The following is a 55095-nucleotide window of genomic DNA, read 5'->3' on the forward strand; positions in this document are numbered from 1 at the left end:
ATGACACCCCTGGCGCGGGATGGAGCAGTCCGGTAGCTCGTCAGGCTCATAACCTGAAGGTCGTAGGTTCAAATCCTACTCCCGCAACCAAATCACCAAAATCACCAACAAAACTAACCCCGCAATACGCGGGGTCGTCCGCGTTCGCGCGCCGCGCAGACGCGGCCCGGTCCGTCGCGTCGATGCCGCCTGATTGGCTTGCCCGGCGGATCGGCTCTCCTCGAGACATTCTTGTCCAGCATGTGGTGAGCCGGCAGGCCCTCGGCCAGTGCTTCCGCTCTGGTGAGGGCGCCGGGCCGGGAGCGGGCCTGCGGGGGAGGGGGTAGCGGCGATCGGGGATGCTTGCGTCTACCGGCGGTCGGTTTGCGGATCCGTCACCGGCCAGGAAGAGGGGGCGGAGAGGCCGACGACGACGAAGGCGCGCAACTCTGCCAGCACCGCCTCCGTGTCGCCAAGGTCGATGCCGGACTCCCTGGGTCCGTAGAGCTGGCGCAGCTTGCCCGAGAGGGGGTCGCAGTTGCCCACGATGTGCAGCATGGCGCCACGCGCCATCTCGTAGCGCCAGATCATCTCGTCCCGGCCCAGATGCGGAAGCGTGCGGCACATCTCGTCGATGAAGCGCTGCGCGACGGGATCGAAGGTCTGCATGACGTAGACCGAGTGCGGATCGTTCGGGAAGGCCCGGATGTGCTGGAGCGTGCGCACGTATCGCAGCCCGGCCTCGCTCCTGAGGCTTTCGACCACCGGGCGGTTGAGCGCATCGAGAAGGTCAGCCACCGGGACCGCCTTGCCCGCCGCCCGGGCAATGGCACCGTCCAGAAGTTCTCCGCGCCGCGCGTTGATGGGCTCGAAGATCGCGAAAAGCACCTCCTGCATCAGGACGGCCTTGGAGCCGAAGTGGTAGTTCACGGCCGCGATATTCGTGCCCGACAGCCGCGCGATGTCGCGGATCGTCGTGCGGTGCGGACCCTCGATCGAGACGAGGTCCATCGCCGCCTTGAGCAGGCGCGCCCTGGCGGGAGCCGGTTCCACAACGTTCAAATCCTCGACCCCTTCGATGAAACAGATGTTCGGATCATAGCCGCTGCCGGTTGTGCGATCCATCCTCTCGCCGTCTATCCTTGGGGCATTCGCGGCTGATCTCGGGTCAGAAACGCGCCGTCAGGCAATTTCGGCGCCCCGGACTTCGAAAATCATGGATCCGTCAGGCCGATCTCTGACGCTTGATTGAAACAACTGTTTCAGAGGGAATCATGATCGAAAGCTCCAAGACCGCGCGAGAGATGTACCGCGACGTCCGGGCCAATCCCACGAAGCCCCGCTTCGGCCTCGGGGCCCGGATCGCCATGATCAACGTCGATCCCCAGCGTGCCTATACCGACGTTCCCGCCTTCCCCGCGACCGCCTACGAGACCGATCCGCGCCAGATGGAGCATATCAACAGCGTCGCGCGGGCGGTGCGGGCGCTCGGCGGGCCGGTCGTCTGGACCTATGTCGCCTATGCCGAGGATGGCGCCGATTGCGGCGTCTGGGGCACGCGGACGGATACGCCCGACAGCCTGCAGAACATCAAGCACGGCTCCGAGCGGGCGCAGCTCGATCCCCGGCTCGAGATCGATCCCGCGGATCCGGTGATCTGCAAGCGCATGGCCTCGGCATTCTTCGAGACGAACCTCGGCTCGCTCCTGTCCTTTCACAAGATCGACACGGTGATCGTCACCGGCGGCTCGACCTCGGGCTGCGTGCGTACGACCGTGGTCGATGCGCTCAGCCGCTCGCTCGTGCCCGTGGTCGCCGAGGAATGCGTGGCAGACAAGCACGAGAGCCCGCATTTCGCGAACCTCTACGACATGGCGGTCAAATACGCCGACGTCATGGGCGTGGACGAGTTGCTCGAGGCGCTGGCCGACCGCGGGGCCCGCGATGCGGCGTGATCCCGGCCTTTACGACTTCGCCCCCTGGCGGGCTGACCGGCCGCGGATCGAGTGGCCGGGCGGGGCCCGCGTCGCCTTCTGGGTCGCGCCGAATATCGAGCATTACGAGCTGACCCCGCCCGAAGGCCCGGTGCGCAAGCCCTGGCCGCGCCCGCTACCCGACGTGCAGGGCTATTCGTGGCGCGACTACGGCAATCGCGTCGGCTTCGACCGCATGGCCGACGTGATGGAGCGGCACGGCGTGCGCGGCTCGGTGTCCCTCAACGTCGCCGTCTGCGACCACTTCCCCGAGATCGTGGACCGCTGTGTCGACCTCGAGTGGGAGCTGTTCAGCCACGGCACCTACAACACCCGCTACCACTACGGGATGGACGAGGCGCAGCAGCGCCGCCTCGTCGCCGACAGCCGCGAGACGATCCTGCGCGCCTCGGGTCAGCGGCTGGACGGCTGGCTGTCGCCGGCGATCACCAACCTCGAGGACACGCAGGACATCCTCGCCGAGGAAGGGCTGCTCTACACGCTCGACAGCTTCGAGTTCGACCAGCCGATGCCGACGAAGACCCGGGCCGGGCGGCTCGTCTCGTTGCCCTATTCGCTCGAGGTCAACGACGTCCCGCTCTTCTCGATGCGCCAGCACGGGCCGGACGAATACGTCGAGGTGGTCTGTGCGCAGTTCGACAGGCTTTATGCCGAAGGCGCGGAAAGCGGCACCGTGATGTGCCTGCCGCTGCACCCCTACCTGATCGGCCAGCCGCACCGGATCGGCGCGCTGGACCGCGTGCTGGCCCATGTCACCGGCCATTCCGACGTCTGGCTCGCCACCGGGCGCGAGATCGCGACCCATTGGCGCGACCGCTACTGGGACGCGGCGCAGGCCTGGATCGAAACCGTCAACCGAAGGGTCGCGTCATGAGCCTGGACGACAGCTATTTCGACTATCCGCACCGCAAGCGCGGCCTCGATCACGACCTCTTCGCGATGCGCTACCTCAAGGACGCGCCGCGGGTCGATTTCGGCGGCGGCACGCGGCTGGCGCTCTGGGTGACGGTCGATATCGACTTCTTCCCGCTGGACATGCCGAAGACGCCCTTCCTGCCCAGCGGCGGGCTGGGGCGGCCCTATCCCGACCTGTGGAACTTCACGACGCGCGATTACGGCAACCGGGTGGGCATCTACCGCCTGCTCGAGGTGCTGGGCGCGCGCGGCATCCGCCCCACCGCCTTCGTCCAGGGCGAGGCGGCGCAGCGGATGCCGGCGCTGATGGACGATCTGGCCGGCGCGGGGGCGGAATTCGCCGCCGGCGGCTGGTCGATGGGCAACCTGCATGCCACGCCGCTGCCCGCGGAGGAGGAGCGCGCGCTGATCGCCAAGACGCGCGAGGCGCTCTCCCCCTGGGCGCCGGAGCTTGCCGGCTGGCATTCGCCCGCCTCCAGCGAGACCGCCCGGACCCCCGATCTGGTGGCCGAGGCCGGCTTCGGCTGGATCGCCGATTGGGCCAACGACGACATGCCCTATCCCTTCGCCAATGGCCTGACCGCGATGCCGCTGGCCCATGACCTCACCGACCGCGCGATCCTTTTCGAGCAGAACCAGACCGTGCAGCAATGGGCCGCTCAACTGGGCTATGCCGCCGATGTCCTGCTGTCCGAGGCCGAGACCGCCGGCGGGCGCATCCTGAACCTGACGCTGACCCCCTGGGTCACCGGCCAGCCCTACCGCATCGACGCGGTCGCGGCGCTTCTCGACCGGCTGCTTGGCCTTGAGGGACTCGCCCCGCGGTCGGCCGCCGACATCCTGCAATCGTGTCAGTTCCTCAAGGAGGCCGCGTGATGAATGCCGTCGCAACACCGCTGTACCCCGAAGACCGGACCTCGGCGCCGAAGACAGCCGCCGCCGATCCGCTGATCACCTGCCGGTCCCTCAACAAGGTCTACAAGACCCGCTCGGGCGATGCCGTCGACGCGCTGGTCGACCTCAATTTCGACATTGCGAAGGGCGAGTTCATCTCCGTCGTCGGCCCCTCGGGCTGCGGCAAGTCCACGCTGCTCAAGATCATGGCCGGCCTGCTGGACTATACCTCGGGCGATATCGCGATCTCGGGCAAGGCGGTCACCGGCCCCTCGCCGCAGAACGGTCTGGTGTTCCAGCAGCCGAACCTGCTGCCCTGGAAGACCATTGCCGAGAACGTCTACTTCCCGGTCGAGATCCAGCAGGGCCGCCGCGCCGTCAACATGACGCTGGTGCGGGAATTGATGTCGATGGTCGGATTGAAGGGCTTCGAGGGCAAGTACCCGCACGAGCTGTCCGGCGGCATGCAGCAGCGCGCCGCCATCGTCCGCGCGCTGGTGCAGGACCCGGCGGTGCTGCTGATGGACGAGCCCTTCGGCGCGCTCGACGCGATGACGCGCGACATGATGAACGTCGAGCTTCTGAAGATCTGGTCCAAGCATCGCAAGACGGTGATCTTCATCACCCATTCGATCCCCGAGGCGGTGTTCCTCTCGGACCGGGTCATCGCGATGACGCCGCGCCCCGGCGAGATCGCCGAGATCATCCCCATCGATCTGCCGCGGCCGCGCCCGCTGGACGTGGTGAACACCCCCGAGTTCGGCGCCTACGCCAAGCGGCTGCGCCGCCTTCTCAACGCCAACGAGGACATTGCCGGATGACCATGCAACAGACAGACCGGGACGCGGCCCTGTTTCAGGCAAGCCGCCCCATGCGCATCCTGCGCCGCGTCGCCGGCGGCGACGGTATCATCTCCTTCGCGATCCTGATCGCAATCCTCCTTTCGTGGCAGGCGGCGGTCAGCCTGCTCGACGTGCCGGCCTTCATCCTGCCCGCCCCGACCGAGGTGCTGGCCTGGCTGATCCGCGGCTTCTCGGCCGCGCCGGACGATCCCGTCAGCTTCTGGCCGCACCTGGGCGTCACCCTCTGGGAGGCGCTGGTGGGCTTTGTCGCGGGCGTCATCGTCGGCGTTCTGCTGGGTTTTGCGCTGGCGCATTGGCCGCGGGCCGAGCGCATCTTCTATCCCTATATCCAGGCCTTCAACGGCCTGCCGAAGATCGCCATCGCGCCCTTGATGGTCGTCTGGCTGGGCTTCGGTCTTGAGCCCAAGATCTGGATGGCCGCGATCCTCGTGTTCTTCCCGATGATGATCAACGCGATGGCCGGCTACCATTCGGTCGACCCAGACCGGATCGACCTGGCGCGGGCCTGCAATGCCACCCGCACCCAGATCTTCTTCAAGATCATCGTGCCATCTTCGCTGCCCTTCCTCTTTGCCGGGCTGCACATGGCTTCGGTGCTGGCGATCCTCGGCGCGATCGTGGGCGAATTCGTCGGCGCCACCCGCGGCCTCGGCATGCTTCTGCTTCAGTACAACAACAACATGCAGATGGGCGGGGTCTTCGCGCTGCTCATCGTGCTGGGCGCGCTCGGCTACGGCTTGAACCTGCTGATGCAGCTGGCCGAGCGGAAATACTGCTTCTGGGCCCGCCGGTCCAAGACATTCGGCCACTGACCCCTTTCCCTCCCAACAAGGACATAGCGATGCGATCGACCCTCACCACCCTTCTGGCCCTTGCCGCGGCGCCGCTGGCCGCGCCCGCCCTCGCGCAGGAGACCGAGATCACCTTCACGCTGCCCCATGCCAATATCGCCGTCGGGGAAGAGGTCTTCCTCGTCGCCGTGCCGCAGGCCATGGGCTGGTTCGAGGAGGAAGGCCTCGACGTGACCGTGACCACCATCGGCGGCTCTGCCCCGGCCGGGCAGCTGCTGGTCGCGGGCCAGGCCGATATCTCGGCCATGCTGGCCGAGGCGGTCCTGGCCGTGCGCGAGCAGGGCGGCGACACCCGCGCCTTCTGGTCGCTCAAGGAGAACAACGGCTTCATGGTCGGCGTGCCGCCGGGAAGCGAGATCGGCGCGGTCAGCGATCTTTCGGGCAAGACCGTGGGCTTTGCCGCCGTCGGCTCCGGCTCGGACATGATGGTGCGCGAGCAGCTGCGCCTCGACGGGGCCGACCCGACCTATTCCGGTGTCAGCGTCGGCATGGGCCCGGGCGTGCGCACCGCAGTCGAGAACGGGCAGGTGGATGCGCTGGTTCTGTGGGATGCGATCTACGGCATGATGGAGAACCAGGGCCTTGAGCTCGAGTATTACGACATCCCGCTGCAGGACGAGATCGCGGGCTATGCGCTGGTCTCCACGGACGAGTTCATGGCCGAGAACCCGGAGGCGGTCGAAGGCTTCTGCCGCGCCGGCGCCAAGGGTCTGGCCTTCACCCTGGCCGAGCCCGAGCTGGCCATCGGGATGTTCTTCGACGCCTATCCCAGCGCCCAGCCCGCCGGCGTCAGCCGCGAAGAGGCCGTGGCCGACGGGGTGAACATCCTTACCATGTGGCTCGACCGCGCGATGAAGGGCGCCGATCCCGAAAGCGCCGAGCTGGGCCGTGAATCGCCCGAGCGCTGGGCCTACACGGCCGAGCTCTACCAGCAGTTCGGCCAGCTGACGGGCGCCGCGGCCCCCGAGGACGGCTATACCAACGACTTTATCGCCGCCTGCAACGATTTCGACCGCGCCGCGGTGATCGAGCAGGCGCAGGCCATGGCCGTCGAGCAGGGCTGATCCCGATCCCCCCAAGGGCCGCTCCGCCGCGCGCGGGGCGGCCTCTTTCTTGCGATGCCCCCCGCGCCCCGGCCGGCGGGTCAGGAGACGACGCGTGCCCCAGACAGCGACTTTCGATCATGACGCCCCGCCGGTCCCGGGGGCGGCAGAGCTTCTCAAGGCCCTGCGGGCGGGCCACCTGCCTGTTCAGGAGCATGCAGAGGCCTGCCTCGCCCGGATCGCGGCGCGTGACGGCGACATACGCGCCTGGAGCCATGTCGACCCCGCGCTCGTCCGGTCCGAGGCCGCGCGGCTCGACCGTCTGCCGCCCGAGGCACGGGGGCCGCTGCATGGCCTCGCCATCGGGGTCAAGGACGTGATCCTGACGGCGGACATGCCGACGCGCTACAATTCGCCCGGCCATTCCGGTCTTGCCCGCGGCACCGATGCCGATTGCGTCGCGATCCTGCGCGCGCAGGGGGCGCTGATCCTTGGCAAATGCGACACGGTGGAATTCGCGGCCATGGGGCGCCGCGCCGCCACCCGCAATCCGCACGACACCGGCAGGACGCCGGGCGGCTCCTCCTCCGGCTCCGGGGCCGCGGTGGCGGACGGCCAGGTGCCCGTCACGCTGGGCACACAGACCGGCGGGTCGGTGATCCGCCCGGCGGCCTTCTGCGGCACCGCCGCGATGAAGCCAAGCTGGGGCGCGGTCTCGAGCGAGGGGATGAAACGCTATTCCGTCAGCCTCGACACACTGGGCTTCTATGGCCGCGCCGTGGCCGACCTCCGGCCCCTGGCCCAGGCCTACGACCTGCCGGGGCAGGGGGAACTGCCGCGCCGCCACCTGCGCCTCGCCGTGGCCCGGACCGAGGCGGAGGCCCTGGTTCAACCCGAGATGCGCGCGGCCTTCGATGCCACCCTCGAGCGGCTGGCAGAGGTCGCGGATCTGACCGATCTCGACTGGCCCGAGGCACTGCAGGACCTGCGCGAGACCCATGACGTCGTCATGCGGGGCGAGGGTCTTGCCGGGTTCCGGGCCGAGGCCCTGCGCCAGGGGGCGGCGCTGCACCCGGAGTTCCACGCGCGCCTTCTTTCGCGGCCCTACAGCCTGAACGAACTGCGCATGGCACAGGACCGGGCCGCCCTCGCGCGGATCGCCTTCGACGCGCTGGCGGGCAAGGTCGATGCCGTCGTGACCTATTCGGCGCTGGGCGCCGCTCCGCTCGGGCTGGCCTCGACCGGCTCGGCCGACTGCAACCGCATCTGGACGCTGCTGCACGCGCCCGTCGTCAACCTGCCCCTGCCGCGCCCGGACGGCGCGCTGCCGCTGGGCCTCAGCGTGACCGGCGCCCGCTACACGGATCTGCAGGTCCTCGCCGTAGCGGAGCGGATCGAGGCCGCCCTCGCCCCCGGGGCGCAGCCATGACTGTCGCCGAAGGACCGCCGCCGGCCCGCAGGGGCGCCCGCTTCTTCGTCATCCCGCTGATCGTCTCGACCGGCTTTCTGATGGAGGCGCTCGACACCAACATCATCACCGCCTCGATGCCGGCCATGGCGCAGGACTTCGGCGTCGCGCCGGAGCGCCTGGCCATCGGGATCACCGCCTATATCGTCGCCATGGCGCTGGCCATGCCGCTGGCCGGATGGATCGCGGACCGCTTCGGCGCAAAGCGGGTCTTCATCTCGGCCATCGCGGTCTTCACCCTTGCCTCGATCCTCTGCGGGCTGTCGCAGGGCCTTGAGCAGCTCGTCGCCGCGCGGGTCCTGCAAGGGGCGGGCGCGGCGCTGATGACGCCCGTGGGGCGGCTGATCCTGCTCCGCTCCTTCGGCCGGTCCGAGCTGGTGCGAGCAATCACCTGGATGACGATGCCGGTGCTGATCGGCCCGCTCATCGGGCCGCTGCTGGGCGGGTTCCTGACGACCTACTACTCCTGGCGCTGGATCTTCTTCGTCAATTTGCCGGTCGGCCTTCTGGGCGCGCTGACGGCCTGGCGCTACGTCGAGGATCTGCCGGCCCGCCGCCCCGGGCGCTTCGATCTGCGCGGCTTCGCGATCCTCGGCGCCGGGCTCGTGGCCTTCCAGGCCGCGATCGAGCTTCTGGTTCATCCGGTGGTGCATCCGCAAACGATCTGGCTGCTGGCCGCTAGCGCCCTCGTCCTGCTCGGGTGTTTCGTGGGCTATGCGCGCAACCGGCCCGGCGCGGTGCTCGACCTCGGCCTGATGGCGGGCCGGCCCTTCCGAAGCGGCGTGCTCTTCGGCGGGCTCAGCCGGATCGGCATGAACGCCGTCCCTTTCCTGCTGCAACTGAAGCTGCAGCTTGCCATGGGCTTCACGCCATTCCAGGCCGGGGCGGTGGTCTTCGTCACCGCCTTCGGCGCGATCTGCCTCAAGCCGATGACCGGCTGGATGCTGCGCCGGACCGGCTTTCGCCGGCTGCTGTCGATCAACGCCGCCGCGGGGGCGGTGCTGACCGCGGGCTTCGCGGCTCTGGGACCGGGCCTGCCCATTGCGGTCATGCTGGCCTATGTCTTCGTCTTCGGCTTCGTCCGCTCGCTCCAGTTCAACGCGATCAACGCCCTCGTCTACTCCGAGATCGATCCCGCGCGTCAGTCGGCCTCGGTCACGCTGGCCGGCGTGGCGCAGCAGCTGTCGATGGGCCTCGGCGTCTCGCTTTCGGCGGCCTTGCTGGCACAAGGGGTGACGGCAGAAGCCGCCATCTTCGACCGCAGCTTCCTCGTGATGGCGCTGGTACCGCTGATCTCGGCGCTGGGCTTCCGCCTCGCCCTCCGGCCCTCCGACGGGGCAGAGACCAGCGGTCACCGGGTCTAGGCGGCGGTCCTTGCTGGGGGCTGGCAGGGCTGCGCGGTCGGGAATTGACAGCCGGCCCCTCCTGCGTCAGCCTCTAGCCAAGCCAGGGGCGCCGCAAGGCTGAGACGTACCCTTCGAACCTGAACCAGATAATGCTGGCGGAGGGAGGCGTGGACAGGGCCCCCGCCCTGGTGCGTCATCGTCTCGCCCGCGGATCGGAGAGACCGGATGACGCCAGGGACCGCCCTGCGGCAAATGCGCGAGACGACGCCGCTCGTGCATTGCATCACCAACTACGTCGCGATGACCATTGCCGCCAATGTCACGCTCGCGGCGGGCGCCTCGCCAGCGATGGTCCATGCGCCCGAGGAAGTCGGTGATTTCACCCCGCTCAGCAAGGCGCTGACGATCAACATCGGCACCCTCTCGGCGCCTTGGGTCCTTGCCATGCGGCTGTCCGCGCAGGCGGCGCGGACGCATGACATACCTTGGGTGCTCGATCCCGTGGCGCATTTCGCCACGCCCTACCGCACCGCCGTCGCGCAGGGGCTGCTGGCGCTTGAGCCCACGATCATCCGCGGCAATGCCTCGGAGATCATCGCGCTTTCCGGCGGGGCGGGGGCCGGGAAGGGGGCCGACAGCGGCGATGCTGTCGCCGATGCGCAGGACGGCGCGGCGGATCTGGCGCGGCGCTGCGGCTGCGTCGTCGTGGTCACCGGCGCCACCGATTTCGTCACCGACGGCAGGCGTCGGGCCATGGTCCGCGGCGGCTCCGACCTCATGCCGAAGGTGACGGCGCTGGGCTGCTCGCTGACCGCGCTGATAGGCGGTTATGCCGCCGTCGCCCCGCCGTTCGAGGCGAGCGTCGCGGCCTTGGTCCACTTCGCCGAAGCGGGGGAGCGTGCGTCCGGGGCCGCGGGGCCCGGCAGCTTTCAGGTCGCCTTCCTCGATGCGCTTCATCGCATCCAGCCCGAGGACCTGGGAGAGGACCGGCTGACATGGCTCTGACCCGCGCGGCCCTGCGCCTCTACCTTGTGACCGACCCGGTGCTCTGCGCCGCGGAGGGTCTGGTCTCCGTGGTGACGGCAGCCCTCCGCGGCGGCGTCAGCATGGTCCAGCTGCGCGACAAGGGCGCCTCGACGGCCCGGCGGGTGGAGGCGGCGCTGGCCTTGAAGCAGGCCCTTGCGGGCAGCGGGGTGCCGCTGGTGATCGACGACGATGTCGAGGCCGCGGTGCTTGCCGACGTGGACGGGGTCCATCTGGGCCAGGACGACATGCCCTTGGCCGAGGCGCGGCGCCGCTTGGGGCTGGACAAGATTATCGGACTGTCCTGCGAGACTGCCGACCATGTCCGCGCCCCCGATCCGGCCCTCGTCGATTACCTCGGCCTCGGGACCGTCTTCTCCACGCCGTCGAAGCCGGATCACAAGGCGGCCATCGGCCTCTCCGGCCTCGCGCAACTGGCGGGCGGCACAGCGCTGCCCAGCGTCGCGATCGGCGGGTTGAAGCCCGGCCACGCCGCCGGGGTGCTGGCCGCCGGCTGCGACGGCATGGCCGTTGTCTCGGCCATCTGCGGCCAGCCCGATCCCGAAGCCGCCGCGCGCAGGCTGCGCGCCGCTCTCGATGCCGCAACGGGAGACCGCCGATGATCCGGAACCTGCTGTCGATTGCCGGCTCCGACCCCTCTGGCGGGGCCGGGATCCAGGCCGACCTCAAGACCTTCGCCGCGCAGGGCACCTACGGCATGGCCGTGCTGACGGCGCTGACGGCGCAGAACACGCAAGGCGTCAGCGGGATCGAGGTGCTGCCGCCGGCCTTCGTCGCGCAGCAGATCGCCTCGGTCTTCGCCGATGTGCGCGTGGACGCGGTGAAGATCGGCATGATCGCCAATGCCGGGATCACCCATGCCGTGGCGGGGGCGCTGAAGGATCACCCGGGCATCCCCATCGTCCTCGACACCGTCATGGTGGCCAAGGGCGGCGCGTCGCTGCTGGCGGATGACGCTGTGCAGGCCCTGCGCGAGGCGCTGCTGCCGATGGCCACCCTCATCACGCCGAACCTGCCCGAGGCCGCGCGCCTGCTGGGCGCGCCCGAGGCGGTGGATCGTGCGGGGATGGAGGCGCAGGCGAGGGCGCTGGCCGATGGCGGGGTGCGGGCCGTGCTCCTGAAAGGCGGGCACCTCGAGCAGCCGGACAGCCCCGATGTGCTTTTTGCCGGTGGCAAGGCGCAGTGGTTCGAGGCGCCGCGCACCCCCGGCCGCAACACCCACGGGACGGGCTGCACCCTGTCCTCTGCCGTGGCCGCGCAGCTGGCGCAGGGGGCGAGCCTCGCCGCCGCCGTGGAGGCCGCCAAAGACTACGTCTCGGGCGCCATCGCCGCCGCAGGCGCGCTCAGCGTGGGGCAGGGGCACGGGCCGCTGCACCACTTTCACCACCTCTGGAAGGACGAGCGATGAGCAGACCGATCAAGGATCAGACCGTGCTGGTCACCGGCGCGGGCCGCGGCCTCGGCGCCGCGATAGCGGCGGCCTTCGCCCGCGAGGGGGCGGCAGTCGTCGTGAACTACCGCAGCAGCCGCGACGCGGCGGAGGGGCTGGCCGCAAGGCTCGGGGACCGCGTCATCGCGCTTCAGGCGGATGTGCGGGACCCGGAGGCCGTGGCGCAGATGCTGCGCGCGGCCGAGGATCGGCTGGGGCCGGTCACGACAGTGGTGAACAACGCCCTCGCCGATTTCCGCTTCAACGGCGATGCGCGCAAGACGCTCGCCCAGATAAGCCCGGCGGAGATGACGGCGCAGCACGAGACGGCCGTTCTCGGCGCGCTGACTGTGCTTCAGGCCGCGGCACCCGGGATGGAGGCGGCGGGCTTCGGGCGGATCGTCAGCATCGGCACGAACCTCTTCCAGAACCCGGTCGTGCCCTACCACGATTATACCGCTGCCAAGGCCGCCCTCCTGGCCCTGACCCGCACGGCGGCGGCGGAGCTCGGGCCGAAGAGGATCACCGTCAACATGGTCTCGGGCGGGCTGCTGCGCACCACCGACGCCAGCGCGGCGACACCCGAAAGCGTCTTCGACTATATCGCCGGCGCAACCCCGCTGCGCTCCGTCACCACGCCGGAGGAGCTGGCGGACGCGGTGCTGTTCTTCGCCAGCCCCTGGGCGCGGGCGGTGACGGGGCAGAACCTGATCGTCGACGGCGGGCTCGTGCCGGGCTAGCGCCGCCGCCGCAGCGCCTGCCAGGCCGAGAGGAGCAGCAGGGCGGCGATGGCCAGAACGAAGCCCGCCGAGATCGGCCTTTCGAGGAAGACCATCGGATCGCCGCGGCTGATCAGAAGGGCGCGGCGCAGGTTCGTCTCGATCAGCGGGCCAAGGACGAAGCCAAGCAGCAGCAGGGCCGGGCTGAACCGCGCCAGCGCCAGCAGGTAGCCGGCCAGCCCGATCCCGGCAACGGCGACGATGTCGAATGTCAGCCCGCGGACCGAATAGACGCCGAGGCAGACGAAGATCAGGATTGCCGGGTAGAGCAGGCGGAAGGGGATGCGCAGCATCGAGACCCAGATCCCGATCAGCGGCAGGTTCAGCACCAAGAGCAGCAGGTTGCCGATGCCGAAGCTGGCGACGAGGCCCCAGAACATCTCGGGCCGCGCCTCGAGCATCATCGGCCCCGGCTGCACCCCGTGGATCACCAGCGCGCCCAGCATCAGCGCCATGATCGGATCGCCCGGGATGCCCAGCGTCAGCGTCGGCACGAAGGCCGTAATCGCGGCGGAATTGTTGGCTGCCTCCGGCCCCGAGACCCCCTCGATCGCGCCATGGCCAAAGCGCTCGGGCTGGCGGGCGACGCGCCGCTCCAGCGCGTAGCTGAGGAAGGAGGACAGCGTCGATCCGGTGCCGGGCAGGGCGCCGAAGAAGCTGCCGAGGCTCGCGCCGCGCAGCATCGGAAGCGGCATCCGCCGCAGGTCCTCGCGCCGCGGGGCCATCTGCCGCAGGCCGATGCGTTCGGCCACGCCCTGCCGGTCGGGATCGCGGACATTGCCGATCACCTCGGCCACGCCGAACAGGCCCATGGCCAGCGCCACGAGGTTCACGCCGTCCAGAAGCTCCGTCCGGCCGAAGGTGAAGCGCATGGTGCCAGAGTTCACGTCGGTGCCGATGCAGCCCAGCAGCATCCCCAGCGCGATCATCGCAAATCCCTTGGCCGGCCTCTCGCTGCCGATGGTCGAGGCGGCGACGAGGCCCAGCACCATCATCGCGGCGTAGTCCGCGGCGCCGAAGGCCGTGGCCGCCCGGCTCAGCCAGCCCGCCAGGAGCACCAGCACAAGGATGCCCAGCATCGAGCCGACGAAGGAGGAGGCCATGGCCGCGAAAAGCGCGACGCCCGCCCGGCCCGAGCGCGCCATGGGATAACCGTCGAGCGCGGTGACCGCCGATTGCGGCGTGCCCGGCAGGCGCAGGAGGATCGAGGCGACGGCCCCGCCGTATTGCGCGCCGTAGTAGACGCCCGCCAGCATGATCAGCGCCGCCTCGGCCGAGATGTAGTAGGTGATCGGCAGCAGCAGAGAGATCGCCGCCATCGCGCCGATCCCGGGCAGCACGCCGACGAAGGTCCCCAGCATCACGCCCAGGACGCAGTAGATCAAAACGCCCGGTTGCAGGGCAAAGCTCAGGCCCGTCAGCAGGCCATCCCATGTGCTCATCGCAGGCTCACCCCAGCCGCGGCCAGAGCGGCAGCGACATCTGCAGCCCCAGGCGGAAGACGAGAACGGTCAGCCCCGTGACGCAGGCCGCCAGTGCCAGCCGCCAGCCCCAGCCCCGCTGCGGCGCGGGAAGCGAGGCGATCAGCACGGCAAGGGCTGTGGCGGCAACGAGGCCCAGCACCCGCAGCCCCAGCCCGAAGGTCAGGACAGAGGCGAGGACGGCACAGGCGGCCCATGGCTCCGCCCGCGGCAAGGTGCCGGACCGGCGCAGGGCGGGCAGTGCGACGATCAGGCCGAGCACCGTCAGCAGCAGCCCGAGGGCCACCGGAAAGGCGCCGGCCCCCATTTGCCTGATCGAGCCAAGGTCGTAGTGCAGCCAGGCCCAGCCCGCCGCCGCCGCCCCGCAGGCGGCAAGGGCGAACCCGCCCAGGATATCCGGCCAGTCGCGCTGCATCGGGGGGTTACTGCGCCTCGATACGGTCGATCACGCCGCCCCACATGGCGGTGTCCGCCTCGATCCGCTCTGCCATCGCGTCGGCTGTGCCGGGCGCGGCCTGCCAGCCGATCGCCAGCAGCTGCTCCTGCACCGCCGGATCGGCGAGGATCTCGGTCACCTCGGTGTTCAGCCGCTCGATTACCGCCGCATCGGTGCCGGCGGGGGCGATGAGGCCGTTCCAAAGCTCGGCGCGGAAATCCTCGGGCAGCCCGGCCTGACCGGCGATCACCGGCACGTCCGGCGCCTGCGCGAAGGGCTCGGCCGAGGTGATGCCCAGCATCTTCATCGAGCCCGCCTCGACCTGCGGCGCCGCGGCTGAGGGCGCCATGAAGCCGGCGTCGATCTCGCCGCCGATGATCGAGGTCGTGACCTCGGCATAGCTGGTGAAGGGGATGTGCAGCATGCTCACCCCAGCCTCGTCGGCGAAAAGCTCGGCCGTCAGATGCGCGCCCGATCCTTGCCCGACGGATCCATAGGCCAGCGCCTGATCCCCGGCGGCGGCGGCATCGACGAAGCCCTGCAGGTCCTCGATGCCCGAGCCTTCGGCCACGGCCAGCACCAGCGGCGAGGTCGCGATCAGCGTGACCGGCGCGATATCGGCCCCGACGTCGTAGCCGGTGTCGCCCATCATCCGCGCGGCGGTGGTCAGCGGCCCGTTGATCGTGGTGCCGAAGGTCAGATCGTCGTCATCCGCATTGGCCAGCATCTGCTGGACACCGATGACGCCGCCGGCGCCCGGCTTGTTCTCGATGACGACGGGCTGGCCAAGACGCTCGGCCAGCGGCTCGGTGATGATCCGGGCCAGCACGTCGGGCGAGGATCCGGCGGGGAAGCCGACGTAGACGTGCAGCGGCCCCGAGGGCCAGCCGTCCTGCGCGAGGGCGGGCGCGGCAACGAGGGCGAGGGCGCAGCCGAGGGCGGCGCGGCGGGTCGGTTGGGTCATCATCTCGAAAGTCTCCTCCTCTGGCGCGCGCAGGGAACACCAGCGGGGCGCCGGGTGCAATGGCGCCAGCGCGCTGGCCCTGTACCTTCTGCGCCTTGCCCCTATGGTCCCGCACCGATGCCCCGCGGCTCTGCGCCGCATCCAGCCGCCAGACAAGCCCGGAGGTGCCGATGACCGCCTTGACCCAAGCCGAGGCCGACGCGCTGATCGCGCTGGTGCGCGAGACCGCCGCCCGGGCGATCATGCCCCGCTTCCGCCAGCTCGCCCCCGATGAGATCGAGACGAAGTCGGGCCCGACCGACCTCGTGACCGTGGCCGACCGCGAGGCGGAGGCGCTGCTGGCCGAGGGCGCGCGGCGCATCTTGCCGGGCTGCGCCGTCGTCGGCGAAGAGGCGAGCGCCGCGGATCCGGGCCTCCTGTCCGGCATCGAGACGTCCGAGACCTGCGTGATCCTCGATCCGGTCGATGGGACGGCCAACTTCGCCCGCGGTCTTGCGGTCTTCGGGGTGATCCTCGCCGTGACGCGGCGCGGTGAGACTGTTTTCGGCCTGCTTTACGATCCGGTCTGCGACGATCTGGTGCTGGCCCATCGCGGCGGCGGCGCGCAGTACCTCGGCGCCGGCGGGCGGCGGGCCTTGAGGACCCGCGGCCCCCGCCCGCTGCGGCAGGCCGAGGGGCTGGTGCCGCTGTCGCTCGCCGCACCGGCGGAGCGCGCCGAAAGCCTCGTGCCCTAGGCCGGGGTGCAAGCGGTGCAGTCGCTGCGCTGCTCCTGCCATGAATACCGCCTGCTCGCGATGGGGCAGGCGGATTTCCTGACCGCGACGATGCTGAAGCCCTGGGACCATGCCGCCGGCCAGCTGGTGCTGGCCGAGGCCGGCGGGGCCTCGGCGCTCGAGGATGGCACGCCCTACACGCCGACCCGGCACGAAGGCCGGCTCATCGCCGCCTCGGGGCCGCGGATGCTGGAGGCGCTCCAGACGCTCCGGCCCTTCGGACCGGCGGGCGCGAGTTAGGCGGAGCGGACGACGTAGACCGAGCAGCTCGCATGGGCGACGACGTGGCTGGCCACGGTGCCCAGAAGGTAGTCCTTCACCTTCGGGTTCGCCGATTCCATGACGATGATGTCCACCTTGCGCTCGTCCGCGAGCTTGACGATCTGGCGGTGCACGGCGCCCTTGCGGACGATGATCTCCATGTCGACATCGGGCGCCGGGTGATCGGCGACGAACTTGCGCAGCTCCTTGCCCCAGTAGGCCTCGGAGTCGTGGATGTTCAGGTTCCGCTCCATCTCGGGCGCCATCGTCGCCACGATCAGCTTCGCGCTGCGGCGGCGCGCCATGGCGACGGCCTCCTCGTAGGCGCTGTAATCGAGCTTCGAGTGCCGAAGGTTGAGGGGGCACAGGATCAGGTTCGTTTCGCTAGTCATGATGGGACCCCTCTGTCGGCGTCGCCGGCCTCTTGGCCGGAGGGTGGAACGATAGCCCTGCAGGTCGGCACAGCGCGCCGATCCGGGTAACGGCTTCGATCCGGCCTGTCCATGATTCAAAGGGCCCAATGCCACTGATCCGGTGCTGGGGGCCGGCCCCGCGGCGGGTGGGGGTGGTCGGCCTTGCCGCCGCCGCCCTGATGGCGGCGGGGCGTCGCCCGTCCGGTCTTGCAAGGCCCGGCACGGCGAGGCAGGGGGCCGGTACAACCCTTGGCGGCGCACTGCTCGGCGCCAGCGCCGGTCCGCGGGGGCCGCGTGCCCCTGCCCGGGACGGCCTCTCCCTTACGGTATCGAATGCTGAGGCCGAATGCGGCGCCGCGACGTGTGGCGGAGAGGGCGAACTAAACCCGAGGTTGCATGAATTACTAAATACAACCAGGAAGAGAAACGATTCGGTTGCATGATCTACAATTGGCTGAGCGATGGCCTACCTGTTTCTCGATGGCTCAGGTCTTGCGCCTTCGGTGGACGCAACCGCCCGTAGAATACAAAGACACGAAAAAAGAATGGCTCCTGAGTGCAGGAAACATTGGACACAAGGCTGTGACAAACAATAGCCATGAAATAGACATGGTTTAAGAGGTGCACTGACCGTGAGAGAGATCAGCCAAGGACTGCTTACAGCCCTGGACGCAGACTTCGCCGAGAACCGGCGCAAACGCTACCGGCTCTACACTCACCCCGTGTTCTACCCCTACAGGCAGATCGCGATGCTTGCCGTGGTGGTGAACCTCTGGATCTTCCTCGCCCGCCCCGTCGAGTTCTGGCTGACGGGATCCGATGCGGCCCTCGGCGCCATCTCCCAAATGGCCTTCGCGAACCTCACACTCGGGATCATCATGCGCCAGCAGCGGGTCATCAACCTGCTCTTTAGCGCAGCGACGAACGTGCCGCGGTCCTGGCCGCTGTGGTTCCGCTGGATGGCGGGCAAGGTCTACAACTTCGGCGGCGTCCATTCGGGCTGCACCGTCTCCGGCTCGCTCTGGTACGGGCTGTTTCTCTACGGGCTGCTCCGCTCGGTCCGCGACGGCGGCGCCGTCTCGCTGCAGACCGCGGCGCTGGGCTGCGCCGTCCTGGTGCTGCTGGCCGTGATCATCCTGACGGCGCTGGGCCCGCTGCGCGAGAGGTTCCACGACCTTTTTGAGCGGGTGCACCGCTTCGGCGGGTGGAGCGTGCTGGCGCTGTTCTGGGCGCAGGCGATCCTCTTCGCCGGCGACATGGGCCAGCCCTTCCTGAACAGCGTCGCCTTCTGGGAACTGACGCTTATCACCTGCTCGATCGTGCTGCCCTGGACCCACCTCAAGCGGGTGCCGGTCAAGATCGTCAAGCCGTCGAACCATGCCGTCATCGTGAATTTCGACTACGGGCGGGACGCCTTCCCGGGATCGACCAATGCCATCAGCCGCAACCCGCTGCTGGAATGGCATCCCTTCGCCTCGATCCCCAAGCCCGGCTCGGACGATCACCGCATCATCATCAGCCGCGCCGGGAACTGGACCAGCAGCTTCATCGACGACTGCCCGAGCCATGTCTGGGTGCGCGGCGTCGCCACCGCCGGCGCCGCGCGGGTGGGGCTGATGTTCGAGCGGGTGGTCTTCGTCGCGACCGGGTCCGGGATCGGGCCGATCCTGCCGCACCTGCTGTCGCGCAAGGACCCCTGCGCGCTTCTGTGGGTGACGCGCAGCCCCGAGAAGACCTACGGCCGCGCGCTGGTGGACGAGGTGCGGCAGGCCTGCCCGGTGCACACGATCTGGAACACCGACGAGCGCGGCAAGCCGGACCTTGCCGACCTGACGCGCGAGGCGGTCAAGCGCTTCGACGCGGATGCCGTGGTCATCATCTCGAACCGCAAGGGTTCCTGGCACGTGACCGGCACGCTGGAAGCGGAAGGCATCCCCTGCTTCAGCCCGATCTGGGATTCCTGAGGGTCAGCCTTCGGGGACCCATCCCGCCGCGCCGCGGGTCAGGCGCGGCGTGCGGAGGGGGGCGCAGGTCGGGATCTCCGGCAGGCGTCCCGCTCCGGCCGCGCCCTGCAGCATCGCCGCGCCGAGGGCGCAGGGGGTGCAGCCCGCCGCCTTCAGCAGCGCCAGCGCCGCCTGCATCGAGCTTCCGGTGCTGATCACGTCGTCGATCAGCACCACCCGCGCGCCCTGCAAAAGCGGCAGCATGCGCGGGTCGAGCCAGAGCCGCTTTCCGCCGCCGGGGCTGGTGACCGATCGCAGCGGGACCGAGAGCGCGGGGTCGTACCAGAACTTCTCGCTGGTGCCGAGCGGGACCATCCGCGCATGGCCCAGGCGCCGGGCGACAGCCTCGGCCAGCGGCAGGCCGAGCGTGGGTACCGCGACGACGAGGCCGGGCGCCATGGGCGCAAGCTGCGCGGCGAGCGCATCGGCGATGGCATCGAGAACCGCGAAGCTGGCCTGGTTCAGGATCAGCGAGGCGAGCGCCCCGCCGCCGGGCAGCGGCCGGATCGGCAGGAGGACGCCGCGCCCGTCAGGCAGCGGGGCGATGTAGGTCTGCTGGTCCGCTTGCACGCCGGGCACGGCCCCGTCCTGCGGGAGCAGCTTTTGCCAGACCTCCAGCGGGCCGCTCATGCGCAGCTCAAGGGGAGGCCGGTCCGCGGGGGCATCGAGCCCCCTTGGCCCGGCGCGGCCCCTGGCCGCGGGCGCCCACTCATGCGGCGCCGGTGCCCATGTCGATCCGCGCGATCCGCGCGCGGAAGCGGTCGGCGACAGCGCCGGCCCCGGCGAGGATGTCCGCCGCATCAAGGGTCCCGACCGTGCGGTCCTTCATCAGCCAGCGCCCCGCCACCATGCTGGAGACGACATCGCCGGGCAGGGTCGAGAAGACGAGCGTCGCGGCCAGATCGTAAAGCGGCTGCTGGCGCGGGTCCGAGAGGCTGACGCGGATCAGGTCCGCCTGCTTGCCCGGTTCGAGCGAGCCGATCCGGTCCTCGAGCCCCAGCACCTGCGCGCCCTCGAGGGTGGCCATGCGCAGCACCTCGCGCGGGGGCAGCAGGGCGCGGCTGCCGCCGGCGATCTTCTGGAACATGGTCGCGGGGGCGAATTGCGAGAAGAGGTCGAGGGTATTGCCGCTCATGGCGCCGTCGGTGGCGATGCCGACGGGAACGCCGCGCGCGCGCAGCGCCGTGACGGGGGCGATGCCGCGCCCGGCCTTGCCATTGGCGCGGGCGCAATGGGCGACACCGACGCCCGCCTCGGCCAACAGATCCATGTCCGCCTCGGTCGGATACATCAGGTGCGCGGCGATGAGGTCCGGCCGCAGTAGCCCGGCGCGCCGCGTCACCTCGACGGTCGTGGCACCATGCTCGCGCCGGGCCCAGTCGACCTCGGGGCGGGTTTCGGCGAGGTGCATCTGCACCGGCAGGCCGGTGCGGTCGGACCAGCGGGCGACGCGGGTCATGACCTCGAGGCCCGTGGAATAGGGCGCATGCGGCGCGATGGAGGGGGTGATCAGCGGATGGCCGGCCCAGCCCGCGGCCAAAGCATCGGCGCGGGCAAAGCCCTCGTCGATGCCGGCGTGGTCCGGCGCGTCGAAATCCGCGATGGTCTGGCCGAGGACGGCGCGCAGGCCCGCGGTCTCCACCTCCTCGGCGACGGCCTCTTCGAAGTAGTACATGTCGGCCAGCGTGGTGGTGCCGCCGCGGATCGATTCCAGCAGGGCGAGGCGGGTGCCGGCGCGCACGGCCTCTCCGTCCATCAGCCCGCGTTCGAGCGGCAGGATGTAGCGGAAGAGGCGATCGTCGACTTCTTCGCCGAGGCCGCGGAACAGCGTCATCGCGAGGTGCCCATGCGGGTTCACGAGGCCCGGCATGACCAGATCGCCGTGCATGTCGAGGCGTTCGCCCACGCCTTCGGGCGGCTCGCCTTCGCCGAGTGCGGCGATGGTCTCGCCCTCGATCCGGATCCAGCCCTTGGCGATCTCGCCCAGATCGCCGCCCGCCATGGTCAGCAGGCGGGCGTTCGTCAGCGTCAGGCTCATGCGGGCAGCAGGCAGCACTGCTCGGGCTCGGGCACGAGAACGGCGGCAGAGCCGCTGTCCATCGGCGCCGAGAGCGGGCCATTGGCGACAAGCTCGCCCGCCGGGGTGTCGCAGCGGTACTGGTAGGCGCGCCCGAGGTAGGTGCGCAGGCCCAGCGTGGCGGGAATCCCCTCGCCCGAGGGGGCGGCGCGCAGCCCGTCGGCGCGGGCGCCGAGCAGGAAGTCGCGGGAGGGCGGATCGCCCCAGATCGCGCGGGGCAGGGCGATCTCGTGCCCGCCGGGCATCTGCGCCCGCACCGCGTCGCCGGCCTCGGCCACGGCGCGCATCGGGATCAGGTTCTCGTAGCCGACGAAATCGGCGACGAAGGCATTGGCGGGGCGGGAGTAAAGCTCTTCCGGGGTGCCCAGCTGCTCGATCCGGCCGGCGTTCATGATCGCCACGCGATCCGAGATGCTGAAGGCCTCTTCCTGGTCGTGGGTGACGTAGAGCGCGGTGGCGCCGGTGGCGCGCTGCAGGCGCCGGATCTCGACCCGCATGTCGACGCGCAGCTTGGCGTCGAGGTTCGACAGAGGCTCGTCGAACATCAGGAGCGGCGGGTCGATGACCAGCGCGCGGGCGAGGGCCACACGCTGGCGCTGACCGCCCGAGAGGTTGGCGGGGTAGCGGTCCGCGAAGCCCGAAAGACCCACCCTCTCGATCATCTCCTGCGCCCGGCGCAGACGCTCTGCCTTGGAGACACCCCTCTGCTTGAGGCCGAAGGCGACGTTGTCGGCGACGGTCAGATGCGGAAACAGCGCGTAGGTCTGGAACACCAGCCCGATGTCGCGGGCATGGGGCGGCAGCCGCGTCAGGTCGCGGTCGCCCAGCGTGATGGTGCCCGAGGTGGGCGTCAGGAAGCCCGCCACGAGGCGCAGCGTCGTGGTCTTGCCGCAGCCCGAGGCGCCGAGCAGCGAGACGAGCTCTCCGGCGGCGAGGTGCAACGACAGATCCTCGAGCACGCGGGTCTGGCCGTAGTGGGCGGTGACGTCTGATAGCGTGAGGGATACGGTCATTTGGTCAGGAATGTCAGGCCCAGCGTCCGTTCGATCACCGCCATCACCGCGACCGTCACGCCCATGAGCAGGACGGAGACGGAGGCGATGGTGGGATCGAAGAACTGTTCCATATGCGCGAGCAGCTGGATGGGGAGGGTGGAGACGCCCGGACCGGTCAGGAAGATCGACACCGAGACGTCGTTGAGAGAGGTGATGAAGGCGAGGATGAAGGCGGCGATCACGCCGGCCTTGATGTTGGGCAGCACCACCGTGAAGAAGGCGCGCCAGCGCGGGCAGCCGAGCGAGACGGCGGCCTCTTCGACCGAGAAGTCGAAGCCGTTGAGAGAGGCGCCCACCACCCGCACGCAATAGGGCAGCACCAGAAGGGCATGGCCGATCAGAAGGCTGGCCATGACCGGCACACCCGCGCCGATGGCGACGGATTTCATCAGGCTGAACCCCAGCACGATCTCGGGGATCAGCACCGGCAGCACGTAGACGTTCGCCAGGAACCGCGGCAGCTGCACCCGGTAGCGGGCCAGCGCATAGGCCGCCGGGATCCCGAGGAGCAGCGAGAAGAGCGTGCCGAAGGTCGCCAGCGTGAAGCTGGTCACCATGGTGCGGCGGAAGGCGCTGATCTCGAAGACGTTCTGGTACCAATCGAGCGTCAGCCCGCGGGGCGGGAAGGTCAGGAAGCTGGTGTCCGAGAGCGAGGCGCCGATGATGATCACCAGCGGCCCGAGCAGGAAGAGGAAGACCAGCACGGTCAGGGCGGCGAGCGCCGGATGCGGCCCGCGTCTCACGAGGCCACCGGGTTCAGGCGCTGCGCCAGCCGCGACATCGCCAGCACGGTCGCGAGGGTCACGACGACCATGACGGCGGCGATGGTCGAGGCGCCGGTCCAGTCGAAGGTGACCATGGCGCGTTGATAGAGGAAGGTGCCCATCATCATCTGTTGCTCGCCCCCCAGAAGCTGCGGCGTTGCGTAGGAGGTGAAGCTGCCGGTGAAGACGAGGACGGAGCCGACGATCAGCCCCGGCACCGCCATCGGCAGCACCACCTGGCGGAAGGCGGCGCCGGGCCGCGCGCCCAGCGAGGCGGCGGCATCGGTCAGGTCCTCGGGGATGGATTCGAGCACGCCGACCAGCGTCAGGATCATCAGCGGCACGAAGAGATAGACCATGGCGACGATGACCGAGCCTTGCGTGTAGAGCATCGAGAGTGGCTCTGCGATGGCGCCGAGGGCCAGCAGCGTCTCGTTCACGATGCCGCCGCGCCCGAGGATCACCAGCCAGGCGAAGCTGCGCACGACGACGCCGGTGAGCAGCGGGAAGACGGCGGCGATGATCAGCCAGCTTTTCAGCCGGGCCGGCGATTTCGCGACGACCCAGGCGGCGGCGAAGCCGAAGACCAGAGAGATCAGCGTGGTCACGGCGGCGACCTCGAAGGTGCGCCAGAGCACGACGCGGCGGAAGCGCGAGGTGAAGAACTCGGCATAGGCGGCAAGGGGGCCTTCGCCGCCGGTGAAGGTGGTCGCGAATGTCGCCAGCACCGGCAGGCCGAGGCCGAGCAGTACCAGCAGCAGGGCTGGCATGGCCAGCGCCCAGGCGAGGGTGCGGGCGGTCATGGCAGGGCCCGCCGCGGGGGGAGGCGCCGCGCGGGGGCATCGAGCCCCCCCGCGCCGCCGCCGCTTGCGCGGCAGGGGCCGAAGGCCGGGCGCTGCGCGGGCGGCGTGCCGGGGCCTCCGGCGGGGATATTTATCAAGAGAAGAAGGGGCATGGGCTTTCCGGGCGGCGCCCTGCGGCGCCTCTGGATCGGGTGCGGGCCCGAGCGGCCCGGCAAGGGGGTGTGGCGGGCGGGCCGGAGCGCGAGGCCCCGGCCCGGCGGCATCACATGCCGAAGACCTCGTTCCAGCGGTCGATCCAGCCGGTCTTGGCGCCGTTGAGCGCGGCGTAGTCCACCAGCTCGAGCGAGCCGACCTGCTCGGCCCCGTAGGTCCACATGGCGGCCTGATCCTCGGTCAGCTCGACCTCGGTGTTGACCGGGGCGTCGACGCCCTGCTCGGCCTCGATCTGCTGCACCTCGGTCGAGAGCAGGAAGTTGATGAACTCATGCGCCAGCTCGGGCTCGGCGGCGCCGGTGGGGATGTTGACGGTGTTCAGCGTGGCGACATCGCCGCCTTCGAGCTCGGCCCAGACCATCGAGGGGACGGCGTCCTGCAGCGAGGAGAAGGTGAAGTCCTGCGCCACGGCGACGCTCGCCTCGCCGGTGGAGATCAGGTTCACCATCTCGGAGCCGGTGTTGTAGGTCTTGGCGACGTTCGCCTCGAGCTCCTGGATCGCGCCGAAGGCACCCTCGGGATCGTCGTAGGCCGAGACGCCGGCATGCTCGCCGGCCTTGAGCACGACCATCGGGCCGGCGGTGGTGGTGATGCCCGGCAGGCTGATCGCGCCAGCGAGGTCGTCGCGCCAGAGGTCGTCCCAGCTGGTCAGCGGCTCCACCCGCTCGCTGTCGTAGACGATGCCGACGCGGCCGATGGAATAGGCGGGGCCATAGGCCTCGCCCTGCGGCGCCTGCGCGAGGTCATAGAGCTTGTCGACGTTCGGCAGGGCGCTGCGGTCGACCTCCTGGAAGACGCCGGCCTCGATGCCGATCTGGCTGAAGCTGTCGGTCAGGAAGATGACGTCGATGCCCTGGCCGCCGCGGGCGATCAGCTTGTTCAGGCGGTCGGCGTTGTTGCCGGTCTCGAACACGACCTCGCAGTCGCACATCGCCTCGAAGGGCTCGATGATGTTGGCCTGCAGCTTGTCGCCGTTGTAGCCCCACCAGGAGATGGTCAGCTGGTCCTGCGCATGGGCCGAAGCGGCCATGAGCGGCAGCGAGAGCCCGGCGAGAAGGGCGCGGCGCGCGGCGGAGGACGAGAGGCGAAAGGTCATGTCGATATCCCTGTTGTTGTCCTGCCTCCCCCGAGCGGAAGCCTAGGCCGCAAGAGGAGCGGGGCGCAAGCCGCCCCCCGAGTACCCTTTTGGACAGGCTGTGCAAGCCGTTAGGCCCCAGGGGAGGGCCCGGCTACGCCCTGCGCGGTGGCGCGGTCGTGTCGCGTACAACCAGGGAGGTCTTGAGCCGGGTAAGAAGCGGCGGCGAGGTGCCGGCGAGGAGCGATAGCAGCCGGTCGACGGCGGTCTGGCCCATCTGGGCCAGCGGCTGGCGCACCGTCGTCAGCGCGGGGCCGAGGACCGAGGCGTAGCTGATGTCGTCGAAGCCGACCAGCGAGAGGTCGCGCGGCACCTCGAGCTGCATCGCCCGGGCGGCGACGATCGCGCCGATGGCAAGCTCGTCCGAGCAGGCGAAGATCGCGGTGGGGCGACGCGGCAGGGCAAGAAGCGCCTCGGCGGCCCGCCGCCCGGCCTCGCGCTGGAAGTCGGCGTAATGCACCGGCGCCGGCCCCAGCCCCGCGGCCAGCAGCGCCGTCTGGAAGCCGGCGATGCGGTCGCTGACGGTGCTGCTGCCGGCCGGCCCGGCGATGATCGCGATCTCGCGGTGGCCGAGGGTCAGCAGATGTTCGGCCGCCGCGGCCGCGCCGGTCATGTTCTCGACCATGACCTTGGGCAGGGCGGTGCCGGGAATGTCCTCGTCCAGCAGGACGACGCGGTCCAGCCCCGTCAGCGTCCGGCGCAGCGCGACAGGATCGGCGCCCGCGCTGGCGAAGATCAGCCCATCGACATGCGCCTCGCGCAGGCGGCCTGCCGCGGCCTCTTCGCGGCGCGGATCGCCGCGCGTCGACCAGATCGAGATGTCATAGCCCTGCGCGCTGCCGGACCTCTCGATTTCGGCCACCATCTCCGAAAAGAAGGGATTGGCGATGTCGGGCAGGACCACGCCGATCACCCGCGTCCGGCCCAGGGACAGGCGCCGCGCGGTGAGGTTGGGGTGGTAGGCCAGCCGCTCGATCGCGGCATCGATGCGCTCTCGGGTCTTCTGTGGAAAGGTGATCCGGCCGTTCAGGTGCCGCGAGACGGCGGCGGGTGAGACGCCGGCCTCGCGGGCCACGTCCTTCAGTGTCGCCATGGCAACCCGACCGGCGCGTCATCGCTATGCATTTGATCCCCCCTCGGGTCTTCCGCTATCCCTTATCGAAACGCTTTGGGCGTGCCGCGTCAAATGCCCAATGCATGTAATTGACGCCGGAGGCCGCCGATGAACCCCTTGATCCTGGATACAGATGGCGGCGTCGACGACGCCCAGGCCCTGCTGATGCTGATCGCCGCGGGCCGCGTGCCCGAGGCGGTGACGACCTGCTTCGGCAATGTCGGGCTGGCGGCGGCGACGCGCAACATCCTGACGGTGCTGGCCGTGGCCGGCTGCGACGTGCCGGTCCATGCGGGGCAGGAGCGGCCGCTGACCGCGCCGCTGATCGACGCGACCTACATCCACGGCGAGGACGGCCTTGGCGGCGCGCCGCGTCCCGCCGAGATCGGGCAGGGCGCCAGCGACGATGCCGTGGGCTTCCTGCGGCGGCGCCTGCGCGAGGCGGCGCGGGACGGGCAGCCGGTGGATATCCTTGCGATCGGGCCGCTGACCAATATCGCGCTGGCCCTGCGGCTGGAGCCGGGGATCGCCGCCGGCATCGGCATGTTGACGATCATGGGCGGCACGCTCTGGGGGCGCGGCAACACCACCGCCGCGGCCGAGTTCAACGTCTATGCCGACCCCGAGGCCGCGGCCATCGTCTTCCAGGCCGATGTCGCGACCACCGTGGTGCCGTGGGAGCCCTGCGTCGCCCATGCGCTGGAGGGGCCCGAGGTCGATGCCCTGTTCGACGGGGACGCGCAGGACGACTACCACGCCTTTTCGCTGGCGCTGGCGCAGCATGCCCGGCGCACGACGGTGGGCTACGGCGGGCCGGATGTCTTCCGCTTCGTCGATCCCTTCGCTGCTGCGGTGGTCATCGACCCCGATATCATCACCGCCTCGATCGAGGCCTCGGTCGATGTGGCGCTGGCGCCGGGCCTCGCGCGCGGGATGACGCTGGTCGATCCGACCGGGCGCCTCGGCACGCCGCCTGTGCGGCTGGTCGAGACCGGCGACATGGCGAAGCTGACGGAGCTTTTCGCCCGCTCGATCCGCTGGCGGCCCTGAGGCCTCAGGCCGCGTCGAGGCGGGCGTAAAGCCCGCCCTTGCCGCGCAGCTCGGCATGGCTGCCGATCTCGGCGATGCGGCCGGCCTCCATCACCGCGATGCGGTCGGCGCCGCGAATGGTGGCGAGGCGGTGGGCGATCACCAGCGTCGTGCGCCCCTCGCTCAGTCGCTCCAGTGCAGCCTGGATTTCGCGCTCCGTCTCGGTATCGAGGGCGCTCGTCGCCTCGTCGAGGATCAGGATCGGCGGGTTCTTGAGGAAGACCCGCGCGATGGCGACGCGCTGCTTCTGCCCGCCCGACAGCGTCACGCCCCGCTCGCCGACCACGGTGTCGAGCCCTTCGGGAAGCTGGTCGATCAGGCTGCCGAGGCGGGCGTGATCGGCGGCCTGCCGGATCTCGGCCTCGCTGGCGCCGATGCGGCCATAGGCGATGTTGTCGCGCAGGGTGCCGCCGAACAGGAAGACGTCCTGGCTGACGATGCCGATCTGGCGGCGCAGGCTCTCCAGCGTCATCGCCTCGATCGGGGTGCCGTCGATGGTGATGCGCCCGGCGGTCGGCTGGTAGAAGCGCGGCAGCAGCGCCAGCAGCGTCGATTTCCCGGCGCCCGAGGGGCCGACGAAGGCCAGCGTCTCGCCGGGGCTGACGGCGATGTCGATGCCTTGCAGCACCGGCCGCGCGGGATCGTAGCCGAAGCCCAGCCCCTCGAAGCGGATCGCGCCGGTCAGTGCGGGGGCAGGGCGGGCCTGCGGCGCATCGGCGACATCGGGCGCGATCTCCAGCAGCTCGAGGTAGCGGCGGAAGCCGGCGATGCCCTTGGGATAGGTCTCGATCACCGCGGCGATCTTCTCGAGCGGGCGGAAGAAGACGTTGACCAGCAGCAGGAAGGCGACAAAGCCGCCGGTCGTCATCGCGCCCTGCAGCACGTACCAGGCGCCGGCGACCATCACGACGACCTGGATGCCGCGCATCCCGATGTAGTTGATCGCGGTCGAGGCGGCCATGACGCGGTAGGCGGCCAGCTTGGTCTCGCGGTAGCCGGCGTTGTCGCGGGCGAAGAGCTTGCGCTCGTGATCCTCGTTGGCGAAGGCCTGCACCACGCGGATGCCGCCGACGTTCTCCTCAAGGCGCACGTTGAAATCGGCGACGCGGGCATAAATCGCGCGCCAGGTGCTGGTCATCCGGCCGCCGTAGACCGCGACCAGCCAGACCGTCGCCGGCACGATCACCGCGGTGATCAGCGCCAGCGGCACGTGGATATGCATCATCAGCAGGAAGGCCCCGGCAAAGGTCATCACCGCGACCACGAGGTCCTCGGGGCCGTGGTGCGCGACCTCGCCGATCTCCTCGAGATCGCGGGTCACGCGGGCGACGAGGCGGCCGGTGCGCTGCCCGTCGAAGTAGCGCCAGGACAGCCGCTGCAGATGATCGAAGGCGCGGCGCCGCATCTCGGTCTCGATGTTGATGCCCAGCTTGTGGCCCCAGTAGATCACCACCGACATCAGCCCGGTGTTCACGAGGTAGACCACCAGCAGCCCCGCCGCCGCGAGGACGGTCAGCGCCAGATCCCCGCGCGGCAGCAGCGTGTCGATGAAGCGCTGCACCGCCAGCGGAAAGGCCAATTCCAGCAGGCCCGACAGGACCGCGCAGCCGAAATCGACCCAGAACAGCGTGGCCCAGGGCCGGTAGTAGGAGAAGAACTGGCGCAGCATCGCAGGCTCCCTGTCGTTGCCCGCGGGCTTAGCTGCTGCGGCTGAGCTTGACCATGGGAGGGGCGCCCGCCGGTCCGACCGGCAAGCGGGGCGCCGGGGTGCGATGCCCAGGGAGGGAGCTGCTGCGCTGACGCTGCTAGCTGACTGGCAGGAGCAATCGGGGACCATAAGCACCGCAGGCGCCATGCGAGCGCCGAAATGCCGGACAAACGATACATGGTGCCGAGGGCGTCGGTCGCGCTACCCCGCGCTGCGCTGACTGGGCCCGGCCAGTGGGGCAGGGCGATCAGGCGAGGTGCGGCTGCTCCGCCGGCTTCTCGTGCTGGATGCTGGCGATCAGCAGGGCGACGCCCAGCGAGACGGGCCCGGACAGGGCCCAGAGGCCAAGCGCGGCAAGGAAGGACAGCTCGAAGAAGACCAGCCCGGTGACGGCGCTGATAAACCCGAGGATCGATCCGAGGAGTACGACAAACATAGATTCCTCCCTTCCATTCGCAGTATCTCAACCTGCGAGCCGAATGAGGCGCGAATGCGGCCCTTATCGGGTGGACCGAAGGTACTCCCAAGGTATTGCCGGGTCGTTAACGCCCCCTAATGCTTCTTGCGCCGCTGGACATTGCCACCCCGCTGGCCCGGACGGCCTGCGGTGCTGCGCCCCGAGGCACTGGCGCTTTGCTCCACCGCCCGGTCCACGGCCTGCTGCCGCGCCATCGGATCGTCCGAGATCGCCAGATCCACCGCCTCGAGCCGCTTGACCTCGTCGCGCAGCCGCGCGGCTTCCTCGAATTCCAGGTTCTCGGCGGCCTTGCGCATGTCGGTCTTCAGCCCTTCCAGCACCGCCTCGAGGTTGGCGCCGTGCATCGGCTTGTCGACCTTGGCGGTGACGCGGTTCATGTCGACGTCGCCCTTGTAGAGGCCGGCGAGGATATCATCGACGTTCTTCTTCACCGTGGCAGGCGTGATGCCGTGCTCGGTGTTGTAGGCGATCTGCTTCTCGCGCCGGCGGTTCGTCTCGGCCATCGCCCGCTCCATGGAGCCGGTGATCCGGTCGGCATACATGATGACCTTGCCCTCGGCGTTCCGCGCGGCGCGGCCGATGGTCTGCACAAGCGAGGTTTCGGAGCGCAGGAAGCCTTCCTTGTCGGCATCGAGGATCGCGACCAGCCCGCATTCGGGAATATCGAGGCCCTCGCGCAGCAGGTTGATCCCGACCAGCACGTCGAAGGCGCCGAGGCGCAGGTCGCGCAGGATCTCGATCCGCTCGATCGTGTCGATGTCGGAGTGCATGTAGCGGACCTTGATGCCCTGCTCGTGCAGGTATTCGGTCAGGTCCTCTGCCATGCGCTTGGTCAGGACGGTCGCCAGCGTGCGGAAGCCCTGGGCCGAGACCTTGCGGATCTCGTCCAGCAGGTCGTCCACCTGCATCGAGACGGGCCGGATCTCGACCATCGGGTCCAGAAGGCCGGTGGGGCGGATCACCTGCTCGGCAAAGGCGCCGCCGGTCTGCTCCAGCTCCCAGGCCGCGGGGGTGGCGCTGACGAAGACCGACTGCGGGCGCATCGCGTCCCATTCCTCGAACTTCAGCGGGCGGTTGTCCATGCAGGAGGGCAGGCGGAAGCCGTGCTCCGCCAGCGTGAACTTGCGCCGGTAGTCGCCCTTGTACATCGCGCCGATCTGCGGGACCGAGACATGGCTTTCGTCGGCGAAGACGATGGCATTGTCGGGGATGAACTCGAACAGGGTGGGCGGCGGCTCGCCGGGGGCGCGGCCCGTCAGGTAGCGGGAGTAGTTCTCGATCCCGTTGCAGACCCCCGTCGCCTCGAGCATCTCGAGGTCGAAGTGCGTGCGCTGCTCAAGCCGCTGCGCCTCCAGCAGCTTGCCCTCGTCACCCATCTGTTTCAGCCGCTGCGCCAGCTCTGCCTTGATGCCCTTGATCGCCTGCTGCATCGTCGGGCGCGGCGTGACGTAGTGGCTGTTGGCGTAGATGCGGATCCGCTCGAAGCTGTCGGATTTCTCTCCGGTCAGCGGGTCGAACTCCACGATGCTCTCCAGCTCGTCGCCGAAGAAGGACAGCCGCCAGGCCCGATCCTCGAGGTGGGCGGGCCAGACCTCGAGGCTGTCGCCGCGCACGCGGAAGGCGCCGCGGGCGAAGGCCTGATCGTTGCGGCGGTACTGCTGGGCGATCAGATCCGCGATCACCTGCCGCTGCTCGTAGTTATGACCCTTGTGCAGATCGACCGTCATCGCGCCGTAGGTCTCGACCGAGCCGATGCCGTAGATGCAGGAGACCGAGGCCACGATGATCACGTCGTCGCGTTCGAGCAGGGCGCGGGTGGCCGAGTGGCGCATCCGGTCGATCTGCTCGTTAATCTGGGATTCCTTCTCGATGTAGGTATCCGAGCGCGGGACATAGGCCTCGGGCTGGTAGTAGTCGTAGTAGCTGACGAAATACTCGACCGCGTTGTCGGGGAAGAAGCCCTTGAACTCGCCGTACAGCTGCGCTGCCAGCGTCTTGTTCGGGGCGAGGATGATCGCCGGGCGCTGCGTCTCCTCGATGATCTTCGCCATGGTGAAGGTCTTGCCGGTGCCGGTGGCGCCCAGCAGGACCTGGTCGCGCTCTCCGGTCCTGACGCCCTCGGTCAGCTCCGCGATGGCGGTCGGCTGGTCGCCGGCCGCGGTGAATTCGGTCTGCATGCGGAATCGCTTGCCGCCCTCGAGCTTTTCGCGGCTTTTCACCTCCGGCGCGGGGGCGTGAAGGACCGGCATCTGCTCGGGTGAGTTGTTGTGCATGACGGCGGCTCCCGTGCTGGCCGGGTGAAGGGAAGACGGGTCCAATCTGATCCGTATTTGTTCCGGATCAAGGGGCACGCGGGCAGAGAGAGTCTTGCAAGGCTGGAAACCCTGGCCGATAAGCGGCCAAGATGCGAAAGGACCGAAAGATGCGCGCACGGATCTACAGACCAGCCCGCAACGCCATGCAGTCGGGCACCGCCAAGACGCGGGACTGGGTGCTGGAATTCCCGCCCGCCGAGGCGCGCGAGGTCGATCCGCTGATGGGCTGGACCAGCAGTGCCGATACGCAGGCGCAGGTCCGCATGCGCTTCGAGACGCGCGAGGCCGCGCTGGATTACGCGACGCGCCACGGCATCGAGGCCGTCGTGCAGGAGCCGCAGGCCCGCAAGCCGAACATCCGTCCCGCCGGCTACGGCGAGAACTTCGCCACCAGCCGCCGCGGCGCCTGGACGCACTGAGGGCGTCTTAGGGCCGCCTGCCGGCCCATCGGCCTGCCGCCGCCGCCCGGAAAGGGCGGTCGCATGGGATGCGCTATCGTCTCGGATGTATCGGGATTCTGGCGGTGGATACCCCCGCCTCGGGTATGGCGATCCCGGGAGGACTCGAACCCCCAACATCCTGATTAGAAGTCAGGTGCTCTATCCAGTTGAGCTACGGGACCCTGCGGATTTCCTACCGGGGTTTGCCGCGCCTCGCAAGCGCAGGGGCCTGCTTAACGCCCTGTTGTTGCACCGTCTTCGGACCCGCCGTGGCGGGGCAGGGCGCTGGACGCCCGGCCGCGTCGGCGCTCCGGCCTTAAGGCGGTCGTAACCTTCGGCAGCGTAACTCCCTCGCATCGGCGCCCCCGGGGCGCCACAGCATGCGAAGGAGACCCGTTGTGCGCCGTCTTGCCCCTGTGCTGGCCCTTTGCGCCGCGATCCTGACCCTCGCCCCCGGTCCGGCCGGAGCGACCGAGTTCTCGGGCGCGATGGAGGCGTTCCTCCGGGCGCAGGTGCGGTCATGGGCCCAGGACCCCAGGCTTATCGACGCGCTGCGCGAGGCCAATCAAGAACATGCGGATTATGACCTGACGGAGATCCGGCGACTCGATCAGGTCTGGCTGGAAGAGACCGAGCAGACGCGCCAGCCGCTGATCGACTCCGTCATGAGCAACGGCGGCTCCGATTTCCTGCGCGCGCGGCAGGCGGAGGCGGGGGGCTCCATCACCGAGATCATCCTCGTCGACAACAAGGGGCTGAACGTCTCGGCCACCGGCGTGACCTCGGACTACTGGCAGGGTGACGAGGCGAAGTTCCGCGAAAGCTTCAATCAGGGGCCCGAGGGCATCCACTTCGGCTCTATCGAGTACGACGATTCCACGCGCACCTACCAGGCCCAGGTGACCTTCACCGTCAACGACCCCGAGACCAACCGGCCCCTGGGCGCGATGATCGTGGCGATAGACGGTGAAGCGCTGATGTAACGGCGCACGGCGGTCGGCAGAAGGCTTAGAGCAGCCAAGCCGCCGTAGTGCTGCGCCGGCGGGGAACCGGCGGAATGCGAGGTAGCGCAGCGGCTTGGCTGAGGGCCTGCCGCCGTTCGCTCGCGCATGGTCTAGAGGGCGGCGCTGGCGTCGCGGACCTGCCGCGCGTCGCGCAGGCGCTGGGTCAGGCTTTTCCGGCGCTCTGTCTCGGCATCGATGATGGCGCGCGCGGCGGCTGTCGTGATGTCGGTCTTGCTTTTGGGCAGGGCCGGGGTGGCGCGGAAGAGGGCCTCTGCAGCAAGGGCAGAGGGGGCGCGGCCGACGCCGCGAGCAGCCAGCGCGGCGAAGGTTGCGTCAAGCGCGTTCATGTCTGAAAATCCGATCGTTTCCGGCGATCCGCTTCGGATCGCCTTACCCTATCAGATGGCACGAAAGCGGGGCGGGACAAGGGGCCGCGTGCCTGATGCCTGCGGCTGCAACGTCACAGCCCCTGATCCGCGGGGCTGCGGGCCGACCCAGAGGGCCGGCCCGGCCGGTCTTGGGCCTAGCGCGTGAACTTCTTGAACTTCACCCGCTTCGGCTCGAGCGAGTCGACGCCCAGCCGGCGCTTCTTGTCCTCTTCGTAGTCCTCGAAGTTACCCGGGAAGAACTCCACATGCGCATCGCCCTCAAAGGCGAGGATGTGCGTGCAGAGCCGGTCGAGGAAGAAGCGGTCGTGGCTGATGATCACCGCGCAGCCGGCGAAGTCGGTCAGCGCGTCTTCCAGCGCACGCAGCGTCTCGACGTCCAGGTCGTTCGTCGGCTCGTCGAGCAGCAGGACGTTGCCGCCCTCCTTCAGCAGGCGGGCCATGTGCACGCGGTTGCGCTCACCGCCCGAGAGCAGGCCGACCTTCTTCTGCTGGTCGGAGCCCTTGAAGTTGAAGGCGCCGCAATAGGCGCGGGAGTTCATCGAGGCCTTGCCCAGCTCGATCACCTCGGCGCCGCCGGAGATCGCCTGCCAGACGGTGTCGTCCGGGTTCAGATCGTCCCGGCTTTGATCGACGTAGGACAGCTGCACGGTGTCGCCGTAGCTGATTGTCCCCTCGTCGGGCTTTTCCTGCCCGGTCAGCATCTTGAACAGCGTGGATTTACCGGCGCCGTTCGGGCCGATCACGCCGACGATGCCGCCCGGCGGCAGCGTGAATTCGAGGTTCTCGATCAGGAGCTTGTCGCCCATGGCCTTCTTCAGGCCCTCGACCTCGATCACCTTGCCGCCCAGCCGCTCGCCGTTCGGGATGATGATCTGCGCCTTGCCGACGCGCTCGCGCTCGGACTGGTCGGCCAGCTCGTTGTAGGCGGCGATCCGGGCCTTGGACTTGGCCTGCCGCGCCTTGGCGCCCTGGCGCATCCATTCGAGCTCGCGCTCGAGCGTCTTCTGCTTGGTCCGGTCCTCGCGCGCTTCCTGATCGAGGCGCTTCACCTTCTGGTCCAGCCAGTTGGAATAGTTGCCCTCGTAGGGGATGCCCTGGCCGCGATCGAGCTCGAGGATCCAGGAGGTGATATCGTCGAGGAAGTAGCGGTCGTGGGTCACGATCAGGATCGTGCCCTTGTAGTCGATCAGGTGGTTCTGCAGCCAGGCGATGGTCTCGGCGTCGAGGTGGTTGGTCGGCTCGTCGAGCAGCAGCATGTCCGGCGCATCGAGCAGCAGCTTGCACAGCGCGACGCGGCGCCGCTCACCGCCCGAGAGGGTGGAGACATCGGCATCGTCGGCGGGGCAGCGCAGCGCCTCCATCGCGATGTCGACCGATGCGTCGAGGTTCCACAGGTCCTGCGCGTCGATGGTATCCTGCAGCTCGGCCATCTCCTCGGCGGTCTCGTCCGAGTAGTTCATCGCCAGCTCGTTGTAGCGCTCGAGGATCTGCTGCTTGGCGGCGACGCCTTGCATGACGTTCTCGCGCACGGTTAGCCCCTCGTCGAGGTGCGGCTCCTGCGGCAGGTAGCCGACGCGCGCGCCCTCGGCGGCCCAGGCCTCGCCCTGGAAGTCCTTGTCGAGGCCGGCCATGATCTTGAGCAGCGAGGATTTACCCGCGCCGTTCACGCCGACGACGCCGATCTTCACGCCGGGCAGGAAGTTCAGGCGGATGTTCTCGAACACCTTCTTCCCGCCGGGGTAGGTCTTCGAGACGCCATCCATGTGGTAGACGAACTTGACGTTGGCCATTGCGAACCTCCTGCGCTGCAGCGCGTCAGATAGCGGGGATGCCTTCCGGGTTCAATTCCGGCGTTGCAGCCCCGGCCCGCTTTCGCACGCCCTGCTTCTGCAGGAACCCCGCGTCACGAGGCGGCGTTTATGCTGCTAAGGGCAGTGCGGCTTTACGAGGCGGAGGACACGGTGACAGACACGCACGAGATGCGCGCTGCCGACATGGCGGATTATGAAGAACACGAGCGGCTGAGCGAGCTGCGGAAGATTCGCCGGCTTATCCTGTGCCTGCTGCTGCTGTCCCTCTTCACGGCGATCTACTTCTCGCGCGATGTGCTGCTGCCCATCGTCCTTGCCATCCTGCTGACGCTGACCCTGCGCCCGCTGGTGCGGGGGCTGCAGCGCATCGGCATCCCGCCGCCGCTGACGGCCGTGGGCGTGCTGCTCGTGCTGGGCATGGCGCTTTTCACGGCGGTCTACATGCTGAGCGGGCCGGTCACGCAGATGGCCAACAATGCGCCCATCGTGGCCGTCGAGGTGCGCAGCAAGCTCGAGGGCGTGATCGACCGCTTCGCCAGCATCCAGGAGATGCAGGACCAGGTGTCCGGCATGGGCGGCGGGAACGAGGACATGGAAGTCACGGTCGACCAGTCCGGCATGCTCCCGCAGGCCGTGGGCAGCGCGGCGAGCGTCGGCACCTCGATCGCGGCGGCGCTCATCTTGACGATGTTCCTTCTGGCCAGCGGCGATTTCTACCACCGCCGCATCGTCGAGGCGAGCCCGCGCCTGCGCGACAAGGTGCGCGCGCTGACCATCGTGCGCGACGTCGAGCGGCAGATATCGCGCTATCTGGCCGCCATTACGATCATCAACGCCGGTCTCGGTCTCTGCATCGGTCTCGCGATGTGGGCGCTGGGCATGCCGATGCCCTATATGTGGGGCCTTGTCGGGTTCCTGCTGAACTTCATGCCGCTGATCGGGGCCGTCATGGGCGTGATCGGGGCGGGCGCCATCGCGCTGGTGACCTTCGACAGCGTGCCTTACGCGCTTCTGGTGCCCGGATCCTACTTCCTGCTGACCTCGATCGAGGGGAACGTCGTGACCCCGGCCCTCGTCGGCCGCCGGCTCGAGCTGAACATCGTCGCCGTCTTCGTCACCGTCGCCTTCTGGGTCTGGCTCTGGGGCATTCCCGGCGCGGTTCTGGCGGTGCCCTTTCTCGTCGTGGTCAAGGCGATCTGTGACAACATCGACTCGCTGCATGCCTTCGGCGGCTTCCTGTCGGGGGCGCAGGCGCCCGCCCGTTCGACCGATACTGCCCCTTCGGCGAAATCCGACGGGCAGGAGGCCAGCGCCAGCGCCGGCTGAGCCCGGCGCTGGACATCCCGGCTGCGCGATGCATTCTACCCCGAGGATAGGCCGGCCCGGAGGAGGGCGGCCGCAAGGGGGCACCATGTATACACCGGCCGAGAACCGCTACGAGCGGATGGTCTATCGTCGCTGCGGAACCTCGGGGCTGAAGCTCCCGGCGGTCAGCCTTGGGCTGTGGCACAACTTCGGGGGCGACACGCCGCACGAGACGAAGCGCGCGATCTGCCAGACCGCCTTCGATCACGGCATCACGCATTTCGACCTCGCCAACAACTATGGCCCGCCCTACGGCAGCGCCGAGACCGCCTTCGGAGAGATCCTGCGCACCGATTTCGCAGGCCTCAGGGACGAGCTGCTGATCAGCTCCAAGGCCGGCTACGACATGTGGCCCGGCCCCTACGGCAACTGGGGCAGCCGCAAGTACCTGATCGCCTCCTGCGACCAGTCGCTGAAGCGGATGGGCCTCGACTACGTCGACATCTTCTACTCGCACCGCTTCGATCCCGAGACGCCGCTGGAAGAGACGATGGGCGCGCTCGATCACATCGTCCGCTCGGGCCGCGCGCTCTATGCCGGGATCTCCAGCTACAACGCCGAGCGCACGCGCGAGGCGGCGGCGATCCTGAAGGACCTCGGCACGCCCTGCCTGATCCACCAGCCCAGCTACAACATGCTGAACCGCTGGGTCGAACGTGACGGGCTGAAGGACACGCTGACCGACCTCGGCGTCGGCTCTATCGCCTTCACGCCGCTGGCGCAGGGCATGCTGACCGGCAAGTACCTTGGCGGCATCCCGGAAGGCAGCCGGGCCACGCAGGGCAAGAGCCTCGATCCCGACATGATCTCGGATCGCGCGGTCGAGAACCTGAACAAGCTGAACGATATCGCCAAAGCGCGCGGCCAGACGCTGGCGCAGATGGCCATCGCCTGGGTGCTGCGCGGGGGCGGCATCACCAGCGCCCTGATCGGCGCCTCCAAACCTTCCCAGGTCGAAGATTGCGCCGGGGCCGTCGGCAACCTCGACTTCTCCGAGGAAGAGCTGAAGGCGATCGACGACTACGCCGACGAAGAGAAGATCAACCTCTGGGCCAGCTCTTCCGAAGGTTCGGGAGAGGCCTGATCCGCGCGGCGCCGCGGGCCGGGGAGGGCCGGCGGCGCCGTCATGCCATGAGGGCCGGGCAGCCGGCCAGGAAGGACGAAAGACCATGATCCGCAATCCGGTGCTACCGGGGTTCAACCCCGACCCCTCCTTCCTGAGGGTGGGAGAGGACTACTACATCGCCACCTCCACCTTCGAATGGTACCCCGGCGTTCAGATCCACCACAGCCGCGATCTGGTGAACTGGACGCTGGTGGCGCGTCCGCTGAACCGGGCCGCCCTGCTCGACATGCGCGGCGATCCGGATTCGGGCGGCATCTGGGCCCCCTGCCTCAGCCATGACGGCGACCGGTTCTGGCTGGTCTACACGGACGTGAAGCGCGTCACCGGCAGCTTCAAGGACGCGCATAACTACATCACCGCCTGCAGCACCATCGACGGCGACTGGTGCGATCCCTGGTACGTCAATTCCAGCGGCTTCGACCCGTCGCTGTTCCACGACGACGACGGGCGCAAGTGGTTCGTGAACCTGCGCTGGAACCACCGCGGCTCCGGCACCGGCGGCAACCCGGCCAACGACAGCTTCGACGGCATCCTGCTGCAGGAATGGTCCCCGGAGGAGGGGCTGCTGGGCACCTCCCAGGTGATCTACCACGGCACCGACCGCGGGCTGACCGAGGGGCCGCACCTCTTCAAGCGGGACGGCTGGTATTACCTGACCGTAGCCGAGGGCGGGACCGGCTACGATCACGCCGTGACAATGGCGCGCAGCCGCGCGATCACCGGCCCCTACGAGACCCACCCCGAGCGGCACGTGATCTGCGCCGCCGGCAGCGACGGGCCGATCCAGCGTACCGGCCACGGCCAATATGTCGAGACGCATTGGGGCCGGCACTACCACAGCTTCCTGATGGGCCGCCCGCAGCAGGGGCCGAAGGGCCTGTTCTGCGCCACCGGCCGCGAGACCGGCCTCGAGGAGGTCGAATGGCGCGACGGCTGGCTCTGGCTGAAGCAGGGCGGCATGGTGCCCCGCCTAGAGGTGCCGGCCCCGAGCGGCGCCGAGGCGGGTCCGGACCGCGACGCGCCGGTGGAGCGCGTCTTCTCCGGCAGCCTGCCGCCCGAGTTCCAGTGGCTGCGCAGCCCCTATCCCGAGCGGCTGTTCCGCACCGATCCCGAGGCGCTGACCCTGATCGGGCGCGAGAGCCTCGGCAGCTGGTTCGAGCAGTCGCTCGTCGCGCGCCGGCAGGAGCATGCCGCCTATGCTGCCGAGACGGTGATCGAGATCGAGCCGGAGGATTACCAGCACGCCGCCGGCCTCGTGACCTACTACAACCGGCACAAGTATCACGCCGCCCTGATCAGCGACGAGCCGGGACTGGGCCGCGCGCTCTATATCGCCTCCTGCCCGGGCGACTGGCAGAACGAGGCGATGGTCCGCCAGGGCGAGGCGGTGGCGCTCGAGGAGGGGCCGGTCTCGCTGCGGGTCGAGGTGGAGGGCGCGCGCCAGCGCTTCCTCTACCGCCAGGACGAGGGGGACTGGCGCCCGGTCGGACCCCAGCTCGACGCCAGCGTGATCTCGGACGAGGGCGGGCGCGGAGAGCATGCCTCCTTCACCGGCGCCTTCGTCGGGATCCTGGCCTTCGACACCAGCGGCCAAGCCCGCGAGGCGCGCGTCCGCCGCTTCGGCTACCACCCCGCCTGAGGCCGCGCGCGGGCGAGGGGGCCGGCCTCCGGGGGCATCGAGCCCCCCTCGGCCGGGCGCCGCGAGCGCGGCGCGGCCCGCCTCCGCCCGGACGCGTCCCATCTTCTCTTTCGAAATATCCCGGGGGTGAGGCCCGCAGGGCCGAGGAGGCAGCGCCCCCTCTCCCTCGGCCAGCCGCGCCGCGCGCCCGGGGACCTATCGCGCGAGGCCCGTACCACGGCCCATCCAGCCGGCTTGCAACCTCGCCGCGCATTCCGCAGAGTAATCCCAGGCCCGTACCGGGAGCGTCATCGGGTTTGATGGCGCCCGGGCAGGCTCAAGGGAGGACGACATGATCAACAAACTCATTGGGACCACCGCGCTCGCGCTGGCTCTGGCCTCGGGTGCCGCGGCGCAGGACAGCATCGAGATGCGCTTCCAGAGCAGCGACAACTCGGGCACTGCCGCCTTCGAGATCCAGCAGGACTGGGCGGCCCATGTCGGCGAGATGTCCGACGGCCGGATCAGCATCGAGATGCTGCCGGTGGGCTCCATCGTCGAATACAACGAGACGCTCGATGCCGTGGGGGCGGGCATTCTCGACGGGCATATCACCGACAGCTCCTATTTCACCGGCAAGGATGCCGCCTTCGCGCTGATCGGCAACCCGGTCGGGGCCTATTCCTCGCCTGCCGAACTGCGGGGCTTCTTCGACGAGGGCGGCGGCACCGAGCTTTATAACGAGATCCTGGCGCCCTACGGCGTCCACTTCATCGGCCCCGCCGCTCAGCCGGCCGAGGCGATCCCCTCGACCGTGCCGATCGACTCGGTTGCCGACCTGCAGGGGGTGAAGATGCGCGCGCCGGAGGGCATGGTGCAGTCGGTCTTCGCCTCCGCCGGCGCCGCGCCGGTGAACCTGCCCCAGTCCGAGGTCTTCACCTCGCTCGACAAGGGCGTGATCTCGGCCGCCGATGCCACGACGCTTGCCACCAACCACTCGATGGGGCTGCACGACGTGGCGATGCATCCGATCTGGCCGGGCTTCCATTCGCTGCCCCTCAACGAGGTCTCGATGAACGCGGCGGAATGGGACGCGCTCTCGGAGGAGGACCAGCAGCTGCTGACCGACTCCGTCGCCTGGTACGCGGATACCCTGGCCGAGCGGATCGGGCAGCGCGACGAGGAGGTCGCCGAGGAGCTGCGCGCGACCGAGGGCGTCACCATCCATACCTGGTCGGAAGAGGCGAAGCGCGAGTTCCGCCAGATCGCGCAGGAGCAATGGGCCCCCTTCGCCGAGCGGTCGGACAACGCCCAGCGCGTCTATGACAGCCTGACGGCCTATCTGTCTGAGCAGGGCCTCCTCTAGCCTTCGACACGAGAGCAGATCGCAACGAGGCCGGCCGGGCGAGCACAGCGCCCGGCCCTTGAAGGAGGCCGTCTTGGACCCCGAAGACCACAATGCCCGCGACCCGGTTCTCGTGCCGCAGGACCCGCTTTCGGCATGGCTGGCGCCGCTGGGGCGCGTCGTCAGCCTCGCCTTTCTCTTCATCACCGCGATCACCTTCCTCGAGGTGGTGCTGCGCTACGGCTTCAATGCGCCGACGCAATGGGTGCACGAGACGACGATCGCCCTGACGGCGATCTGCTTCGCCTTCGGCGGCGCCTATTGCCTGGCGCTCGACCGGCATATCCGGGTCGTGCTGATCTACGACGCCCTCTCGCCGGCCCTGCGCCGCTGGTTCGACGTCGGCATCTCGGTCATCGGGGCGCTGGCCTGCGCGCTCATGGCCTGGGCGGCCTGGAGCCTTGCCTTCAAGGGCTTCGTCTCCGCCGGCGGAGAATTCCGGCTGGAGACGAGCGGCAGCGCCTGGAACCCGCCGACCCCGGCCATCGTGAAGGCGGTGCTCTTTGTCACCCTCTGCGTGATGTGCCTGCAGTTCGCCCTGCAGGCGATCCGGCACCTGCGCCGCGACCCGGCCGAAGAGACGCCGCATCCAATCGAAAGCGCGGAGACCATCGACGATGTTTGACCTTTCCGCGCTGGGCATCGGCGGCGGCAGCCTGATGATGTTCGGCATGCTGCTGGTGCTTCTGCTGACCGGCATGCCGCTGGCCTTCGTCACCATCCTCGTGGCGCTGATCTTCGCGCTGGGCTGGTTCGGCCCGATGGCCGTGCCCATCGTCACGACCCGCATCTATTCCTTCATCATGCAGTACGTCTTCGTCTCGGTGCCGATGTTCGTGCTGATGGCCTCGATCCTCGACCGCTCGGGGATCGCGCGGGATCTCTTCGACGCGATGCGTCTCGTCGCGGGGCGGATCCGCGGCGGCGTGGGCGTGCAGACGCTGCTGGTCGCCGTCGTGCTGGCCGCCATGTCCGGCATCATCGGTGGCGAGATCGTGCTTCTGGGCCTGCTCGCCCTGCCGCAGATGCTGCGGCTGGGCTACGACCGAAAGCTCGCCATCGGCATCGTCTGCGCAGGCGGCGCGCTGGGCACGATGATCCCGCCCTCGATCGTGCTGATCATCTTCGGCCTCTCGGCCAATGTCTCCATCGGAGAGCTTTTCACCGCCTCCTTCCTGCCCGGCGTCATGCTGGCAGGGTTCTACGCGGGCTACGTCCTGCTCGTGGGTTTCTTCCAGCCGCACAAGGCGCCGGTCCCGGAGGAGGTCGATACCCGCCCGCTGGCTGAGCGGCTGACATTGCTGCGCGGCTTGATCCTGCCGCTCCTGGTGGTCGTCTTCGTGCTCGGCTCGATCTACGGCGGCATCGCCTCGGTGACCGAGGCTTCGGCCATCGGCGTCGTCGGCGTGATGCTCTCGACCGTGCTGCGGGGGGAGTTCAGCCTGCGCATGATGTCCGACGCCGCGCTGCAGACGCTGCGGACCTGCGGGATGATCGTCTGGATCGGCGTGGGGGCGACGGCGCTGATCGGGGTCTACAACCTGATGGGCGGCATCCATTTCATCGAACAGCTTCTGCTGGGTGTCTCGGACAATCCGCTGGTCGTCCTGCTGGTGATGATGCTGATCCTCGTGGTGCTGGGCATGTTCCTCGACTGGGTCGGGATCGCGCTGCTGACCGTGCCGATCTTCACCCCCATCGTGGTCGAGCTGGGCTACGACCCGATCTGGTTCGGCGTGCTCTTCTCGCTGAACATGCAGATGTCGTTCCTGTCGCCGCCCTTCGGCCCGGCGGCCTTCTACCTGAAAAGCGTGGCGCCGCCCGATATCTCACTGGGCACGATCTTCGCCTCGCTCCTGCCCTTCATCGGGCTGCAGCTTCTGGCCCTCGCGCTGGTCATCGCCTTCCCGCAGATCGCCCTGTGGTACAGGTGATCGCCCGGCGCTAGTCCAGGCGAAAGACCTTGTCGCGCGAGGCGGCGCCGCGGATCAGGGCCAGCCGCCCCGGCGCCACACCCAGCGCCTTGGCCAGCAGCTTGCGCGCGGCCTCGGTCGCCTTGCCCTTCTCCGGCGCCGCGGTCACCCGGATCGCGACGCCGCCCTCGGCCTCTGCCACGGCATCGCGCCCGGCGCCGGGCGTCACCCGCACGGCAATCGCCGCGCCGGGGCTGGCAAGGTGCGACAGGTCGGGCGGGCGCGGCGGCATCGGCATCTCCTTGCAGGCGGGCGCGGGCGGCGCGAGACTAACGGCGCACGGCAGGGAAGGGCAGGGATGACCACGGGATTTTACACGGACGAGCGCTGTTTCTGGCACGGCGGCGGCAATTACGCAGGGATGCTGCCCGTGGGCGGCTGGGTGCAGCCCATGGCCACCGGCGGCCTGCCTGAAAGCCCGGAAAGCCGTCGCAGGCTGAAGAACCTCGCCGAGGCGACGGGGCTGCTGGGCCAGCTTCAGACCTCCTCCGCCGCGCCGGCGGATCGCGAGGCGCTGCTGCGCGTCCACCCGGCGGAATACCTCGATGCCTTCAAGGCCGCCTCCGACGCGGGCGGCGGAGAGCTGGGGCTGCGCACGCCATTCGGCCCCGGCGGCTACGAGATCGCCGCCCTCTCGGCGGGGATGGCGAGCGAGGCGCTGCGCGCCGTCGCCTCGGGCGCGCAGGACAAGGCCTATGCCCTGTGCCGCCCGCCGGGGCACCACTGCCTGCCCGACTGGCCCAACGGCTTCTGCCTTCTGGCCAATATCGCCATCGGCATCCGCGCCCTGCAGGCCGAGGGGCTGACGCGCCGCGTCGCAGTGCTGGATTGGGATGTGCACCACGGCAACGGGACCGAGGCGATCTTCTACGAGGATCCGGAGGTGCTGACCGTCTCGATCCATCAGGAACGGAACTACCCGCTCGATACCGGGGATTTCGCGGACCGCGGGCGCGGCGCGGGGGAGGGGGCGAACCTCAACATCCCGCTGCCGCCCGGATGCGGCCATGCCGCCTACCTGCGTGCGATGGAGCGTCTGGTGCTGCCGCAGATCCGCGCCTTCGCGCCCGACCTCATCGTGATCGCCTGCGGCTTCGACGCCGGGGCGAATGATCCGCTGGGCCGGATGCTCTGCACCGCCGAGACCTTTGCCGAGATGACCCGCTCCGTCATGGCGCTGGCGGATGAGGTCTGCGGTGGCCGCCTCGCCATGGTGCACGAGGGCGGTTATTCGGAAACCTACGTGCCCTTCTGCGGCCATGCCGTGCTGCAGGTGCTGTCCGGCAGCGGGACAGAAGCGCCCGATCCCTTCGCCAAGACCTTCGCGCAGCGCCAGCCATCGGAAGGGTTCGACGCCTATGTCTTCGGCCTGATCGAGGAGATGGCCGAGGCTCTTTGAGGCGCGGCGGGTTGGCGGCGGGCGCGCGAGCGCCGATATGGGGCGCGAAGAGACACGAGGACGCCCTATGACCACACCCGCACATCCCGCCGCGATGGAGTTCCTGCTCGCGCGCCGCTCGCGCCCCGCCAAGCTGCTGGCCGATCCGGCGCCGGACCGCGAGGCGCTGGCGCCGATCCTGACCGCCGCGCTGCGCGTGCCCGATCACGGCAAGCTGGAGCCATGGCGCCTGATCGTGCTGGAAAAGCCGGCGCTGCGGCGGCTGGCAGCGGCGGCGCAGGCGCGGGGGGAGGCGCTGGGCCTCGAGGCGCGGGACATCGACAAGGTGGTCGCGCAATACGCCGACTCGCCCCTCGCCGTGGCCGTGATCTCGGCCCCGAAGGAGAGCCCCGTGCCGCGGATCGAGCAGCAGCATTCCGCCGCCTGCGTGTGCCTGTCGCTGGTCAACGCGGCCCTCGCCTCGGGCTGGGGCGCAAGCTGGCTGACCGGCTGGGCGATCCATGACGCGACCTTCCGGCGCGAGGCGCTGGATCTGGCAGAAGGCGAGGAGGTCGCCGGCGTGATCCACATCGGCACCGCCCGTTCCGCCCCGCCCGAGCGGCCGCGCCCCGATGTCGCGGCGCTGACGACCTGGCTGGCCGAATGATCCTGCGCGATCTGCTGCGGGTGCTGGGGCAGCTTGGCGATCCGCGCTTCCTGCGGGTGCTGGCGCTGGGCGTCGGGCTGACGCTGGCGCTGCTGATCGGCGCCTGCGCCGCCGCGCTCTGGGGCGCGGGCGCGCTGGCGCCCGAGACGCTGCGCCTGCCGCTGCTCGGCGAGGTTGGCTGGCTCGACGATGCTGCCGGCTGGGGCGCGGCGCTGCTGGTGCTGGGGCTGTCGGTATTCCTGATGATCCCCGTCGCCTCGGCGATCACCTCGATCTTCCTCGATCAGGTGGCGCAGGCGGTCGAGGACCGCTGGTATCCGGGCCTGCCCGCCGCCCATCAGGTCACGCTTTTGCAGGGGCTGCGCGACACGCTCGGCTTTCTGGGGCTGATGCTGGCGCTGAACGCCGGGGTCTTCGCCCTCTCGCTGGTCTTTCCGCCCGCAGGGCCTTTCCTGTTCCTCGGGCTGAACGGCTGGCTGCTGGGGCGGGAATACTTCACCCTCGCCGCCCTGCGGCGCGAGGGGCGGGCGCAGGCGCTGGCCCTGCGCCGCCGCCATGCCGGGCAGATCTGGCTGGCGGGTGTGCTGATGGCGCTGCCGCTGGTGGTGCCGGTGATGAACCTGCTGGTGCCGGTTCTGGGGGCCGCGGCCTTCACGCATCTCTACCACCGCGTCGCCGCGCCGAGGGGAGGGCGATGACGGAGACCTGATCGAAAGGACTCTGGCCGCAGACTGGTTTCGCCGCGGTGCCGAGATTAGGATCCCAGTCATGCAGACAAACGAACCCGCCTATCCCGCCTATGCCCTGCCGGAGCGTGTCGCCGATGGCATCGTCCATGCCTTCGGCGTGGTGCTGGCGATCACCGGCGCGGTGCTGCTGATCGTCTTCGCGGCGCGCCACGGCGGTCTGGGCAGCGGGCAGGTCGCCGCCGTCTCGGTCTATGGCGGCGCGCTGATCGCGACTTTCCTCGCCTCGGCCTGCTACCACATGACCCCGTGGGAGGGGCCGCGTCCCTGGCTGCGGCGGCTGGATCACGCGGCGATCTACCTCAAGATCGCGGGCACCTACACGCCGCTCGTCGTGCTGATCGGCAGCGTCTTCGCCTATTCGATCCTCGCGCTGGTCTGGGCGCTCGCCCTCGCGGGGGCCGTGGTCAAGGTCTTCTTCTGGAGCGCGCCGGGCCGGATGGCGCCGGTGCTTTACCTGATCCTCGGCTGGCTCAGCCTCGCGCTGGTCTGGCCGCTGGCCATGGTGCTGCCGGCGGTGCCGCTGGCGCTGATCGTGGCGGGCGGCCTGCTTTACACGCTGGGCGTGGTCTTTTTCAGCTGGGAAAGCCTGCGCTTCTCGAACGCCATCTGGCACAGCTTCGTGCTGGCGGCCTCGGGCTGCTTCTTCGCCGCCATCGCGCTGGGGCTTCAGGCGCTGGGCTGACCCAGCCCGGGTGTCAGTAACCTGCCTGCGCCGCGGCGCGCCGCACGGCCTCTCGCCTCGCGCCGTTCGGCGGGTGGGTGCCAAGGAAGCGGTTGCCCGGATCGGGGATGCGCAGGAAGAAATCGGCCCCCCGCAGCGGATCGTAGCCGGCCCGCGCCGCAATCGCCGTGCCCATGGTATCGGCCTCAAGCTCGAAATCCTGGCTGTAGCTGCGCGCGCCCACGGCGGCGCCCAGCTGCTGGGCGGCGGCCACGGCCTCGGGGCTGGTCTGCCCGAAGGTGCCGGCCAGCCGGACGAAGACATCGGCCCCGACGGCCGCCGCCTCGTTCTGCCGGTCGAGGTGACCGGCGATGTGGTGGCTCGCCTCGTGCGACAGGATGAAGGCCATCTCGTCGGCATTGTCGACATCGTCCAGCAGCGCCAGCGTGAAGGCGATGACGGGCCGGCCGAAGGCGTCGCGGGTCTGGAAGGCATTGGCCGGGATGCCGGGCCGGTCGTCGACGACGATGCGCAGGTCGCAATCGGTGCCCGGCGCGGCATTGACGCGGCAGAAGGCCTCGGCCACCGGCTCCACCCGGTCCACGACCTCGACGAACATGCGCGCCTTGTCGCGGTCCAGGCCCTCGGGCGCGCCGGTGCCGATGGACTGCGGCTGCGCCTGCGGCGCAGGGCCGGGCGCAGGCGGCATCACGGTGACGCTGCCGCAGGCGGCAAGGGCGAGGCAGACGCAAAGCGTCGGCAGAAGGCGGATCAGGGGCATAGACAGGGCTCCGGCCGGGAGGGGGCGGGACAGCCACCACCATAGGGGCTACGGCAGCAGCAGGCCAGTCCCAGCCGCGTGATCGCCGCGCGCGCTTGCGCCGCCTTCCGCGCCGCCCTAGCATCCAGTCCATGTTCACCATCGAGCACGATTTCGACGCCACGGTCGTCACCCTCGTCGACGAGGGCACGGATACCTCCGGCCCCTTGCAGGAGGACGTGACCGTCAGCGCCTTCGAGGATTGCGTGACCTTCGAGCAATACGATGCCCGCAGCGACAGCGTCGTGCGGATCACCCTCTCGACCGATCAGGCGCGCGAGCTGACCGCCGCGCTGAACCTGCCCGAGGGCATCTACCGCATGAAGAAGCGGGACTGACGGCATGCCCGCGCTGGTTCCGACCGACCATTCCTGCACCGTGACCTGGCTCGGCCGCTCCACCGCGCGCGATGCGCCGCGGGTCCGGGCCGAGGCGGCAGATCACCTGGTGCTGGATTTCGCCGGGGTCGAAGGCGAGGCGCATGCCGGTCTGACCCGCCCCTCCTGCAGCCGCGTCACCCAGCAGCACCCCCGCGGCACCGAGATCCGCAACGTCCGCCAGCTGTCGATCGTCTCGGAGGAGGAGATGGCCCTTATCGCCGCCGAGCTGGACCTCGAGCGGCTGGATCCACTCTGGCTCGGCGCCACGCTGGTGGTCGAGGGGATCGCGGATTTCAGCCATCTGCCGCCTTCGTCGCGGCTGCAGGCGGCAAGCGGGCTGACCCTCTGCATCGACATGACGAACGAGCCCTGCAACATCGTCTCCGCCACCATCGAGGAGGCCCGGCCCGGCCATGGCAAGCGCTTCCGCGCCGCCGCGAAGGGCCGCCGCGGCGTCACCGCCTGGGTGGAGCGGCCGGGCCGGCTCGACCTCGGCAGCGCGCTGCGGCTGCACGTCCCGCGGCAAAGGGCCTGGGCGCCCGGCGGGGCGTCATGACCGGGGCCGGCGCGCAGGTCATAGACGGCAAGGCCATGGCTGCCGATCTGCGCGGGCAGGTCGCGGGCCATGTCGCGCGCCTGCAGACAGAGCATGGGGTGACCCCCGGTCTCGCCGTGGTTCTGGTCGGAGAGGATCCCGCCAGCGCCGTCTACGTCCGCTCCAAGGGCCGGATGACGCGCGAGGTCGGCATGACCGGCTTCGAGCATCGCCTGCCCGCCGAGACGGAGGAGGCGACGCTGCTGCGGCTGATCGGCCAGCTCAACGTCGATCCCAATGTGCACGGCATCCTCGTGCAGCTGCCGCTGCCCGCCCATATCGACGAGGCGCTGGTGATCGGCGCCATCGCGCCGGACAAGGATGTCGACGGCTTTCATGTCACCAATATCGGCCGGCTCGCGACGGGGCAGGCGGCCATGGTGCCCTGCACGCCGCTGGGCTGCCTGATGATGCTGCGCCGCAGCTTGGGCGATCTGTCCGGGCGAGAGGCGGTGGTGATTGGCCGGTCGAACATCGTCGGAAAGCCGATGGCGCAGCTTCTCCTGCGCGAGGGCTGCACCGTTACCGTCGCCCATTCGCGCACCCGCGATCTGCCGCAGGTCGCCCGCCGGGCCGAGATCCTCGTCGCCGCCGCCGGACGGCCGGGGCTGGTCCAGGCAGAGTGGATCAGGCCCGGCGCCACGGTGATCGATGTCGGGATCAACCGCGTCACCGATGCCGAGGGGCAGCAGCGCCTGACCGGCGACGTCGATTTCGCCGCCGCCTCGCAGGTCGCGGCCGCGATCACGCCGGTGCCGGGCGGCGTCGGCCCGATGACCATCGCCTGCCTGCTGGCCAATGCGCTGGCAGCCTGCTGCCGCGCCCATGGCCTGCCCGCCCCCGATGGCCTGACCGCCTGAGCCGCGTTGTCCCCGACCCCTCCGGCCTCGCGCGCCGCATCCCGGGTTTTCTGGTTGCAGATTGGAGATGTCCAGAAATCGTGGTCGTCCGGTATGCTGCCCTTGCCGACAGTCGCCGAACGGAGGTCACTATCTGGTTTGGCGACTGTCCGATTAATGATCGTCATTGGCAGGGCGAGCGTGTCAATATGAGGGGCGCGCGAAACAGGTTTGCAATATGAATTACTTTGATCTTGCTGTACTAGTGATCCTCTCGTCTCTTACGACTTTGGTAATAGACCTCAGTAGGAAATCCGGGGTCCTTGCCGAGCAAGGCAATAAACCTAGAGCGACATTCTTTACACTCGCCGCTGCTGTGCTGCAGGTCGCAACGGTGTTTCTCGCTATTCAAGTCGGATTTCGTCTGTTCTCACTATGAGTCATATTCACTGAAGGCCTTCATCAGAAACTTAGCGTCAGGCAACAAGAGCTCGAAGCCGACATCGGGCCGAGGGCACGGCAACGGGCACCCTTCAGATACACCCCCTAAACATATCCGCGCCGCCTGCCGCCCGCCTTATCGCCGGGCCAGCCGCGCCCGCCCCGCCCCGCCCCGCCTAACCGGCGCCTGCAGCGGCGCCAGCACGGGTCGCGGCCCGGTCAGTACCGCCAGCGCGCCCGGGTTCAGAAGCCCCGAAAGCGGCGGCTGATCGGGCCGCATTCCCCCGGTGTAGGCGCCATAGGCCGGCAGGATCAGGCGGTGCTCGTCAAAGAGGAACGCGCGGCGCGCGGCGCAGCCGGGCAGGGCCAACTTCGGATGCCAATGCCCCGAGACCTCGCCCGAGGGGTTCTGCTCGGCGATATGGACGAAGCGCAGCGGCCCGCGCCTCATCTCGGCCAGATGCGTGCCGCCGAGGGCGAGGGGGCCGGGGTCGTGGTTGCCCTCGATCCACCACCACTGCCGCCCGGCCTGCAGCGCGGCAAGGCTCTCGGCATCCTCGTCCCTCAGCGCCTGCGCCGCCGCCAGATCGTCGAAGCTGTCGCCAAGGCACAGGACCTCCTCGGCACCGGTCGCGGCCACGTCCTGCGCCAGCCGGGACAGCGTCTCGGTCACCTCGTAGGGGGGCAGCATCACGCCGCGCCGCCGGGCCATGCGCTCCGACTTGCCAAGGTGCAGGTCCGCGACGACAAGCAGCCCCTCCTCGGGCCAATAGAGAGCGCCCGATCCGAGGGCCGTCAGCCGCAGCCCGGCAAAGCGGATCTCGATCCCGTTCATGCTGCGTTCCTACCGCCGCGCGGCAGCGGGGTTCAAGAGGCCAGCAGCCGGCGGTAGAGCGCGATCAGCGCCTCCGCCTCCTGCTCGATCCGGAAGTGGTCCAGCACGTGCTGGCGTGCCGCGCGGCCCCGGGTTGCCAGCGCCTCGGGATCGGCCAAAGCGGCTTCCGTCGCCTCTGTCAGCGCCGGCAGATCCTCCGCCGGCACCAGTGTGCCCGTCACGCCCTCCGCGACCAGCTCCTCGAAGGCGCCGACGCGGGTGGCGACGACCGGCACGCCGCAGGCCATCGCCTCGAGCGGGGTCAGCCCGAACCCCTCCCACCGCTGCGGCGCGACGTAGAGGTCGAGCGCCTGGAACCAGGGCGCGATCGAGGGGCCGCTGTCCTCGGGCAGGATATGCAGGCGGTCCGCCAAGCCGGCCTCGGCGATCTTGCGCCTCTGCTCGGCGACGAAGCCTTCGAACTGCGGCGTCACTCCGCCCATGATCACGCCCTGCACCTGCGGGTGACGCGGCAGGATCTCCAGCATCGCATCGACGAAAAGATCGACGCCCTTCTGTGGCCGCACCCGCCCGAAGCAGCCGACCAGCAGCGCTTCCTCCGGCAGCCCCAGCCTGCGCCGCAGCGCCGCGCGATCCGGGGCAGGGGAGAACAGCGCGGTGTCCACGCCGTGGCGGATCACCTGCGCCTCCCGCTCGAGGTAGGCCGCCGCGCGCGAGGATGTCGCGACCACGGCGTCCATCCGGCCGATCAGCCGGCGGGTATGCTTCGAATGGCGGCGCTGGGCGGCGGAGGTGAAGATCAGCTTCAGCCGCTTGCGCAGCAGGTGTTTCAGCGCAAGGCCGGCCAGCATCTCGATATTGCGGCGGGCATGCCAGACGCGGGGGCCCGACGGGCCGCGCCGCGGCATGAGCGCCAGATCGCGCAGGCGCAGGCGCGGGATGCCGTCCGGCAGGACCGGGCCCGCGGCGGCAATGGCGATCTGACGCGCCTGGATCGGCACCAGCCGCAGCACGGTGGAGGTGACGCCAGAATAGCGCCGCTTGAGGTTGGGCGCGATGACCTCGATCTCGCGCGCGTCGCGATAGCTCATGCCGTCTTGCCTTCCGCCAGGGCGTGCAGGGATGCCGCCAGCTCGGCGATCAGGGCATCGCCCTGCCGCGCCGCGCCGCGCGCTGCCGCCCCCCTCTGCCGCAGCACCTCGGGCGCGTCCAGCAGCGCCGCCACGGCATCGGCAAGCGCCTGCGCGTCCTCAACGGTCTCCAGCGCCCCCGCAGCCTCCAGCGCGGCATAGGCCTGCGCGGCGTTCGGCACCTTCGGCCCGGCAAGGATCGCGGCGCCAAGGCTGGCCGGCTCGAAGGGGTTGTGCCCGCCGGCCTCGCCCCAGGACCCGGCGAGGAAGGTGATCGGGCTCAGGCTGTACCACAGCCCCATCTCGCCCAGCGTATCGGCGATCCAGACCTGCGCGGCGCCCGGATCGCCCTCACTGCGGCGGGCCGTGGTCAGCCCCCTCTCATGGGCGAGGGCGGCGATGGCCTCGGCCCGCTCCGGGTGGCGCGGGGCGAGGATCAGCAGAAGGTCGGGCCTGTCCCGCAGCAGGTGCAGATGCGCCTCCAGCACCGGCGCATCCTCCCCCTCGTGGGTCGAACTGGCGCACCAGACCGGCCGGCCCAGCGCGCCGCGCAGCCGCGCAAGCTCGGCGGCATCGACGGGCGGCGGCGCGGCGGCGGACTTGAGGTTGCCGGCCAGCCTGACCTGCCGCGCCCCGAGCGCCGCCAGCCCGTCGCGGGTGGCGGCATCCTGCGCGGCGATCATGTCGAACTGGCCCAGCACATGCGCGGCGCTGCGCGGAAAGCGGCCCCAACCCCTGAGGCTGCGCGCCGAGAGGCGGGCGCCGATCAAGGCCCGCGGGACCCCCGCGCGCGCGCAGGCCTCGAGCGTCAGGGGCCAGATCTCGCTTTCGACGAAGACCGCCAGCGCGGGCCGCCAATGGGAAAGGAACCGCGTCACCGGCGGGCCGTCGAAGGGGGCGAACTGGTGCAGCACCCCTTCGGGCAGGCGCCGCGCCAGCACCTCGGCCGAGCTGGCGGTGCCGGTGGTCACGAGGATGCGATACTCGCCGCGCAGCGCCTCGATCAGCGGCAGGATCGACAGGCTCTCGCCCAGGCTGGCGGCATGAAACCAGATCAGCGGCCCCTCGGGGCGGGGCAGGGTGGCGCGGCCCGCTCGCTCGGCCAGCCGCTCCGGCGCCACCCCCTGCGCGGCAAGCCGCTGCGCCAGCCGCCGCTGGATCAGCGGCTGCCCGAGGCGCGCGGCAAGCCCGTAGGCCCGCAGCAACGGCGGTCTCATCCGCCCGTGTGGCTCATGTGGCGGCTGACCCGGCCCGAGACGTCCTGGCGCGAGTAATCGAAGTCGTGCCCCTTGGGCTTGAGCGCGATGGCGCCGTGGATCGCCTCTTCGAGGGCGGCATCGCTCTCGCTGCCGCGCAGCGGCGCGCGCAGGTCGGCGCTGCCTTCCTGCCCGAGACAGGTGTAGATCTGCCCGGTGCAGGTGACGCGCACGCGGTTGCACCCCTCGCAGAAATTATGGCTGAGCGGGGTGATGAAGCCGATCTTCTGCCCCGTCTCCTCGGCGCGGGCGTAGCGGGCGGGCCCGCCCGTGCTCTCGCGCAGGTCGGTCAGCGTCAGGCTTTCCGCGATGCGGGCGCGCAGATCGCGCAGCGACCAGTACTGGCCAATCCGGTCCTCGTTGCCGATATCGCCCATCGGCATCACCTCGATGAAGGTGATGTCCATGCCGCGCTCGGCGCAGAAGGCCAGCAGCGCCTCGACCTCGTCCTCGTTGAAGCCCTTGAGCGCGACCGTGTTCAGCTTGACCTTCAGCCCGGCGGCCAGCGCGGCGTCGAGCCCGCGCAGCACCTGCGGCAACCGGCCCCAGCGGGTGACGCGGGCGAATTTCTCTTCGTCCAGCGTGTCGAGGCTGACGTTGATGCGCCGCACGCCCGCGGCATAAAGCTGCGGTGCGAAGCGCTCGAGCTGGCTGCCGTTGGTCGTCACGGTGATCTCGTCCAGCGCGCCTGCATCGATGTGCCGCGTCATCCCCTCGAAGAAGGACATGATGCCGCGCCGCACGAGGGGCTCGCCCCCGGTGATCCGCAGCTTGCGCACGCCCAGTCGCACGAAGGCGCTGCAGAGGCGGTCAAGCTCCTCCAGCGTCAGAAGCTCCTTCTTGGGCAGGAACTGCATGGTTTCGGACATGCAGTAGACGCAGCGGAAGTCGCAGCGGTCTGTGACCGAGACGCGCAGGTACTGGATGCGGCGGGCGAAGGGATCGACGAGCTCTGTCATGGACGGAAGGTAGGGTTGCCCCCCGGCCTTGGCAAGCTGGCGCCGAGAGGTGGCGAGGCTGTTGCCGCGCCGGCCCGCGCGGCCTAGCTTGCACGGCATGAAACACATCGCATCCGCCCTTGCCGTCACCCTCGCCCTCGGCGCCTGCGCCCAGGTCGAGCAGGCCTCCGCCCCCGCTCCCGCCGCACCGGCCCCCGCCTCCGACGCGGCGCCGGCGGCCTCCGCCCCCGCGATTACCGCGGGCACGGCCGAGCAGTTCGACACCACCAGCGCGGAAGACCGCGCCGCCGCCACGCAGGCCCCTGCGGAGGGCGCCCAGCGCCTCGGCACCACCGTGGCCTCGCTCGGTGCGCCGACGGAGCCGGGCATCTGGCTCGAGACGCCGCTGGTCTCCGCGGTGACGCCGGGCCGGGTCGAGGCCGCTGGCGGCGCCTCGGTCAACCTCGAACTGCGGCCCTCGGGCGGCAGCGCGGGTTCCGGCAGCCAGATCAGCCTCGCGGCCCTGCGCCTGCTGGAGCTTCCGCTCACCAGCCTGCCCGAGCTGACGGTCTTCAGCCGCTGAACAGACGCCGCCCGCGCCCCCCATCTTCTCTTTGAAAATATCCCGGGGGGCGCGAGGCGCAGCCGAGCGGGGGGCTGGCCCCCCGCCGCGGCCCGGCCCCTATTCCACCGTCACCGATTTGGCGAGGTTGCGCGGCTGGTCGACATCCGTGCCCTTGGCGACGGCGGTGTGATAGGCCAGCAGCTGCGCGGGGATCGCGTAAAGCAGCGGCGCCCAGACCGGGTCGACCTGCGGCATCGCCAGCTCTTCCCAGACACCAGTACCCGCTTCCTCGGCGCCCTTGCGGTCGCTGACAAGCAGCACGCGTCCGCCGCGGGCCATGACCTCCTGCATGTTCGAGACGGACTTGTCGAAAAGCTCGTCGTGCGGGGCGAGGACGATCACCGGCACGCTGTCGTCGATCAGCGCGATGGGGCCGTGCTTCAGCTCGCCCGAGGCATAGGCCTCGGCGTGGATGTAGCTGATCTCCTTGAGTTTCAGCGCGCCCTCGAGGGCCAGCGGATACATCCGCCCGCGGCCCAGGAACAAGATGTCCCGCGCCTCGGCCAGCTTGCGGCCGATACGCTCGGCCTCGGGCTCGATGTCCAGCGCCTGGTGCACGAGGCCGGGAAGGGCGCGCAGCGCGGCGACGAGGCGGGCGTCCTCGGAGCCCGTCAGCCGCCCGCGCGCCCGCGCCGCCTCCAGCGCGAGGCAGGCCAGCACCATGAGCTGGCAGGTAAAGGCCTTGGTCGAGGCGACGCCGATCTCGACGCCGGCGTGGATCGGCAGCACCAGGTCGCTTTCGCGCGCGATGGAGCTTTCGGTGACGTTGACCACCGCGACGAGGCGATCGGCCTTCCCCTTGCAGTAGCGCAGCGCGGCGAGGGTATCGGCGGTCTCGCCCGACTGGCTGAGGAACAGCGCGGCGCTGCGGGCGGGCACGGGCGGCTCGCGGTAGCGGAACTCGCTCGCGACGTCGATATCGACGGGCAGGCCGGCCAGCTGCTCGAACCAGTATTTCGCGAC

The 55095-nt window shown here is 69.6% G+C and carries 54 protein-coding genes, 2 tRNA genes, 1 pseudogene and 1 riboswitch (1 of these 58 only partly in view); of the genes and pseudogenes, 32 read left to right on the plus strand and 25 right to left on the minus strand.

The window, feature by feature from the left end; translation table 11 throughout:
* Positions 1-13 precede the first annotated feature (13 nt).
* A tRNA-Met gene (locus DFP88_RS00005) sits at positions 14-90 on the plus strand.
* A gap of 258 nt (positions 91-348) precedes the next feature.
* Here DFP88_RS00005 and DFP88_RS00010 read toward each other — a convergent pair.
* Positions 349-1104, minus strand: a complete 756-nt coding sequence (locus DFP88_RS00010; RefSeq protein ID WP_110812413.1) for a TetR/AcrR family transcriptional regulator — start codon at positions 1102-1104, stop codon at positions 349-351.
* Between the two features lie 149 nt (positions 1105-1253).
* On the opposite strand from DFP88_RS00010, the gene DFP88_RS00015 reads away from it, so the two are divergent.
* From DFP88_RS00015 to DFP88_RS00070, 12 genes are all read left to right on the plus strand, one after another.
* Positions 1254-1934 carry an isochorismatase family protein gene (locus DFP88_RS00015; protein ID WP_110812414.1) on the plus strand — a complete coding sequence of 227 codons (681 nt, stop codon included), beginning with the start codon at positions 1254-1256 and terminating at the stop codon, positions 1932-1934.
* Complete coding sequence (locus DFP88_RS00020) at positions 1924-2847, plus strand: polysaccharide deacetylase family protein (RefSeq protein WP_110812415.1); 924 nt, start codon at positions 1924-1926, stop codon at positions 2845-2847. The genes DFP88_RS00015 and DFP88_RS00020 overlap by 11 nt, the downstream gene beginning before the upstream one ends.
* Positions 2844-3764, plus strand: a complete 921-nt coding sequence (locus tag DFP88_RS00025; protein ID WP_110812416.1) for a polysaccharide deacetylase family protein — start codon at positions 2844-2846, stop codon at positions 3762-3764. The genes DFP88_RS00020 and DFP88_RS00025 overlap by 4 nt, the downstream gene beginning before the upstream one ends.
* Positions 3764-4603, plus strand: a complete 840-nt coding sequence (locus DFP88_RS00030) for an ABC transporter ATP-binding protein (RefSeq protein ID WP_110812417.1) — start codon at positions 3764-3766, stop codon at positions 4601-4603. Before DFP88_RS00025 ends, DFP88_RS00030 begins: the two co-directional genes overlap by 1 nt.
* A gap of 2 nt (positions 4604-4605) precedes the next feature.
* Positions 4606-5457, plus strand: a complete 852-nt coding sequence (locus tag DFP88_RS00035) for an ABC transporter permease (RefSeq protein WP_181418519.1) — start codon at positions 4606-4608, stop codon at positions 5455-5457.
* Positions 5458-5486: 29 nt separating this feature from the next.
* On the plus strand, positions 5487-6560 hold the full coding sequence (locus DFP88_RS00040; protein ID WP_110812419.1) for an ABC transporter substrate-binding protein: 1074 nt from the start codon (positions 5487-5489) through the stop codon (positions 6558-6560).
* Between the two features lie 94 nt (positions 6561-6654).
* A complete protein-coding gene (locus tag DFP88_RS00045) occupies positions 6655-7968 on the plus strand; it encodes an amidase (RefSeq protein WP_181418520.1) in 1314 nt (437 codons plus the stop codon).
* Positions 7965-9371, plus strand: a complete 1407-nt coding sequence (locus DFP88_RS00050; protein WP_110812421.1) for an MFS transporter — start codon at positions 7965-7967, stop codon at positions 9369-9371. Before DFP88_RS00045 ends, DFP88_RS00050 begins: the two co-directional genes overlap by 4 nt.
* 74 nt (positions 9372-9445) lie before the next feature.
* A riboswitch (TPP riboswitch) is annotated at positions 9446-9534 on the plus strand.
* Between the two features lie 44 nt (positions 9535-9578).
* A complete protein-coding gene (gene thiM, locus DFP88_RS00055) occupies positions 9579-10358 on the plus strand; it encodes a hydroxyethylthiazole kinase (protein ID WP_110812422.1) in 780 nt (259 codons plus the stop codon).
* A complete protein-coding gene (thiE, locus tag DFP88_RS00060; RefSeq protein WP_110812423.1) occupies positions 10349-10999 on the plus strand; it encodes a thiamine phosphate synthase in 651 nt (216 codons plus the stop codon). Before thiM ends, thiE begins: the two co-directional genes overlap by 10 nt.
* A complete protein-coding gene (gene thiD / locus DFP88_RS00065; protein WP_110812424.1) occupies positions 10996-11805 on the plus strand; it encodes a bifunctional hydroxymethylpyrimidine kinase/phosphomethylpyrimidine kinase in 810 nt (269 codons plus the stop codon). Before thiE ends, thiD begins: the two co-directional genes overlap by 4 nt.
* Entirely contained in the window at positions 11802-12566 is a 765-nt protein-coding gene (locus tag DFP88_RS00070; RefSeq protein ID WP_110812425.1) for a 3-oxoacyl-ACP reductase, read from the plus strand. The genes thiD and DFP88_RS00070 overlap by 4 nt, the downstream gene beginning before the upstream one ends.
* On the opposite strand, the gene DFP88_RS00075 is transcribed toward DFP88_RS00070, so the two are convergent.
* From DFP88_RS00075 to DFP88_RS00085, 3 genes are read right to left on the minus strand one after another with little or no spacing between them, the layout of a single operon-like run.
* Positions 12563-14047 (minus strand): tripartite tricarboxylate transporter permease, encoded by a 1485-nt coding sequence (locus DFP88_RS00075; protein ID WP_110812426.1) that lies wholly within the window; start codon positions 14045-14047, stop codon positions 12563-12565. The two genes, DFP88_RS00070 and DFP88_RS00075, sit on opposite strands and share 4 nt — an antisense overlap.
* Positions 14048-14054: 7 nt before the next feature.
* On the minus strand, positions 14055-14501 hold the full coding sequence (locus DFP88_RS00080; protein WP_110812427.1) for a tripartite tricarboxylate transporter TctB family protein: 447 nt from the start codon (positions 14499-14501) through the stop codon (positions 14055-14057).
* Between the two features lie 7 nt (positions 14502-14508).
* Positions 14509-15489: a Bug family tripartite tricarboxylate transporter substrate binding protein gene (locus tag DFP88_RS00085; RefSeq protein ID WP_181418521.1), complete on the minus strand. Its 981-nt coding sequence runs from the start codon at positions 15487-15489 to the stop codon at positions 14509-14511.
* A 167-nt stretch (positions 15490-15656) separates the two neighbouring features.
* Here DFP88_RS00085 and DFP88_RS17270 point away from each other — a divergent pair.
* Positions 15657-16499: pseudogene (locus DFP88_RS17270) on the plus strand (inositol monophosphatase family protein).
* On the opposite strand, the gene DFP88_RS00100 reads toward DFP88_RS17270, so the two are convergent.
* Positions 16496-16912: a universal stress protein gene (locus tag DFP88_RS00100; protein ID WP_110812430.1), complete on the minus strand. Its 417-nt coding sequence runs from the start codon at positions 16910-16912 to the stop codon at positions 16496-16498. The pseudogene DFP88_RS17270 and the gene DFP88_RS00100 overlap by 4 nt on opposite strands.
* 653 nt (positions 16913-17565) lie before the next feature.
* Between DFP88_RS00100 and DFP88_RS00105 the strand changes: the two genes are divergently transcribed.
* Positions 17566-18897 carry a ferredoxin reductase domain-containing protein gene (locus tag DFP88_RS00105; RefSeq protein ID WP_110812431.1) on the plus strand — a complete coding sequence of 444 codons (1332 nt, stop codon included), beginning with the start codon at positions 17566-17568 and terminating at the stop codon, positions 18895-18897.
* Positions 18898-18900: 3 nt separating this feature from the next.
* Here the strand turns inward: DFP88_RS00105 and DFP88_RS00110 are convergent, their stop codons facing one another.
* From DFP88_RS00110 to DFP88_RS00140, 7 genes are all read right to left on the minus strand, one after another.
* The gene (locus DFP88_RS00110) at positions 18901-19566 is read right to left on the minus strand and encodes a phosphoribosyltransferase (RefSeq protein ID WP_110812432.1); all 666 of its coding nucleotides are present in this window, start codon (positions 19564-19566) and stop codon (positions 18901-18903) included.
* 79 nt (positions 19567-19645) lie between these two features.
* A complete protein-coding gene (locus tag DFP88_RS00115) occupies positions 19646-20974 on the minus strand; it encodes an amidohydrolase (protein ID WP_110812433.1) in 1329 nt (442 codons plus the stop codon).
* A complete protein-coding gene (locus tag DFP88_RS00120) occupies positions 20971-22026 on the minus strand; it encodes an ABC transporter ATP-binding protein (protein WP_110812434.1) in 1056 nt (351 codons plus the stop codon). Before DFP88_RS00120 ends, DFP88_RS00115 begins: the two co-directional genes overlap by 4 nt.
* Positions 22023-22811, minus strand: coding sequence for an ABC transporter permease (locus DFP88_RS00125; protein WP_110812435.1), 789 nt, complete (start codon positions 22809-22811; stop codon positions 22023-22025). The genes DFP88_RS00120 and DFP88_RS00125 overlap by 4 nt, the downstream gene beginning before the upstream one ends.
* Positions 22808-23635: an ABC transporter permease gene (locus DFP88_RS00130; RefSeq protein ID WP_110812436.1), complete on the minus strand. Its 828-nt coding sequence runs from the start codon at positions 23633-23635 to the stop codon at positions 22808-22810. The genes DFP88_RS00125 and DFP88_RS00130 overlap by 4 nt, the downstream gene beginning before the upstream one ends.
* A gap of 262 nt (positions 23636-23897) precedes the next feature.
* Positions 23898-24944, minus strand: coding sequence for an ABC transporter substrate-binding protein (locus DFP88_RS00135; protein WP_110812437.1), 1047 nt, complete (start codon positions 24942-24944; stop codon positions 23898-23900).
* Between the two features lie 133 nt (positions 24945-25077).
* A complete protein-coding gene (locus DFP88_RS00140) occupies positions 25078-26076 on the minus strand; it encodes a LacI family DNA-binding transcriptional regulator (RefSeq protein WP_110812438.1) in 999 nt (332 codons plus the stop codon).
* Positions 26077-26205: 129 nt separating this feature from the next.
* Here DFP88_RS00140 and DFP88_RS00145 point away from each other — a divergent pair, with 129 nt between their 5' ends.
* Positions 26206-27147 (plus strand): nucleoside hydrolase, encoded by a 942-nt coding sequence (locus DFP88_RS00145; protein ID WP_110812439.1) that lies wholly within the window; start codon positions 26206-26208, stop codon positions 27145-27147.
* Between the two features lie 4 nt (positions 27148-27151).
* On the opposite strand, the gene DFP88_RS00150 is transcribed toward DFP88_RS00145, so the two are convergent.
* The 3 genes from DFP88_RS00150 to uvrB form a co-directional block, all read right to left on the minus strand.
* Positions 27152-28855 (minus strand): ABC transporter ATP-binding protein, encoded by a 1704-nt coding sequence (locus DFP88_RS00150; protein WP_110812440.1) that lies wholly within the window; start codon positions 28853-28855, stop codon positions 27152-27154.
* Between the two features lie 286 nt (positions 28856-29141).
* Positions 29142-29330: a hypothetical protein gene (locus DFP88_RS00155; protein ID WP_110812441.1), complete on the minus strand. Its 189-nt coding sequence runs from the start codon at positions 29328-29330 to the stop codon at positions 29142-29144.
* Positions 29331-29446: 116 nt separating this feature from the next.
* Positions 29447-31645: an excinuclease ABC subunit UvrB gene (gene uvrB / locus DFP88_RS00160; RefSeq protein WP_110812442.1), complete on the minus strand. Its 2199-nt coding sequence runs from the start codon at positions 31643-31645 to the stop codon at positions 29447-29449.
* Between the two features lie 149 nt (positions 31646-31794).
* On the opposite strand from uvrB, the gene DFP88_RS00165 reads away from it, so the two are divergent.
* Positions 31795-32106, plus strand: a complete 312-nt coding sequence (locus tag DFP88_RS00165) for an ETC complex I subunit (RefSeq protein WP_110812443.1) — start codon at positions 31795-31797, stop codon at positions 32104-32106.
* Positions 32107-32232: 126 nt separating this feature from the next.
* Here DFP88_RS00165 and DFP88_RS00170 read toward each other — a convergent pair.
* Positions 32233-32309: transfer RNA gene (locus tag DFP88_RS00170), tRNA-Arg, on the minus strand.
* Positions 32310-32525: 216 nt separating this feature from the next.
* On the opposite strand from DFP88_RS00170, the gene DFP88_RS00175 reads away from it, so the two are divergent.
* Positions 32526-33110 (plus strand): hypothetical protein, encoded by a 585-nt coding sequence (locus DFP88_RS00175; protein ID WP_146227383.1) that lies wholly within the window; start codon positions 32526-32528, stop codon positions 33108-33110.
* A 131-nt stretch (positions 33111-33241) separates the two neighbouring features.
* Here DFP88_RS00175 and DFP88_RS00180 read toward each other — a convergent pair whose 3' ends face one another.
* Positions 33242-33478: a hypothetical protein gene (locus DFP88_RS00180; protein ID WP_110812445.1), complete on the minus strand. Its 237-nt coding sequence runs from the start codon at positions 33476-33478 to the stop codon at positions 33242-33244.
* A 176-nt stretch (positions 33479-33654) separates the two neighbouring features.
* Positions 33655-35310, minus strand: coding sequence for an energy-dependent translational throttle protein EttA (gene ettA / locus DFP88_RS00185; protein WP_110812446.1), 1656 nt, complete (start codon positions 35308-35310; stop codon positions 33655-33657).
* 129 nt (positions 35311-35439) lie between these two features.
* Here ettA and DFP88_RS00190 point away from each other — a divergent pair, with 129 nt between their 5' ends.
* The 6 genes from DFP88_RS00190 to DFP88_RS00215 all read left to right on the plus strand — a co-directional run bounded on the left by DFP88_RS00190 (position 35440) and on the right by DFP88_RS00215 (position 42779).
* Complete coding sequence (locus tag DFP88_RS00190; RefSeq protein ID WP_245904606.1) at positions 35440-36657, plus strand: AI-2E family transporter; 1218 nt, start codon at positions 35440-35442, stop codon at positions 36655-36657.
* A gap of 85 nt (positions 36658-36742) precedes the next feature.
* Complete coding sequence (gene mgrA, locus DFP88_RS00195; RefSeq protein ID WP_110812447.1) at positions 36743-37780, plus strand: L-glyceraldehyde 3-phosphate reductase; 1038 nt, start codon at positions 36743-36745, stop codon at positions 37778-37780.
* A gap of 85 nt (positions 37781-37865) precedes the next feature.
* Positions 37866-39461, plus strand: a complete 1596-nt coding sequence (locus DFP88_RS00200; protein ID WP_110812448.1) for a glycoside hydrolase family 43 protein — start codon at positions 37866-37868, stop codon at positions 39459-39461.
* A gap of 331 nt (positions 39462-39792) precedes the next feature.
* Complete coding sequence (locus DFP88_RS00205) at positions 39793-40806, plus strand: TRAP transporter substrate-binding protein (RefSeq protein WP_220032265.1); 1014 nt, start codon at positions 39793-39795, stop codon at positions 40804-40806.
* Positions 40807-40879: 73 nt separating this feature from the next.
* On the plus strand, positions 40880-41470 hold the full coding sequence (locus DFP88_RS00210; RefSeq protein ID WP_110812449.1) for a TRAP transporter small permease subunit: 591 nt from the start codon (positions 40880-40882) through the stop codon (positions 41468-41470).
* Complete coding sequence (locus DFP88_RS00215) at positions 41463-42779, plus strand: TRAP transporter large permease (protein ID WP_110812450.1); 1317 nt, start codon at positions 41463-41465, stop codon at positions 42777-42779. Before DFP88_RS00210 ends, DFP88_RS00215 begins: the two co-directional genes overlap by 8 nt.
* A 10-nt stretch (positions 42780-42789) precedes the next feature.
* On the opposite strand, the gene DFP88_RS00220 is transcribed toward DFP88_RS00215, so the two are convergent.
* Positions 42790-43050, minus strand: a complete 261-nt coding sequence (locus DFP88_RS00220; RefSeq protein ID WP_110812451.1) for a DUF167 domain-containing protein — start codon at positions 43048-43050, stop codon at positions 42790-42792.
* Between the two features lie 66 nt (positions 43051-43116).
* Here DFP88_RS00220 and DFP88_RS00225 point away from each other — a divergent pair, with 66 nt between their 5' ends.
* From DFP88_RS00225 to trhA, 4 genes are all read left to right on the plus strand, one after another.
* On the plus strand, positions 43117-44217 hold the full coding sequence (locus DFP88_RS00225) for a class II histone deacetylase (protein ID WP_110812452.1): 1101 nt from the start codon (positions 43117-43119) through the stop codon (positions 44215-44217).
* Positions 44218-44284: 67 nt separating this feature from the next.
* Positions 44285-44863, plus strand: a complete 579-nt coding sequence (locus DFP88_RS00230) for a nitroreductase family protein (RefSeq protein ID WP_110812453.1) — start codon at positions 44285-44287, stop codon at positions 44861-44863.
* Positions 44860-45561 carry an EI24 domain-containing protein gene (locus DFP88_RS00235; protein WP_110812454.1) on the plus strand — a complete coding sequence of 234 codons (702 nt, stop codon included), beginning with the start codon at positions 44860-44862 and terminating at the stop codon, positions 45559-45561. Before DFP88_RS00230 ends, DFP88_RS00235 begins: the two co-directional genes overlap by 4 nt.
* Before the next feature lie 70 nt (positions 45562-45631).
* The gene (trhA, locus tag DFP88_RS00240) at positions 45632-46294 is read left to right on the plus strand and encodes a PAQR family membrane homeostasis protein TrhA (RefSeq protein ID WP_110812455.1); all 663 of its coding nucleotides are present in this window, start codon (positions 45632-45634) and stop codon (positions 46292-46294) included.
* Between the two features lie 13 nt (positions 46295-46307).
* Here trhA and DFP88_RS00245 read toward each other — a convergent pair whose 3' ends face one another.
* Positions 46308-47054, minus strand: a complete 747-nt coding sequence (locus DFP88_RS00245; protein WP_110812456.1) for a M48 family metallopeptidase — start codon at positions 47052-47054, stop codon at positions 46308-46310.
* A gap of 131 nt (positions 47055-47185) precedes the next feature.
* Here DFP88_RS00245 and DFP88_RS00250 point away from each other — a divergent pair, with 131 nt between their 5' ends.
* From DFP88_RS00250 to folD, 3 genes are read left to right on the plus strand one after another with little or no spacing between them, the layout of a single operon-like run.
* A complete protein-coding gene (locus tag DFP88_RS00250; protein WP_110812457.1) occupies positions 47186-47431 on the plus strand; it encodes a hypothetical protein in 246 nt (81 codons plus the stop codon).
* 4 nt (positions 47432-47435) lie between these two features.
* Positions 47436-48029 (plus strand): MOSC domain-containing protein, encoded by a 594-nt coding sequence (locus tag DFP88_RS00255; RefSeq protein WP_110812458.1) that lies wholly within the window; start codon positions 47436-47438, stop codon positions 48027-48029.
* Positions 48026-48928: a bifunctional methylenetetrahydrofolate dehydrogenase/methenyltetrahydrofolate cyclohydrolase FolD gene (folD, locus tag DFP88_RS00260; protein ID WP_110812459.1), complete on the plus strand. Its 903-nt coding sequence runs from the start codon at positions 48026-48028 to the stop codon at positions 48926-48928. The genes DFP88_RS00255 and folD overlap by 4 nt, the downstream gene beginning before the upstream one ends.
* A gap of 556 nt (positions 48929-49484) precedes the next feature.
* On the opposite strand, the gene pdeM is transcribed toward folD, so the two are convergent.
* The 4 genes from pdeM to moaA are packed head-to-tail and all read right to left on the minus strand — an operon-like array spanning position 49485 to position 53528.
* Positions 49485-50183: a ligase-associated DNA damage response endonuclease PdeM gene (pdeM, locus tag DFP88_RS00265; RefSeq protein WP_110812460.1), complete on the minus strand. Its 699-nt coding sequence runs from the start codon at positions 50181-50183 to the stop codon at positions 49485-49487.
* A gap of 32 nt (positions 50184-50215) precedes the next feature.
* Complete coding sequence (locus DFP88_RS00270) at positions 50216-51274, minus strand: glycosyltransferase family 4 protein (RefSeq protein WP_110812461.1); 1059 nt, start codon at positions 51272-51274, stop codon at positions 50216-50218.
* Positions 51271-52530: a 3-deoxy-D-manno-octulosonic acid transferase gene (locus DFP88_RS00275; protein WP_110812462.1), complete on the minus strand. Its 1260-nt coding sequence runs from the start codon at positions 52528-52530 to the stop codon at positions 51271-51273. Before DFP88_RS00275 ends, DFP88_RS00270 begins: the two co-directional genes overlap by 4 nt.
* Positions 52527-53528 (minus strand): GTP 3',8-cyclase MoaA, encoded by a 1002-nt coding sequence (gene moaA / locus DFP88_RS00280; RefSeq protein ID WP_110812463.1) that lies wholly within the window; start codon positions 53526-53528, stop codon positions 52527-52529. The genes DFP88_RS00275 and moaA overlap by 4 nt, the downstream gene beginning before the upstream one ends.
* A gap of 97 nt (positions 53529-53625) precedes the next feature.
* Between moaA and DFP88_RS00285 the strand changes: the two genes are divergently transcribed.
* Positions 53626-54090, plus strand: a complete 465-nt coding sequence (locus DFP88_RS00285) for a D-galactarate dehydratase (protein ID WP_110812464.1) — start codon at positions 53626-53628, stop codon at positions 54088-54090.
* A 99-nt stretch (positions 54091-54189) separates the two neighbouring features.
* Here the strand turns inward: DFP88_RS00285 and glmS are convergent, their stop codons facing one another.
* Positions 54190-55095 carry the 3' portion of a glutamine--fructose-6-phosphate transaminase (isomerizing) gene (gene glmS, locus DFP88_RS00290; protein WP_110812465.1) on the minus strand. 915 nt of this gene lie beyond the right edge of the window, so 906 of the gene's 1821 nt are visible here — the last part of the coding sequence; the start codon falls outside the window, past its right edge — the gene reads right to left on this strand; the stop codon is at positions 54190-54192.

Source organism: Pseudoroseicyclus aestuarii, assembly GCF_003217255.1.
Classification (GTDB): Bacteria; Pseudomonadota; Alphaproteobacteria; order Rhodobacterales; family Rhodobacteraceae; genus Pseudoroseicyclus; species Pseudoroseicyclus aestuarii.

Coding starts and splice junctions, on each gene's coding strand:
- DFP88_RS00010 (WP_110812413.1), bottom strand. CDS start 1,104: ATGGATCGCACAACCGGCAGCGGCTATGATCCGAACATCTGTTTCATC.
- DFP88_RS00015 (WP_110812414.1), top strand. CDS start 1,254: ATGATCGAAAGCTCCAAGACCGCGCGAGAGATGTACCGCGACGTCCGG.
- DFP88_RS00020 (WP_110812415.1), top strand. CDS start 1,924: ATGCGGCGTGATCCCGGCCTTTACGACTTCGCCCCCTGGCGGGCTGAC.
- DFP88_RS00025 (WP_110812416.1), top strand. CDS start 2,844: ATGAGCCTGGACGACAGCTATTTCGACTATCCGCACCGCAAGCGCGGC.
- DFP88_RS00030 (WP_110812417.1), top strand. CDS start 3,764: ATGAATGCCGTCGCAACACCGCTGTACCCCGAAGACCGGACCTCGGCG.
- DFP88_RS00035 (WP_181418519.1), top strand. CDS start 4,606: ATGCAACAGACAGACCGGGACGCGGCCCTGTTTCAGGCAAGCCGCCCC.
- DFP88_RS00040 (WP_110812419.1), top strand. CDS start 5,487: ATGCGATCGACCCTCACCACCCTTCTGGCCCTTGCCGCGGCGCCGCTG.
- DFP88_RS00050 (WP_110812421.1), top strand. CDS start 7,965: ATGACTGTCGCCGAAGGACCGCCGCCGGCCCGCAGGGGCGCCCGCTTC.
- thiM (WP_110812422.1), top strand. CDS start 9,579: ATGACGCCAGGGACCGCCCTGCGGCAAATGCGCGAGACGACGCCGCTC.
- thiE (WP_110812423.1), top strand. CDS start 10,349: ATGGCTCTGACCCGCGCGGCCCTGCGCCTCTACCTTGTGACCGACCCG.
- thiD (WP_110812424.1), top strand. CDS start 10,996: ATGATCCGGAACCTGCTGTCGATTGCCGGCTCCGACCCCTCTGGCGGG.
- DFP88_RS00070 (WP_110812425.1), top strand. CDS start 11,802: ATGAGCAGACCGATCAAGGATCAGACCGTGCTGGTCACCGGCGCGGGC.
- DFP88_RS00075 (WP_110812426.1), bottom strand. CDS start 14,047: ATGAGCACATGGGATGGCCTGCTGACGGGCCTGAGCTTTGCCCTGCAA.
- DFP88_RS00080 (WP_110812427.1), bottom strand. CDS start 14,501: ATGCAGCGCGACTGGCCGGATATCCTGGGCGGGTTCGCCCTTGCCGCC.
- DFP88_RS00085 (WP_181418521.1), bottom strand. CDS start 15,489: ATGATGACCCAACCGACCCGCCGCGCCGCCCTCGGCTGCGCCCTCGCC.
- DFP88_RS00100 (WP_110812430.1), bottom strand. CDS start 16,912: ATGACTAGCGAAACGAACCTGATCCTGTGCCCCCTCAACCTTCGGCAC.
- DFP88_RS00110 (WP_110812432.1), bottom strand. CDS start 19,566: ATGAGCGGCCCGCTGGAGGTCTGGCAAAAGCTGCTCCCGCAGGACGGG.
- DFP88_RS00115 (WP_110812433.1), bottom strand. CDS start 20,974: ATGAGCCTGACGCTGACGAACGCCCGCCTGCTGACCATGGCGGGCGGC.
- DFP88_RS00120 (WP_110812434.1), bottom strand. CDS start 22,026: ATGACCGTATCCCTCACGCTATCAGACGTCACCGCCCACTACGGCCAG.
- DFP88_RS00130 (WP_110812436.1), bottom strand. CDS start 23,635: ATGACCGCCCGCACCCTCGCCTGGGCGCTGGCCATGCCAGCCCTGCTG.
- DFP88_RS00135 (WP_110812437.1), bottom strand. CDS start 24,944: ATGACCTTTCGCCTCTCGTCCTCCGCCGCGCGCCGCGCCCTTCTCGCC.
- DFP88_RS00140 (WP_110812438.1), bottom strand. CDS start 26,076: ATGGCGACACTGAAGGACGTGGCCCGCGAGGCCGGCGTCTCACCCGCC.
- DFP88_RS00145 (WP_110812439.1), top strand. CDS start 26,206: ATGAACCCCTTGATCCTGGATACAGATGGCGGCGTCGACGACGCCCAG.
- DFP88_RS00150 (WP_110812440.1), bottom strand. CDS start 28,855: ATGCTGCGCCAGTTCTTCTCCTACTACCGGCCCTGGGCCACGCTGTTC.
- DFP88_RS00155 (WP_110812441.1), bottom strand. CDS start 29,330: ATGTTTGTCGTACTCCTCGGATCGATCCTCGGGTTTATCAGCGCCGTC.
- uvrB (WP_110812442.1), bottom strand. CDS start 31,645: ATGCACAACAACTCACCCGAGCAGATGCCGGTCCTTCACGCCCCCGCG.
- DFP88_RS00165 (WP_110812443.1), top strand. CDS start 31,795: ATGCGCGCACGGATCTACAGACCAGCCCGCAACGCCATGCAGTCGGGC.
- DFP88_RS00180 (WP_110812445.1), bottom strand. CDS start 33,478: ATGAACGCGCTTGACGCAACCTTCGCCGCGCTGGCTGCTCGCGGCGTC.
- ettA (WP_110812446.1), bottom strand. CDS start 35,310: ATGGCCAACGTCAAGTTCGTCTACCACATGGATGGCGTCTCGAAGACC.
- DFP88_RS00190 (WP_245904606.1), top strand. CDS start 35,440: ATGCTGCTAAGGGCAGTGCGGCTTTACGAGGCGGAGGACACGGTGACA.
- mgrA (WP_110812447.1), top strand. CDS start 36,743: ATGTATACACCGGCCGAGAACCGCTACGAGCGGATGGTCTATCGTCGC.
- DFP88_RS00200 (WP_110812448.1), top strand. CDS start 37,866: ATGATCCGCAATCCGGTGCTACCGGGGTTCAACCCCGACCCCTCCTTC.
- DFP88_RS00205 (WP_220032265.1), top strand. CDS start 39,793: ATGATCAACAAACTCATTGGGACCACCGCGCTCGCGCTGGCTCTGGCC.
- DFP88_RS00215 (WP_110812450.1), top strand. CDS start 41,463: ATGTTTGACCTTTCCGCGCTGGGCATCGGCGGCGGCAGCCTGATGATG.
- DFP88_RS00220 (WP_110812451.1), bottom strand. CDS start 43,050: ATGCCGCCGCGCCCGCCCGACCTGTCGCACCTTGCCAGCCCCGGCGCG.
- DFP88_RS00225 (WP_110812452.1), top strand. CDS start 43,117: ATGACCACGGGATTTTACACGGACGAGCGCTGTTTCTGGCACGGCGGC.
- DFP88_RS00230 (WP_110812453.1), top strand. CDS start 44,285: ATGACCACACCCGCACATCCCGCCGCGATGGAGTTCCTGCTCGCGCGC.
- DFP88_RS00235 (WP_110812454.1), top strand. CDS start 44,860: ATGATCCTGCGCGATCTGCTGCGGGTGCTGGGGCAGCTTGGCGATCCG.
- trhA (WP_110812455.1), top strand. CDS start 45,632: ATGCAGACAAACGAACCCGCCTATCCCGCCTATGCCCTGCCGGAGCGT.
- DFP88_RS00245 (WP_110812456.1), bottom strand. CDS start 47,054: ATGCCCCTGATCCGCCTTCTGCCGACGCTTTGCGTCTGCCTCGCCCTT.
- DFP88_RS00250 (WP_110812457.1), top strand. CDS start 47,186: ATGTTCACCATCGAGCACGATTTCGACGCCACGGTCGTCACCCTCGTC.
- DFP88_RS00255 (WP_110812458.1), top strand. CDS start 47,436: ATGCCCGCGCTGGTTCCGACCGACCATTCCTGCACCGTGACCTGGCTC.
- folD (WP_110812459.1), top strand. CDS start 48,026: ATGACCGGGGCCGGCGCGCAGGTCATAGACGGCAAGGCCATGGCTGCC.
- pdeM (WP_110812460.1), bottom strand. CDS start 50,183: ATGAACGGGATCGAGATCCGCTTTGCCGGGCTGCGGCTGACGGCCCTC.
- DFP88_RS00270 (WP_110812461.1), bottom strand. CDS start 51,274: ATGAGCTATCGCGACGCGCGCGAGATCGAGGTCATCGCGCCCAACCTC.
- DFP88_RS00275 (WP_110812462.1), bottom strand. CDS start 52,530: ATGAGACCGCCGTTGCTGCGGGCCTACGGGCTTGCCGCGCGCCTCGGG.
- moaA (WP_110812463.1), bottom strand. CDS start 53,528: ATGACAGAGCTCGTCGATCCCTTCGCCCGCCGCATCCAGTACCTGCGC.
- DFP88_RS00285 (WP_110812464.1), top strand. CDS start 53,626: ATGAAACACATCGCATCCGCCCTTGCCGTCACCCTCGCCCTCGGCGCC.